We start from the raw sequence: 50,196 nt of genomic DNA, 5'->3' as shown, positions 1-50,196 counted from the left end.
CTAACCATCGCCGCGTTCTCGCCCGCCGCGGTGCGCACCGCGGCGGGCGAGAACGCGGCGATGGTTAGCGCTGAGCCGGAGGCATTGAGGCGCAGGCGATAGCCCTGGCAGCGCGCCAGTTCGCCTTCAAGCTGCGCCTTTTCGCCATCTAGCAGGCTGCGGACGATTTGCGCAGTTTCATCCATGTGCGTCGCAGTGCGCTCCCGGTCGCGGCCGTGCCATTCTTCGACAACGACCACGCTGGAGGCGCCGAGGGCGATGCTCGTGGCGCGACCAGTGAGGTCCGCCACCGAGGCTGCGCCCATGGCAATGGTCATGGGGGTGCGCACCGATACTGCCAGGGGACCCACCGCCAGTTGGATCTGCTGGGTGTTCAGGCCGACGGCTGTGGCAAAGGCGAAGGCATCGTAGGTCGCCATCTCTCCCATCCACAGCTCCGGGTAACCCAGGCGATCAGTCAGCTGTGCCAGGGCGAGATTCTCCGCCGGATCGCGGTCCTGCCAGTAGGGAGTGACTACACTGATTTGCATGGTTCTCTGTCCGTAGTGGATGGCAGGGCAATTATAGCTTAGGATTGGTTCTTTTATAAAAGCAATTGGCTGCACGGCTGCGACCGCATGAATACCACCGCTGAACAACGCATCAATATGCTGACCGCCGCCGGTTTGTGGGGCGAGCAAACCCTGCAGGGGCTGCTGGCTGAGCACGCTAGTGATCGCGGCNCCCGCCTGGCGGTAAGGGATCAACCCAACCGTGAGGCGCTCACCGGTCATCTGCCCGTACAGATGACCTGGTCAGAGTTGGCCGCCGCTAGCGATGCCCTGGCCCATCAACTCACAGCCGCCGGTATTGGTGAGGGCGATACGGTCGTCGTGCAGCTGCCCAATATTGTTGAGCTGGTGGTGGTTTACTACGCGGTGGCCAAAATGGGCGCGGTGGTGAGCCCCGTGCCTGTGCAGTATGCGGCCCATGAGCTGCAAATGCTGTCTGGCGCTTTGCAGGCACGGGCATTCATCAGCATCGAGCGGGTGCGGGATGTTGCGCTGGCAGACATGGCGCGGTCCGCACTGCCGGCGATGCCGGTACTGGAATTTGGCCGCGACCTCCATCTTGATGCAACGCCTGGTGATGCTTTTGCTGGACCGGCTCCGGATGCCAATCGCACGCTGAGCATCTGCTGGACGTCAGGCACAACCGGTACGCCCAAAGGGGTACCCCGTTCGCACAATATGTGGATTGCCACCGGTCGCACCAGTATCGCTGCGGGGTCGATGCAGGCCGACGATGTCATGCTCAATCCGTTTCCCCTGGTGAATATGGCGGCCCTGGGTGGGTTTTTGTTTCCAGCGGCGATTCTGGGGGCGGCAGTGGTGCTTCACCATCCCCTGGATCCCGGCCTGTTCCTTGCGCAAATGCAGGACGAGCGCATTACCTTCACTATCGCGCCGCCCCCCCTGCTGAATCAGCTGGCAAAGGCACCTGCCATGTGGCAACAGTTTGATTTTAGTGCACTGCGTCGCATTGGCTCGGGATCGGCGCCGTTGGCACCCTCCATGATCGCCACCTTTGAGCGCGACTACGGCAAGCAGATTGTTAACTTCTATGGCTCCAACGAGGGCATCTCCCTATTCTCAACGCCCGAGGACGCGGCGGACCCGGAGGTGCGCGCGAGTATGTTCCGACGCCCGGGTGCGGACGCGTTGATCGAAACGCGGGTGGTAGACCCGGGCAGTGGTGAGGAAATCACGGCCCAGGGTGCGCGCGGTGAATTACTGATCCGCGGTGCCACGGTCTTTGACGGCTATTTTCATCATGACAATGCCGATGTATTCGACGATCAGGGCTTTTTCCGCACTGGCGACCTGGTAGAAGTTTGCGGCGACGGTCAGTTCTATCGAATTGCCGGCCGCTGCAAGGACATTATTAATCGCGGTGGCATGAAGATTTCGCCGGTGGAGCTCGATGTGGCTTTGGAGCATCACCCCGCGGTGGCCGAGGCAGCCGTGTGCGCTTATCCGGATGAGCGCCTGGGCGAAAAAATCTGCGCCTGCCTCGTGCTCCAGGCCGATGCCGAAACCCCCACTCTGGAAGCCCTGCAGGCGTACCTGCTGGAGCAGGGTTTTGCCAAATTCAAACTACCTGAGCGGTTGCAGGTGCTCGAGCAATTGCCGCGCAACCCGCTGGGTAAGGTACAACGTTTCAGTTTGCAGGAATCTATCTCATGACAGACATCTATATTCTCGGCGGTAGCCAGACCGACTTCGCCCGTAACTGGGCGCGCGAAGGCAAAGACATTTACGATATGTTCTCGGAGAGCCTGCAGGAAGCGGTGGCCAACGCCGCGATTGAGCCGGGCCAGATTGAAGTGGGCCACGTGGGCAATTTCGTGGGTGAGCTGTTCACAGGCCAGGGTTTGCTTGGCGGTTTTTTTGGTCAGGTGTATCCGGAGCTCGCCGCTCTGCCCACCTCGCGGCATGAGGCAGCCTGTGCATCGGGCTCGATTGCGATTATGTCGGCCATGCGCGATATCGAGGCCGGTCACTATGATGTGGCCTGTGCCCTTGGCCTGGAACTGATGCGCAACACCGACGGCAAGACCGGTGCGGAATATCTCGGTGCCGCGGCATGGAAGGGGCGTGAGGCGACACCGGAGGAATGTGACTTCCCCTGGCCGCACATGTTTGATCGGCTCACCGAGGAATATGATCGCCGCTATGGCATCAATGCCGATCACCTGAATCGAATTGCCGAAATCAACTTTGCCAACGGCAGGCTCAACCCTCGAGCCCAGACCCGCAAATGGGATTTCTCCGAGGGTGCATTCACTTGTGACGATACGCTCAATCCCGTCATCGAAGGCCGGGTGCGCAAACAGGATTGCGGCCAGATTACTGATGGCGCTGCCTGTGTCATTCTGGCCAGCGAGCGCGCGGCTCGCCAGCACGCCGACAAGCTCGGCCTGCAGCTACAGGATATTCCGCGAATCAAAGGCTGGGGGCACCGCTCTGCGCCGATTCTGTTGTCGCGCAAACTCGAGTTGAGTGCCGATGCCCCGCTGGTGTTCCCGCATGCCGCACAGTGTCTTGCTGAGGCAGCTCAGCGCGCCGGTTTTGCGGCCGTGGCAGAGCTCGATGGCCTGGAGACTCACGACTGCTTCAGCATGACCGAGTACATGGCTATCGACCACGCCGGCCTGACGGCGCCGGGCGAAAGCTGGAAAGCGGTCGAAGAGGGGCGCATTACCCTGGACGGTGACTTTCCGATCAATGCCAGCGGCGGGTTGATCGGCCTGGGACACCCGGTTGGCGCTACGGGCATTCGTATGGTGCTCGACTGCGCGCGGCAGGTCACCGGCAGGGCCGGTCCCTATCAGATGCCGCGGGCCGAAAATATGATCACATTTAACGTGGGTGGCAGTACCACCACCTGCGCGAGTTTTGTTGTAGGGGTTGGATCTTGAGAGACGTATTTATCTACGAGGCGATTCGTTCGCCGCGCACCAAGGCGAAGGACAGCGGTGGCCTAGCAGACCTTACGCCCCAGGCGTTGCTGGCAAGCCTTTATAACAGCCTGACCGAGCGAACCGGGCTGGACCCGGCTGATGTCGGGGAAGTTATCCTCGGCTGTGTCACCCAGCACGGTGAGCAGGCGGCCAATATCGCCAAAACCTCGGCGCTGTACGCTGGTTGGCCGAGTTCTGTCGGCGGGCTGACCGTGAATCGGTTCTGCTCCTCGAGTATCGATGCGATGAACCTCGGCATGCTCAAGGTAGCCTCGGGCCAGGAAGAGGTGATTGTTGCCGGTGGCGTGGAGATGATGTCACGCATTCCGATGTTGTCCGACGAAGCGCGGGCCTTTAGTGATCCTGCCTTTGCGGCCCAGTGCCAGTTGCTGATGATGGGTTCCGGCGCCGACCTGATTGCCACATTGCACGATGTAGGCCGCGAAGAGGCGGACGCCATCGCGGTGCAAAGCCAGCAGCGAGCGGCGCACGCACAGCGCGAAGGCTATTTTAAATCCATTGTTCCGGTTGAGAATCCCGACAAGGGCATGACCGTCAGTGAGGATGAGTGTATCCGCGCCAGTGCCACCACTGAGGGGTTGGCAAAACTGCCCGCAGCCTTTGCCGGTATTGGTGCCAAGGGTGTCGATGCCTATCAGCTTGCGGCCCACCCGGAGCTGACAGAGATTCAACACATCCATACCGCTGGTAATTCCCCGGCCATGGCTGATGCGGCCACGGTGGTGTTGCTCGGTACGGCAGCGCTGGGTGAAAAGCTCGGCATAGCGCCACGCGCCCGACTGGTTGCTGGCGCGAGCTGTGATGATGATCCACTGCAAGTGTTGTCGGGATGCGTCAGCTCGGCGCAGAAGCTCATGCAACAGCAGGGATTGTCGGCTGATGATGTGGATTTGTTCGAAGTTCACGAAGCTTTTGCCGCCACGGTGGTGAAGTGTCGCCAGGACCTGGGTATCGATGACGATAAATTGAATGTGAATGGCGGGGTTATTGCCCTGGGGCACCCGATGGGGGCCACGGGCGCCATTATGGCTGGCGTGCTGCTGGATGAGTTGGAGCGGCGTGACCTCAAGCGCGGGATTGTGTCAGCCAGTGGTGCCGGCGGCTCCGGTAGTGCGCTGCTGATCGAGCGCTAAGGCGGATGCCAGGCCTCTTGCGTAAGCGAACCAGGGCCCTATAATCAATACAGATTGTATAAAAAGACTTGCATTGCAAGTCGGAGAGAAGAGCATGACTTCAGCACAACACGACAGCCGGTTTGCCGACCCCCAGGCGCCTTTTGGTCGCGAGCACGGGCCGCACTTAACCGACGCATTTGCCCCTATCGACTACGAGCTGGAGCTTACTGATCTGCCGGTCGAGGGCGAAATCCCCAGCGATCTCAACGGGGTGTATCTGCGCAATGGCCCCAACCAGCAATTCAAGCCCAAGGGTGTGCACCACTATTTTGATGGGCAGGGCATGATCCACTCCGGCGTGTTTCGCAACGGCACATTCAGCTATCGCAACAAGTGGATTCGCACCGAGGGTTGGAACCAGAATGAGGCCGCCGGCGAAGAGCTGTTCTGGGGCGTGATGAACTCCCATAAGGAGAGTGAAGACAAGCCCATGAGCGATGCGGCCAACACGGATGTGATTGGTCACGCCGGCAATGCAGTAGTGAGTTGGTATCTCGCCGGTATTCCCCATATTGTCGATCCACTGACCCTGGAAACCCTGCGGGCTGCGCCGGAATACGTCAGTGGCCCGGGTATGGGTATGTCTGCGCACTGCAAGGTCGATGAGCACACTGGCGACATGATGTTCTTTGATTACTTCACCAGCAAACCCCACATGAGCTACGGCGTGGTTAGTGCCGAGGGCAAGCTGTTGCATCATGTGCCCGTCGAGCTGCCCGGTGATCGCCTGATGCACGACATGGGTGTGAGTGAGAACTATTCGATCCTGCACGACGTACCGGTTTATCACGATGAAGAAGCGCTGAAGGCGGGTCGACACAAAATTCGCTTCGATTCCTCGCTGCCCATTCGCTTTGGTGTGATTCCGCGTTTCGGTGCCGCAGACACGATTCAGTGGTTCGAGTTTTCCTCCTGCTTCCTCTACCACGTGGTCAATTGCTGGGAGGAGGGTGATGAAGTCGTGATGGTAGCCTGTCGTTACATGCCTGCCCGCAAAGAAGATGGCAGCATTGATGAAGAGCGCACCGCGCGCATGATCGCCAGCCTGGAGATGGATGCGCGCCTGTGGTGTTACCGCATGAATGTGAAAACAGGCGAGACAAGTGAGGCCTGCCTGAATGCCGACCACAATGTGGAATTCCCGTCGTATAACAGTGCCGAAACCGGGCACTATACCGAATGGGCCTACCTGGTAGATCACGATCCCAAACAGCTGCGCTGGACCGGCATTCGCAAGATGAACACCGTTACAGGAGAGAGCGCCGGTGAGTGGACTGACGGTCACGCCGACTGCTGGTACAGCGAGCCCTGGTTTGCGCCGGCAGATAATCCTCGCAGTGAAGACCACGGGTATGTCGTGAGCTTCTGCTGGAATGCGCGTACTGAGGTGCAGGAGCTGCAGGTATTTGATGCCCTGGATATCAGCAAAGGACCGGTGGCCCGGGTGAAGTTGCCCCAGCGCATTCCGCCGGGCTTCCACGCCTGCTGGATGAAGGCCTCCCAGGTCGCCAACTGGGCCGCATAGGAGGGGATTCGATGACGGCACTGATGGCCAGGCACCGCCCTACGTTGGATAAGGCGATCGACGCCTGTAACAAACGCTACTCCTGGACGGCCTACCCCGAGAGTCCCAGCAGCAAAATCTGGGGTGCCGAGCCGCCGGTGGCGGGGAAGGAAAATTTTGAAGCCATGCTCGGGGGTGACTACCCCCTGAACCAGCCCGGTGAAGTAGGCCGCACCGGGGCGGAAGTGTCTCCCTACACCGGAGAGCCTCTGGACATTACCTATCCAAAAACTGACGTAGACACACTCTACGAGGCTATTGCTGTCGCAATGCCTGCCTGGCGGGACGCCAGCCCGGAGGCACGCCTGGGTATCTGTCTGGAGATTCTCGACCGCTGCGCGGGCCAACTGTTTGAAAACGCCCACGCAACCATGCACACCTCGGGTCAGAGTTACATAATGGCGTTTGCCGGGTCCGGTGCCAATGCCCTGGACCGGGGGCTGGAAGCGCTGGCCTATGCGGCCAAGGCCATGGCCGATGTCCCTGCCACAGCCCAGTGGGAGCGTCAGTTTGGCAAAAGCGGCGCCGCCCGTTTGAACAAAAAATATCGGCTGATGCCCCGCGGCGTGGGCGTCGTTATCTGTTGCGCGACATTTCCGCTCTGGAATGGCTATCCCGCCCTGTGTGCGAGCCTGGCCACCGGCAATCCAGTGGTGCTCAAGCCTCATCCGGCAGCCATTTTGCCCGTGGCGCTGCTGACCACCGTGGCACGCCAGGTGCTGGAAGAGGAGGGTTTTGACCCGAATCTCGTCAGCATGGTGGCGGACACCCGCGATGCGCCCGCGACCACGGCATTGCTCGAACACCCGATGACAGCCATTGTCGATTTTACCGGCAGCCCGGCCTTTGGTGAATGGATTGAGCAGCACTGCAGTGACAAGCTGGTATACACCGAAACCGCAGGCTGTAACTCAGTGGTGATCGAGTCCTGTGAGAACCTGGAGGCCATGGCCGGCGCCATTGCGCACTCCCTGTGCCAGGCCTCCGCCCAGATGTGCACCAGCGTACAGAATATTCACGTGCCGGCGGGTGGTATCCGGGTCGGCGATGGCCACGCGAGTTTTGACGAGGTTGCCGCCGCATTGGTGGCGGCGGTGGACAAGCATTTGCACAACCCCCAGGTGTTGTGTGGCACGCTGGTGGACGAGGCCATACTCGCGACGATTGAACGCTATCGAGGTCTTGCCGCTGACCACGGTCAGCTGCTGCGTGATTCCGGCCCGCTCGACTATGCGGACTTCCCGGGGGCGCGCACGGCATCACCGCTGATGCTGGAGGTCACTGAGGCGGCCCGCGATATTTACCGGGATGAGATTTTTGGTCCGGTGTCGTTTGTAATTAAAGGTGCCGATGCCGAGGCCTGCCTGCGTGACGCCACCACTAACGCCCGTGAGCGCGGCGCGATCACCTCGCATGTGTATTCACTCGATGAGGCGTTCCTGGATCGCGCCGAGATGGCCTATCACAACGCCGGTGCCTCGGTGGCCTGTAATCTGATCGGCATGCCCATCAACTTTGCGGCGGCCTATTCTGACTACCATGTGTCGGGACTGAATCCTGCCGGCAATGCCTGTCTGGCGGATCTGGCGTTTGTGGCGAGTCGCTTCCGCATCGTGCAAAGCAAGCGGATGTAAGTCTTTGGCAGCGGCTTGTCGCACCTGACGGGCATTTCACCGCCTGGGCCTGATATCCGGGCTCCAAACTGTTAGCATCCGCGTGTTTTCTATCCGCAGGAATCTCCCAATGAAAAAAATGATGAACGTGCTTGGCTTCGCCTTGGCGCTGGTCGCACTCGGCGTAAAGGCCGACTGGATCGAGCGCAGCGATGCCATTACCACCGAGGTCATGATGGCCCAGGGCCAGCACCAGCCCGAGCTGATGAGCTTCTACGGCATTGCCGAATTCGACACACAGGTGAGCAGCTATAGCGAGGCAGCTCGTCAGGCCAGCCTGGCAACCAACCGTGAGTTTGTCACTGAACTGCAGGCACGCCTTGAAAAGGAAGAGCATCCCAAGCTGCGCCAGGATCTGCAGATCCTGATCGATGCACTTGAGCGTGAGAACACGACTTCGGAGTTGAGTCACCAGTATGCGGTGCCCTATGCGGATCTGCCTTCGGACCTGTTTGGGGTATTCCGGTCGCTACTCGACAAGCGTGTCGATCCGGTCCGATATCCTGCAGCACTGGTACGCCTGAAAAAGTACAACGGTACCGCCCCGGGTTTTGCGCCTGCGACCGAGCAGGCCATAGCCAGCGCTGAGGCACGCTTTGGCGTAGACGGCGTCGCTGGCCCCTGGGTGGGCGAAATCGATAACCACCTGAGCAGTGCCGAGGGCATCATTGCGGGTATCCGCAGCCTGTTTGAGGGATCTGGCCTCGAGGGATGGGAAGCGGACTACGACATCCTCGCTGAACAGCTCAACGCGTACATGAAGTGGGTGGACACCGATCTGCGCAAGCACGCGCGGGACAGCAACTTGTTGCCGCCGGCCCTGTATGCCGACAGCCTGCGTAACTTCGGTGTCGATGCCGAGCCCGAAGAGCTGATTGCCCGTGCCCAGTACAGCTACCAGTTGCTGCGCAGTGAGATGAAGGCCATTGCCTGGCGGATTGCCGAACAGAATGGCTGGAAGGACAAAGATCTTGTCGCCGTAATGAAGCGCATGAAGCAGCACCAGCTCGCCGACGACGTGGTGCTGCCTCGTTACCAGGAGCGCCTGGCGATTGTGGAAGACATTATCCGTCGCGAGGACATCGTCACGCTGCCCGAGCGTCCCGCCAATATCCGGGTAGCGACCCCGGCGGAGTCGGCGGCCAGCCCCGCGTCGCACATGAGCCCACCGCAACTGGTGAACAACACCGGTCAGTACGGCGAATTCGTGCTGGTTACCTCCAATCCGGCGCTCGGTGAAGACGCGCGTATGGATGACTTCAGCCACGACGCCATGACCTGGGCGCTGGTGGTACACGAAGCGCGCCCCGGCCACGAGCTGCAGTTCGCCCGCCTGGTCGAGGACGGCACTTCCCTGGCTCGCGCCAGTTACGCCTTTAACAGTGCCAATGTTGAGGGCTGGGGGCTGTATGCGGAGTCGATTATGCAGGAGTACCTTCCGCTGGAAGGCCAGCTGTTTAACCTCTATACCCGTATCATGCGCGCCGCGCGGATGTTCCTTGACCCCATGGTGAACACCGGCCAGATCAGCCGCGATGACGCCCGCGATTTCCTGATCGAGCAACTGGCGATGTCCAAGGCCATGGCCAGCTCAGAAGCGGATCGCTACTCGTTCCGGGCGCCGGGTCAGGCAACCTCCTACTACTGGGGATATATGGGTCTGAGCGCGCTGCGCACCGAGGTGGAGCTGGCGCAGGGCGATGCCTTTAACCAGCGTGAATTCCACGACTTCATTCTCCGCCAGGGTCTGCTCCCACCGGAGATGTTGCAAGCGGCCGTTCGCGAGAAGTTCATCGAGAAATGACCTGGTGTGGTCAGCGATACACTCAGTGTATGGCTGGCCTAGCGGACGATTTGGACTGGCGCTACCGGCGCCATGGTGCCGCTGGGATTCAACTGACGCATCTCCGGAATCATTGCCTGCAGGGCCGCCTGGCGATTGCCCGGCGCCGGGTGAGTGCTGAGAAATTCCGGCGGTGCTGAACCGCCGGCTTTGCCCATCTTTTGCCACAGTGTAACGGCCGCGTCCGGCTCGTAACCCGCCTGTGTTGCCAGGCGCATACCAATGGCATCCGCCTCGGATTCCGCGGTGCGTGAGTTGGGTAGTTCGAGCGCAACCTTGGCCGCTGCAGCGGCGCCCAGCATGGCTGCACCGTGATGGTCGGAGGCAACGCCGACGGCAACCACACCCAGGGTGGTAGCCATGGCACGCGACATGCGCTCGGCCGTGTGATTGGCCAGGGCGTGGGAAATTTCGTGGCCCATGACCTGGGCGAATTCATCATCGGTGAGCTTCAGTTTATCCAGCAAGCCGGTGTACACCGCCATACGTCCGCCTGCCATGCACCAGGCGTTCACTGTCTTGGGATCGTCAATAATGGCAACACTCCACTCCCAGTTGCTGGTATTCGGGTATTGCTGCTTGGCCACATAAACCAGCCTGCCCGTTATCGTGGCCACTCGATCCATCACTTTCGGGTCGTCGACGAGCTTGTTCTGCTGATCGAGCTGGTTAACCGTGGTCAGGTAGGCTTTCTTCGATTCGACTATGGCTGACTCGGGTGAGATCAGCATCAGCTGAGAGCGTCCTGTGGGGCTGGTGGCGCAGCCGGCGAGCAGTGGCAGGGCCAGGGTGGCGAGCAGTAGTTTCTTCATGACATTCTCAAGCGGTTGGTAATAACAAGCCCTTATCGACGGACGCCGTTGAGCGCCGCCGCATCGGCCACTACATACTATGACATATTCCGCGTGAGGGAAGTTCAGGTCAGCGGTCTAAATCTGCCTGCAGTCGTTCCAGAGCACGCTCGTAGGCCTGCTGGCTCAGCATTTACTTGAGCGCGCAATCACTGCCTTCTGGGACAGAATCGACCGCCTCGGCGGTGTATTCGGCCCAGCGCAGTCTGGCGAAGAGAAGATGATTGGCCTTTTTCCGTGAGGGATTAGCGAGCGCTTTTTCAGTATGTGGGATAACACCTTGTTAGATGCCCGGGTGAATGGCGAACAGCGCTACATGTGGTTTTCGGGGCAGAAAATGCCGAGCACACGGATAAGGCGTGAGTGCTGACACCGTTCGTTTCTGAACGAGGTTGGTGATTAGCCTGCTCAACAAAAGGAGAGCCAATAGCTCCCCTTTTTTTACTCGCTTAGTGCCGGCTTAAATCGCCAGGCCGCCGTCGATAGCGTGACCGGCTTCTTCGGCGCTGCGCATACCCTGAGTACCCACCTTGCCGTTGAGCTCCTCGCGAATCGCTGCGACGGATTCCTGTTCGGCATAGAACTGCGAATACCACTTGCGGCCATGCTTGAAGGGTCCGTCGGACTTCAGCTGCATGATTTTCAGCGCGGGACGTTTGGTTGCCCATACGTTGAAGTCTGCGGCAAACGCCTCCAATGCACCGGCCTGGTAACCCTTCTGGATTTCCACATCCTCGGCGGTGGCCTCGGCATGGGAGCTCTTGTAGATAACGCCGTGCCAGGCCTTGATGCGGCCGTCGTCGACCGGCGTGTTGAAGATCAGCTCGTAGATTTCACTATCGTCCCAGACCTGCTTGGAGCGCAGGATGCCGGGGCCGGTATACCAGGTGGTGGTGAACAGGAACGCGCCACCATAGGCCTGCATCGGGCCACCCTGGCGCTGGATGTAGATATGGTCGCGGAACTCGTTCTCGAAGTACTGGCTGGGTGCGCCGTGGGTAGGGCCCAGGTGAGCCATATCGGCCATGTTGTCGAGAACCTCCTGAGGATGGATATCCAACTCACCCAGGTGGTCCAGCGGGCCCATGACCCACTGCGGGTCGTCCACTTCTGCCAGTGTCGGCGCATCGTACTCGGGCTCGCCGCCATCAGGATCAAACCAGGCCATGACGGCGCCCAGGCTGTCGACCACTGGGTAGGAGCGAATGGAGGCTGATTTGGGGCACGGGCCGTCGTGATAGGGGATATCGTCGACATCGCCCTTATCGTTGTAACGCCAGCCGTGATAGGGGCAGCGGATCGAGTCGCCCTCGATCTGTTCTCCGTTTTTGACGATCATCGAGCTGGTGGCGCCGGTCAGGTGGGTGCCCATGTGCGCGCAGTAAGCGTCGAGCATCACCGGCTTGCCGCTTTCGCCGCGGTAGAGTGCCAGGTCGCGACCCCAGAAGCGCACTGCCATGGGGCCCTTATCCAGTTCGGAGCTTTCGGCGACGACAAACCACCCGCGTGGGAATTCGTTGGGGCCGAGACCGTATTCAGCTGCAGTTGCCATAATTCTGCACCTCCTTGTAGACTTATTGAGGCTGAATTATAGCTGCGGCGACTGGTTACTGCGGTTCAAGCAGGTAGTCTATTGCCGATTTGAGCAGCCCCTGGAAGACGGGATCATCCCATTCATCGTCATTGTGTCCCAAAGTTAAACCAATCACCTTCCCCTTGCCCCGAGGGGCTTCCCACATGACGACCTCATCGTCCTTGCGCTGCAGTCCGCGCAACAGCGGGGTGACTTCGGGTGTGACGTAGTGACTGTTGTATAAATCCGTTTTCTCGGTGGTGTAACCCTCCGCGATGTTCAGTTGTAGCGGCGCATCGGCGACGGGTACGAGGGTGATCGGTTTCTTGGGCCCGAGCTTGGTGCTAGCAATACCGATGAAGTCACCCCATGCAGGTAGGCTGCTGTCAGGATGATCCTGTTGCCACTGTTCGAGGGTGCGTTTATTGGCCCTCGCTTTCCCCAGAGTGTTGCCGGGAATCGGCTTACCCTTCTTAAGCGTATCCCACCAGCTGTGCATGGCGCAGTGCACCAGTAATGCGGGCAGGCCGGCGCTGACGATCTGTTCGGTCAGATTGGTCATGGCGGCGGTCTCCGGAGACCGCCGGTATCGTGCCGTTCTCGATGCTGGATGAATGGTACTTCAATATGCGTTTTCGCGATGAAGCCGTTGTCGATATTCTCAGTGCGATCGCACTTGAATCAACCATGAAGCGCCGCAATGACCCCCGCAGCGGCAACGATGCTGTGCGCAAGCTGGTTGCGGACGGTGTGCCCCAGGTGGTGGCCTGGGGCTATGAGCGCCCCGGCGGCGGCCGCGGCTTTGGTTATATGGGCGGCCACTTTCACAAGAACTGGCAGAATGATAATGCCCGCAACCTGGTGCTCAATGCGATTGAGTAGACGATGGCGCGCTAAGCCCGGCGGCCTCCTCGCGGCGCTCAAAACTGCGCCCCAGCGCTACGCCGGTACCCGCCCACAGCAGGGCAATGCCAGCGCCAACGCCGGCTGCTGCGCCCAGGCTGAGGCCCAGCCCCTGGGTGAGTAGCGTGAACGCCCAGGCGTTAAGCATATCCCCACCCCGGTATACCACTATATCGATGACCGGTTTGGCCTTGAACCGGGTCTCGCGATCCACCGCGGTAAACAGCATCTCCCGGGCAGGCCTTGAGACGGCGTAATTACCCACACGCCTGACCACCTGAATGGCAATCACCGCTGCCACCGACGGAGCCGCCATAAGCAACAGCATGCCGACACAGATCAGCATGGGGACCGAGGCTAGTGTGAACGGCAGCCCCATGCGGGTAGCGATACGCCCTGTGACAAACATCCCGATGATCAGGGTCAGGGCGTTGACCAGCAGATCCACCTGAGCCCAGATCTGGGCGCGCTCCTCGCGGGTGTAGTCCACCATCAGGTTCTTCAGCTCGAAATAGACAAAGGAACTGATCGATGTATACAGCAGAATGAACACCCCGATGCCGAGCAGAAAGGGGTTCTTCACAAACTCAGCGAAGCCCGCAAAGGGGTTGCCGCCCACGTATTCGAAATCTGTACTACTCGCGTGCACAGTCTGATTGTGTAGTTCGGTCGACTTCAGGTGTTGCACCCAGATGACCAGAGGCAGTGCCGCGAGTATCACCACGGTTGATATCAGCAGCATGGCGTCCGTGCTACTGGTGCCGGCCAGCAGCGAGGCAAACGCGGGACCGCCGATCGCGCCAACGCTGGCGCCTGCACCAATAAAGGCAAATAGCCGTTTCGACTGCGGCTGGCTGAAGGTGTCGGACATAAAGCTCCAGAACACCGAGATATGGAACAGCGCAAACAGGCTGACCCAGACATAGAAACTCTTATCGACCAGGGTGCGGTCCTCGGCAATTTGGGTGCCGACATAGAACAGCGCAAACGTCAGGCCGAAGAAGGCATACACGCCGGGAACCAGCTTTTTGACCGAGAAACGGGCTACAGCAGCACCGTAGAGTGAGACTGCCGCGGCGCTGAAAAAGAACGTGAACGTCCACAGCCAACTCACTTCGGCATCGGTCCAATCGCTGGCCATGGCATCGCGAACCGGGCGCAGCACGTAGTACGACGCCATAAGTACCAGTACCAATGAGAATGACGCCAGCGTGGCGCGAACCTCTTCGGGGCGGATGTCGCAGGCGCGGGCCAGCAGTCGCTGCAGCGCGCTCTCGTTAGCGGCCATCAGGCGGGTAGCGCCTGGAATACGCGCAACATTTCCTCACGCTGTTTGGCGTCCGGCACCGGCCCGACATTGGCACCCATATTGTCCGCCATGTGGTGTGCCTTGGACGTGGCTGGAATCAGGCTGGTCACCGCCGGATGGCCAATGATGAACTTCAGGTAGAACTGGCCCCAGCTGGTGCAGTCGAGATCTTTGGCGACCTCGGGCAGCGCCTGGTTGCTGGATCGCTTGAACAGCGAGCCGCGCTGATAGGGGCGATTAATCATGGTGGCGATACCGCGGCCCTGGGCCAGTGGCAGCAGAGCGTCTTCAGCGGTGCGGTTGCCAATATTGTAGGTGAACTGGACAAAATCCAGCGGTTCCTTGCGCATGATCTCCAGCAGAGGTTCGTGGTCGCGGCCGTGCGAGGTGGTAATGCCGATATAGCGAACCTTGCCCTCATCCTTCCACTGTTTGAGCGTGGCCAGTTGGGTCTGCCAATCGACCAGGTTGTGGACGGCGATTAGGTCGAAATTCTCCACCGCCATGCGTTTTGCAGACAAGTCCATCTGAGCGATACCTTCATCGCGGCCCTCGGTCCACACCTTGGTTGCGGCGAATACCGAAGGCGAGGCGCTCATGCTTCGCAGTACGTCGCCAACCCGGGATTCGGCCTGGCCGTACATGGGCGACGAATCGATGACCGTGCCGCCTGCGGCGAAGAAAGCTTCCATGACCTTGGCGAGGCGAGCTACGGTGGCCTCATCTGCGCCGGCGTCGAAAGTGCGCGAGGTGCCCATACCGATGACGGGTATGGTCTCTCCTGTGCTGGGAATAGGGCGAACAATAGTGGCGGGGGCCGCGCCGGAGACCGGGAAAGGCAGCGCCGCCATGGCCGCCAGTGAGGCTCCAAATTTGACTGCGTTTCTGCGAGTGATCATGCGTTGGGTTCCTTGCGGATATAGAGACAGTGTTCCAGCCCCCCAGGCGACGGTCAAGCGACTGCCCTGGGCACACCAGGGCATGGTTTTATGCCAGGCCGTAGTGGTTGTCTGTGTTGACGGGGAAAATGTCCTGGATTCTGACCACCGGCACCGAAAGAAAGTTCACTGCCTGCTCGCAGAATCCTGGCGACGTAAAAAAGGTGTAATGGAAGGCACTACTACTATACTGCTTAAAAGCGATTGATCATTGCTTGTTATGCGGGGCTTTGGAACCCCTATTGTTGGAGTGATACATGCTGGAAATTTTCGCACTGATTGTGCTGGGAGTGCTTGTGGCCACGGCTATATGGCTGGTGGTAACCATTGGCAATATCCCTGGGAATATGGCGCGGGCGGTCAATCATCCCCAGGCCGACGCCATTTCGGTATTGGCGTGGATCGGTTTGCTCACGCTTGGACTGGGCTGGTTTATCGCGTTGGTCTGGGCAAAGACCAAACCGGTATTTGCCACGGCCGAGCTTGAACAACGCGTGGCGGAACTGGAGCGTCAGTTGGAGCAGAAGGAGCCGGCCGCATGATTGCCTTTATATCCATTTGCTATGCGTTGCTCTACATCCTGATATTTAACAAGCTGGGTATCCTCAAAAAAACCATCGGCAACATCGCAGCATTCGCCGGTGTGGGGGTGGTGTTGATCGCCAGTATTGTCTTCATGTGGTACACCTTTGCGCCGATAAGCTCCGATGCGCGTATGTTCAGGTTTATTATTCCGATCGTGCCAAATGTGCGCGGCGAGGTCGTTGAAGTGCCGGTCCAGCCCAATACGCCGCTGAAGCGCGGAGAGGTGTTGTTTCAGATCGATCCGGAGCCATTTGAGATCAATGTTCGCCAATTGGAAGCGCAAGTAGCCCGTCATCAGGCAGAGAGGCGCCTCGCTCAGGTTAATGTGGAGCGTGCGGAGAAGTTGCTGCAGGTGCAGTCCGCCGCCCAGATCGATGTCGATACCTGGACGGCGAACCTGGATATTGCCGATGCCGCCATTCAAAGCGCTGAGGCGCAATTGGATAATGCGCGCTGGCAGTTGGGTGAAACGACCGTCACGGCACCCTATGATGGCTACGTTGTGAATCTCCAGTTGCGCCCTGGCGGGGTGGTGACAACCATACCGCTGGCATCACCGATGGCGTATGTGTCGACAGAATCGAGCATGGTATTGGCCAGTTTCAGTCAGAGTGCGGTACGCAGAATAGCGGTGGGTGACGCTGCTGACGTGGTATTTACCAATGTGCCCGGGCGCACGTTCTCGGGTACGGTTGAGCGCATAGTCGGTGCCAGCAGCGGTTCGCAGTTCGCGGCGTCAAGTCAGCTGCCAACGTTGACTGGGGCCCCGGCAAATGATCGCTGGGCCGTTCTGGTGGACTTGGATGACAAAGAGTTTGCGCAGCAATTAGCTCAGGGCGCCGGTGGTGCGGTAGCTATTTATACATCTGCGGGTAAACCGGTCCACGTCATCAGTAAAGTGGCCGTACGGATGAAAGCCTGGCTGGGATACCTGACCTCTCCCTGAGGTCATAGGTTCAGAATGTACTCACTTCTGGCCGTCATTTGCCTCCTGGTTTTTCTGTTCAGCCTTGTCGCGAAGCGGGCTGAACGGTCTATGTTTACCGGTCCCATTCTGTTTCTGCTTGCGGGAATGTTGCTGGGTGAGGCGGGTGCAGGTTGGGTGTCGCCGCAGATTACCCCTGATGTACTGCGCGTGCTGGCGGACATTACGCTGGCGCTGTTGCTGTTTGCCGATGGTGCTCACTCGGATCGGGCATCGTTGCGCGATCACGCCCAGTTGCCTGTGCGTATGTTGGCCATTGGTATTCCCGGCTCCATCTTGCTGGGTGTGGCCGTGGGTATTGTGCTACTGCCGGCATTTGATCTCTGGCAGCTGGCCATTATGGCGACAGCGCTGGCCGCGACGGATGCAGCCCTGGGCAAATCGGTCGTCTCTGATCCCCGTGTTCCCACGTATATCCGCTCCACCCTGAATGTCGAGAGCGGTCTTAATGATGGGCTGTGCGTGCCCATCCTGCTGGTGTTCATTGCCCTCAGCCAATCACATCATGGCGATGAGCCAGGCATGATAGCGCTTGCGCTAACAGCCCAGGAAATTGGCATCGGCCTGCTGGTAGGGCTGACCGTGGCAGGCCTGGGTTTCCAGTTGATTGCCCTTGCGAAAGCACGTGGGTTCATCAACAGTCTCTGGAAGCGGGTGCCCACGGTTATGTTGGCGTTACTGTGCTTCGCTCTGACTCAGTCGCTGCACGGTAGTGGCTACATCGCCGCTTTCTCTGGCGGATTGCTGTTTGGGCATCTGGCACGCCAGCGAGTGCATCACATGGTGGTGGATGCTGAGGGAATAGGCGAAGTCCTGGGGTTGACCACCTGGTTCCTGTTTGGTGCTGCGGTTGTACCTATCGTCTCCCAGCGGCTCAGTTGGGACGTGGTGGCCTATGCACTTTGCTGCCTGACCTTTGTACGTATGGTGCCTGCGCTGGTGTCTCTCATCGGCAGTGGCGTGAGTATGAAGCACGCTTTATTCATGGCCTGGTTTGGGCCCCGTGGGCTGGCTAGTATCGTCTTCGCGATAATTATTCTTCACGAGCAGGTCAAAGAGGGCGATGACATAGCAGTGATCATCGCCTGCACGATATTCCTCAGCGTGATTCTGCACGGTTTAAGCGCTGCTCCATTGGCGCATAGATTTACCAAGTCCTGACGAAGCCAGCGAACTGCTGGCGCTGTATGCGCAGCTATGCTCCGCTGATCTATGAGGTTTCCTTGGCCAGGCGAATTTCGAGCGGTTTCAAGGTGTCCAGATGAACATCCCGCTGCGGGAAGGAAATGACAATACCCGCTGCGTTGAACTTGTCATTAATGATAGTGCGCAGCTCGGTCCAGGCGCGTGGACGTTCTTCCGGCACGTAGCAGCGCAACCAGAGCAGCAGCGAATTGTCGCCGAAGTCCTCAAAGGTGGCTGTGGGCTCTGGCTCAGTCTGTACCAGCGGTACCTCGCGAGCGGCTTCCAGCATCAAGTCCATGGCTTTGCGAACATCCGTTCCATAGGCTACACCGACGGGAATCACCACCCTTACATTGGATTCCGACAACGACCAGTTAATTACCGGCGTGGTGATCAGTTCCTTGTTGGGAATAAGATGTTCCTTGCCTTCGAAGGTCTGCAAAACCGTGGCTCGAGCGTTAATGCTCTTCACCGTACCTTCGGCGCCGCCGACACTGATAATGTCGCCTACCCTCACGGGCCGTTCGAAAAGTATAATCAGGCCGCTGATAAAGTTGGCAACAATTTCCTGCAGGCCAAAGCCAATACCTACACCCAGGGCGGCCACCAGCCACTGCAATTGCGACCAGTCCCAGCCCACCGTCGCGAGGAACATTGAGACGCCGATGGCGACAACGGCGTATTGCATAATAATGCTGCTGGCGTAACGCGCGCTGGCGCTAACGTCGACCCACTCCAGCAGGAATAAGGTGACTAACGACGGAAGGTGCTTGGCGACCAGTGCGGTCACCACCAGAATGAAGATGCCTACCACGAGATCCATCAGAGTGACGGTGCGCAGGGCGCCCGTTGGATCAGAGGGATCATCCACTTGCCAGAGTCCCACGGAGTCGAGCAGGATGGAGCCCGGCAAACTCGGAGACCAGATAATCCACAGGCCAGTGCCCAGCGCGACGAATCGGATCAGCATTAGCAGCTTGTCGTGTGCTTCTGACAGCGATTCCACATCCACCAGGTCGTCGATTTCCAGGCCGGTTTCATCACCGTCCTCTTCCCTGGCGCGCAGCTCTTCCTTGGCTTTGCGCTCCAGGCGCGCACGGAGGATGAGCAGTGCGCGCTCGAAAATATCGTTGAAGATTTTGACTGCGAAGACCAGCACGATGCTGAGGATGATGGCGTCCAGGTAGATCTTGGCGGCAAACAACAATCCCAGGGTGAGCATGCCGAGGGTGATGGCGGGCAGCAGTATCATGAGGCGCAGGAAGACGCGCAGGTTGCGGTTGTCGTGAAAAAGAGGGTCGCGAAGCAGCCGTAAACTGATGGTAATAATCGTAATGGCTACGGCCGCCGTTGAGGTGGCCCCCAGTGGGCCGCCGCTGGATGCCGAATCCAGTTTCAGCATAATGGTTTCGATCAGCAGTGCAATAAGAATCAAGGGGCCAGACCAGCGCAGTTCTTTGCGTAACACTTCCAGCATACGCGCGTCCCATTTCAGGAAGCGCCGGCCAATGCCCATGGGGCTGAGCAGTTCCTTCACCAGTAACAGGGCATACAGCCCGACCGCCACGAACTGCAGGGCGGGCGCGAGCGCCTCATACAATGAACTGGTTTGTGGGAGCTGATAGAGGAGCGCGCTGGCGATGTAGACGGCGAGCGGTATCGGCAGCACCAGCAGAGCGACGAGGCAAAGGCAAAGGAGAATGTTGCTCAGGGTTTCTGCGTTGAGCAGCGCCGGTTGAGCCAGACGGCCGTTGTATATCGATTTAAGGGGCCTGTGCAGGGCAATGACGGCGAACAGTAGCGCGAGTAATACCGACCCCCAGTCGTGAATCTGATAGCCGCGCAGAAGCACGCCTGGGAGATTAAGCCAATCGTCTACTGACGAAACGCTAGCCATCTGGTTGATCAGGGCGCCTGCACCGATGAAATTGAAGTTGCGCACCCACATCAGGTTGCCAACCAGAAAGCGTTGAAAATCATTGGCGACCAGAATGAGGTTGCTGGCAGACTCGTTGTTGTTGAGCAGGTTCTGGATGAGATCGCGCAGCGAGTTGAGATTACTCTCAACCAACTGACGGCGCTGATCGATCATTTGAATGACGAGTTCGCGACTCTCGGTATCGTCTGGCGATAGTGTCGCGAGAATCTCGGAGTTGTAGTCGCGACTGCCGATAATTTTGCGCAACTCTTCGTCATAGTCGATGTAGTAGAGTGACAAATTAGCCACCCGGTCATTGTTGTTGCGCACCTGACGTCGAATACTGTCTGTGTTGGGTAGGCTCTCGAGCATCTGGATCATGACCCGACCGAGAATCTCCTTGCGCCCGGCCACATCCAGCCGACGTTTCATGAGCGAGTAATCTGATTCCATGCTCTCCAGCTGACGCTTGATCGCGTCCCCCTTGGAGACCGCCTCATCGTTATCGTGAGCATGCTCGCGAGCTCGCTCAGCGAGCACGCGATTGTGTGCGGCAAATTCGCGCAGCTGCGGCGCCAGGTTGCTGATCTGTTCTTCCAGCTCGGTGGTGTTTTCGACCTCTTCTTCGGCGGCTTTGCTACGGGCACTCTCTGCTGCTGTGCGCAGGGCAGCCAGCTCCTGATCGGCGTGCTCGAGGTCGTATGACACCTTTGCCGATTCCGCTGAGCCGATCTCCATGCGGGCCGGGCGCGTCAGCAGGTCAACTTGCAATCGGTGCTGCTCTGCGTGCAGCGCCTGATCGCGAGCGCTACGCAGCGCGTTTTTTACGCGCTCTTCCAGCGTATCACCGGTCATGGTGGGTGCTGCGGCGTTCTGGGTCAGCAGGCCCTTGAGTTCCGTGAGGCGGTTCTGAATGTTATCGCGTTGCTGCGGCCACTCGTCCAGTTCCGTGCGCAACTCGTCGCGACGCTGAGCGAGGCTGCTGCGGCTGGCCTCTAACAGCGTAATCTCGCTTTCTAGTTGTTCCAGTGTTGCATCGGTCGGCACTAGGCTATCCGCCTCGGGTGCCTCGCTGCGTAACGCGTCCAGGGCGCGCTTGAGGCGCTCGGCTTTTTCGGGTGCGGACTTGGCCAGGGCATTGAGTTGCTCGGCCTGCTCGGTATTGCTCTGGGCGTCGCGGAGCTGTTGCTGGGCGGCCTCTAGTTGGGTGATGAACTGGGTTTTGGCCTCATCGCCCAGCGCAGTGTCCAGATTCACCTGATCGATTAACGCGGTGAGTTTGTCCTGAGTGATTGGCGCTGGCTCGCTGGTTTGCTGCGCATTGACACTGATGGCCAAAAGGCACAGAAATACTAGGTGTGCAAAGCTCCATTGCAAGCGTGTCATCCCGTTACTCCTGTGTCCGGGCCACCTGTCAGTCCCGGTTGAGTTCTGACCTGGCTGTGGCTAGCAGGTCTGTGAAAATACGAAAGCTTTCATTGGCAGACAGGCGTTCCTTGACCAGTAAATCAAACGCCTCCTGTTCCAGTGCGTCCAGTTCGCCGAGGCGTTCCGTGACCGATCTGGAGGCGTCCTGCCGAATATCCATGATTCGAGTATAGAATACGTCAATCCGATCTTTCTTGGTTCGCTCGCGCCAGCGTGCAAACGCCAGAGATGCTGAGATCAACAGGAACGATACATATACCAGCATGTTGATAGTTTCGGCGTACCTTTCGATAAATCCAGGGTTGTCTCGCTCAAAGTAGGCGCGAGCCCCGCGGTGCAGCGGAAAACTGAGGTCCAGGGGGTCGAAGGATTCGTTGATGCCGGCAAACAAGTGAGGTGCAATGGCGGTGAAGCGTGGTTTCTGCTCCAGAAACGTGCGCGTCAGTTCGTAGATGCTGGCCTCAGAGACATCCTTGCGGGCGATGAGCAGGGTGTCGACGGCGACTGTGGCAATGTCGGTTTCGTTGCCTGGCAGATCATAGGTTAGCGCCGGTATGGTTTTGGGCTTCATGTTTGGTGCAGTGTAGCCGATACCTTCTTTATAAAACTTGCCCTGCGGGTTTAGTTCATTATCCAGCGATACCAGTGAGTAGCCGGGTGTGGCCCAGGGGTGTTGCTGGGGTCGATGGGGCCGAAGTACACGATGATGTCTGTGGTGCCAGGGTCAAAGGCTTCGCTGATCGTGTACTGGTCTGGTGTCAGCCCCATGCGATGGGTGACCAGTTCGATAAAGCGGATGCCGGCAGCGGAGCGATTGGCAACATAGAAATCTGCCCCGTTGAGTGGGTTGCCCAGGTCTTCAGGCTCGAGGTCATCCCGGGCGAGTATATGCAGGACACTTTCGAATACGGGTAGCACCGTGCGTAAGCCTTCAACAAAGGGCGTACTGTTTTCGAGGAGTGCGAGATCGGCAAGGTCAGAGGTGAGCGCGTCCACCGACGATGTTCCCGGCGGCGCCTCCGCCGGAATGAGCGTCAGTCTTGATTGGTCTTCGAAGATGGCGTGGACCGCGTCTGAATCGAATTGACGGTATTCGGCGATGGGTATGCGGGCAGAGCCCACGGTGGTGTCACAGCTGATTAGCAAAAGCGTGGCTAGCAGCAAGAGGGCGCGATAAGTCATTCGCTAAGTGTAGGCCAAAGGCTTGTTCAGCGAAACGCAGTGTCGGCGCCATGGCCGAGCTCAGTGTTCTATGCTGATAGAGCGCAAAGTGGGAAGCTCCGAGGAGGCTACTCATGTTTTTTCTGCGTCTTTTACGCCTGGCCTGGCTGCCAGTCTGCCTGTGCATGTCGCACTCGGCTATGTCATCAGAGAGTGCAGATGTATCGCCTGCTACCGATGAGGTGGTTTTGAATAATGGCTCGCGCTTCGTTGGTGAGCTCACAGATATGCGTGATGGAGCTGTACAGTTTGAAACGGAGTTGCCAGCACGCTGGAAATTGCCGTTGAGCATATAGCCTCGATAACTACTGGCGGTGCGGTTTTGGTGCAGATGGCTGATGCATCGGTTATCGAAGATTTGCCGCTACACATCGAGGGGCACGAGCTGCTAGTGCCCGGTGAGCAACTGCCTCTCCCTCTAGTGACCTTGCGTGTGGTCAATCCTGAACCCTGGGAGTTGGGCGAGGGCTATAAGTGGACGGTGGATATCAGTTTTGCGTTTTCGATTGAGCGGGGCAATAGCGATTCTTACGAATTGGATTACGCGATGAACACTGTGTGGCAGGGCCAGGATGATCGCTACATCCTCAAGCTCAGGGGTGAGCTTGATGAAGCCAACGACAATAAGAATGCGGACAACGGGAACATTATCGGCAAGTACGATTCCTATTTTGATCCGCCGGATGGGGAGGCATTTAGCAGCCGCAATTGCTGGGGCTGGTACATGTACGCGGAGGAAGATCAGTTTGCAGACCTCAATTTGCGTTATTTTACCGGACCCTACATCGGTCGCGACTTTCTCACCCGGCCGAGGTTTAAGCTGTCTGCCGAAAGCGGCCTGTCCTATGTCAGTGAAGACTTTATCAACGCCCGTGATCAGGAGTATCCCGGTGCCACCTGGAATCTGTAGCTCAGCAGTGATTTTCTGGGCGGTGATTCCAGCCTGTATATGGATCAGCTGGGAGTGTGGAATCTGTCGGAAACGTCGGACGTGGTCATCAACACGTCTTTTGGCCTCTCTTTCCCATTGCTGCTGGGGTTCGAGGCCGCCGCGGAGATTCTTCTGGAGTACGATTCAGGAGCAGTGGAGGGCGTCGAACGCATGGATGAAACCTATGCCCTGCGGTTGGGTTATTACTGGTAGCGGCGCTGTAGGAGCAGCGCGGCTGTCACGCTGCACATGAAGAGGCGCTCGACGGCTACATCTTGGTGGTAAAGGTCAGCACAAACTGCGGACCTTCAATATCGATGGCCCCGACGGTGTCGGAGAAGTCCAGTTCCGCTGACATGTAGCGCACGCCAAAGCCTAGGTGCTTGCCCTTGGCATAGCGATAGTCGAGGCCGGCGCGCGCGTAGTAACCCACATCCCAGTCGGAGGCTTCCGAGCCGTTAACCACGATGGTGCCGCTGGGCGCCGCCACTTCTTCGTCTTCCAACTCCAGCTTGCCATACATCAGCATGGGGCCGGCGCCGGCATAGGCTGCCAGTTTGGGCGCCAGGCCGCCGCGTACATAGGCGCCCAGGTGCATTTCACCCAGGAACAGACCGTTGTCCAGATCAAAGCGAATGACGGCGCCATTGTCGCCGCCGATAACGCCTGAGACACGGGTGTCGCTGCTTTTCCAGGAAATGCTGCCGCCCGGATTAATGCCCCAGCGCCAGGTGTCACTGCCCCCCCAGGCGTATTCGGCTTCGAGGCCGCCGCCGAGCATGGATGAGGGGAATTCCACATCGGCGATCTCGCCGCCCAGTTCGTCCCAGCTTGCGCTCTGGTCATTCAGTTGCAGGTTACCGATAAAGCCCTGGTAGAGAGGTGCGTATTCAGTTTCCTGATCGGCATGGGTCGCCAGAGACGTCAGCCCGAGCATTGCCAAGCACAGGGTAAGGGGGAGTAGAGATTTCATCAGCTGTTCGCCAGCATCCATTTGCGTAGTCGGTTGGAGTCACCAAAGGGGGTGAGTTTGCCGAAGGAGTTGAGCAGCACGATAGAGACATCCTCGCCTTCGATATTGGCCTGCATGACGAGGCAGCGCCCGGCTTCGTTGATATAGCCGGTTTTGGACAGCTCGATATCCCAGCTGGCGTTTTTCAGCAGGCGGTTGGTATTGCCATAGGTGAGGTGGCCGCGACCGCGATACGGGTATACATCTTTGCGGGTGGTGGTACTGGCCTCGGTAATCAGCGGGTAGTCCTCGGCGGCTTCAATCATTTTGGCCAGGTCGCTGGCGGTGGATACGTTCTCTGACCTGAGGCCGGCGGGGTCTGCAAAGTGGCTGTTGTGCATGCCTAACTCGCGGGCTTTGCGATTCATGTCGGCGAGGAAGTTATCCATGCCACCGGGGTAGGTTCTGCCCAGTGCGGTGGCAGCCCGGTTCTCCGATGACATCAGTGCCAGCAGGAGCATTTCGCGGCGGGTCAGGCTGGCGCCGTATTCCAGGCGCGAGCCGGTCAGTCGGATCAGATCGCGATCGTCCTTGGTAATGGTGATTTTTTCATCCAGGGAGACGCCCGAGTCGAGAATGACAATGGCCGTCATCATCTTTGTGATGGAAGCAATGGGGCGAACGGTGTCTACGTCCTTGCCGTAGATCAGGTTGCCCTTGTCATCCAGCACAATCGCCGAGGCGGATTTCAGCCCCGGGTTGCCCGGTAAGTCGGTAAATTTCGAGGTGCCCGCTAGTGCGGATGTCGTTGCACAGGCCCAGATGGCCAGCCCCGTGCAGAGGTTTCTGGCAATTCGCATGGTCTTCACGTCCCGCATGGGGTTAATAATAGTTTTTGTCCATTTTGCCCCAGCGAGGGCTAAATCACCAGCATCAGCCGGGCTCTGACTCGGCCCCTGCTTCCACCCGTAGCAGGCCCCGGAAGGCCCGGCTGGCGGTGGCATCGCCGGCCAGCACCCGCGAAACATCCTGGGCAATAGGCATCTCCACGCCATGTTGGGCCGCCAGGGCCATGACCGCCGGCGCACTCTTCGCGCCTTCGGCCACCATGGTCATTTCCTCGATGATCTCTTCCATGCTGCGCCCCTTGCCCAGCTCAATGCCCACGTGGCGGTTGCGGCTCTGGGCGCTGGTGCAGGTGGCAATCATGTCGCCCATGCCCGCTAGGCCCGCAAAGGTTTCTGCGCGGCCGCCCATGGCGGTGCCCAGGCGGGTGATTTCTGACAGGCCGCGGGTAATCAGTGCTGCCCGGGTGTTATCGCCGGCACCCTGGCCGTCGCCCATGCCCACGGCAATAGCAATAATGTTCTTGAGGACGCCACCCAGTTCGCAGCCGATCACATCGGTGTTGGTATAGACCCGGAACAGACCGCTCTTGAAGACTTCTTGAAGTTCCTTGACGATGATTTCATCTTCCATGGCAATGACGCTGGCCGCTGCTTGCCCGGCCATAATCTCCCGGGCGAGGTTGGGGCCGGTCAGCACGCCCACCGGGTGCCCCGGCAATTCCTGTTGGATGATTTCCGTCATGCGCAGCTGGGTGCCGCGCTCGAGGCCCTTGGTCAGGCTGATCACAGGCACCCAGGCACGAATGTGAGTCCTTACTTCCTGAAGCACGGTGCGGAAATTCTGTGAGGGTATGCCCATGACAATCACATCGGCACCGGCGACCGCCGCGCCAATATCACCGGTGGCTTTGAGGTTGTCGTGAAGTTTGGCGCCCGGCAGGTATTTGCTATTCCCGTGCTGTTCATTGATCTCGGTGACAGTGCCTTCGTCGCGCGCCCAGATTGTCACGTCGGTGTTGCGGGCGACCAGCGAGGCCACGGTGGTGCCCCAGGAACCACCGCCGAGAACGGCGACCTTCAATTGTTTCATGCAGTGCTCCTTACACAGACCCGCTATTGGCGACACCAATCGCCCTGATGACATCGATGCGCCTGATCATTTCGCGCAGCTCGCGTGCGACTTCCAGGCGTTTTTCCTTGAGGTCGTCCGCGCCGCCCTCGGTCAGCTGGCGGCTTTGCAGCATTTTATAGGCATTCTTGAACAACAGCTTGCCGATAGACGATTCGCTGGAAATGCGCCGCTGTAGATACACCTGGCGGCCATACGTAAGTGCATCGGCAATACACTCTGCCTCTTCCAGTGACTCATACGCCTCCTTGCGCGCCAGCATGGCGGCGACCACTGAGTAGGCTTCGGTATAGGTCAGCAGGGTGACGTGGGCGACCAGCGGCGTCATGTTCTGGAGTAGCGCGCCAAACCCGGCGGCACCCTGGCCGACGAGGGTCTCCCAGTCTTCGCTGTAAAGCGACATCTCGTCGCGAATCTGCTGGTGGAATTCTTCGGTCGGTGCGTAGAAGAACTCGAACTTGAACAGGTCGCGCATCCGGTCTACCTCGCGCCAGAACACCTCCAGCGCCCAGCTCTCGGGCATTTCGGTGGCTTTGACCAGGGCCAGTTCGATAATCGCCTTGTTGACGAAGAAATGAATGACAGTATTGCGGTAGTAGCTGGCGACTGGATGCTGCTCCAGACCAATGCCGTAGACGACCTCCGGGCCTTCGTCATAGCGGGTGACGATGTTCTCGTCGATCATAATGCCCAGTGGGCCTTCAAGGTGATCACCGAATGCACGGTCGAAATCCGGTGAGATGCGCAGCTGGCGGCTCTCTGCCCAGGCCAGCAGGGCTTCGAGGTCCGCCACCAGTTCCGCCTCGGTGAGCGCCTTGGGCGCGGCACCCAGCAGGCTCATGGTGACCAGCGAGGGCAGGGTAATCGGGGTGACCTGATTGGCTTCCACCGCCACCTCGAAGGCGATCTTGGATAACGCCAGGCGGTCATCGGGGTCGGGCGCCTTGTTGAGTACGACCGGTTCGCCGATATCCATGTAAACCTTGCCCATGGGGCGGGCGAGGCTGCGTACATAGCCGACAAACCACTTCAGGGATTCAGCGCCCTTACCGCGGCCGGTCTGCTCCGTGGCGTATTCCTCGACATCGCGAATAATGTCGTAGCTGATCGAGACGGGGATGATATGGATGTTTTCTGCCCCGGTGTAATAACAGGCCTCCATCACATACTTCAGCAGGCCGTAGCGCGGCGGCATGAGTTTACCCATGCGTGAGCGGGTACCCTCGAAGGACCAGTTCATCGGGAAGCGCTTTTCCATCAGGTAGCCGATGTAGTGGCGCAGAGTGATTTTGTACAGCTCGTTGTCCTGAAAGCTGCGCTTGATGAAAATAGCGCCGGCGCGGTGCAGCAGGTGGCCGAGAATGGGGAAATTGAGATTCGCCCCGCCAAACATATGCGGCATGGGGAAATCGTTGTCGTACATGACCTTGGGTACGACCATGCCGTCGAGATACGTCTTGTGCGTCCACAACAAAATGGAGGGGTGGTTGCGTACTACGGTGCGTGTTTTCTCAAGCGCCGCCTGGTCGTAGACAATGTCTTCTTCGTAGCCCAGACCCAGGCAGAAGTTGTTAAAGCGGGCATAGAAGTCGATCCAGAAGGAACTGGGCGTGGACACCATCTCCTCCATGTAACCGGCTGCCTCTTTCATGAGCGCGTCTTTCGACTTGCCCGTGGCTTCGGCCAGTGCATCGACCTCTGCGTTGTACTCGGCACTCGCCATTAGTGCCGCGGCCACGTGGCGGGGCATCTTGTAGCGACCACCTTTCAGCTTGCGCTCCTCGAGGTCGAGGACCACCGCCGCCTGGCGAGCTACAAAGTTGGCAAATTCTTCCTGGGAGACTGTCTGGTCTGTGCCCTGCTGATTCTGGAAGCGTGCCTGCAGGTTGGCCATGGTGTCTGGCGCGCCGGCGAGCAGATTGACGCGCTCCGGGTGCTCCTCGAGCACTTTGCGGCCTTTGCGTGGCGACGGCTTGCGCGGGTCGCCGAAAACCAGATAGCGGAGTCGGCCGCGGTTGTCGTCAGATGACCAGTTGACGCGCAGCGGGGCAATAATGGTGTCTGCCGGCAGTGCCAGCGACATGACTAACTGGCCGCTGTCGAAGCCGGTGCGTTCGTCCTTGAGATCGATCACGACCTGGGGTGCATCGAAGGCGGCCGACGCATCGCTGTGTACCTCGATCCACTTGCGCAGTATCTCCTCGTCGAGGCTATTGCGCGCATCGAGAATAAACAGGACTTTCTGGTTGTTGCGATCTGGCCAGGGACTTTTATTGTCGTAGAACTGTTCCAAGGTCACGCGGTTTACTTCTCCTGCTGCTTGGCTTTCGATGTAGGCTTGGCCCTGGATTTTGGGGCCGCCTTCTTTTTAGCGGCGGGCTTTTTCGCGGCCGCCTTTTTCTTCGCGGGGACTTTACGCTTCTTGGTGGCGGTTTTTTTCGGGGCGGGCTCTTCGGCCTGACCCAGTGCCCGGGCAAACATATTGCGCACATCCCTGACATGATCGTCGATCGAGTCGAGTGCCCACTTGCTGGTGTCCACCGGCGGCAATACCTCGACATAGACGGTGGCCGGGCGGAACACGAAATCGCCTTTGGGTGCTACGTCACCGGCGTTGCGGATCACAATCGGGATCATCGGCACGCCGGCCTGCATGGCAATATGGAAGGCGCCTTTCTTGAAGGGGGCCAGTTTAGGCGACACGGTGCGGGTGCCCTCTGGGGCCAACACCACAGATTTTCCTTCCACCTGCATGGCCTCGACGAGAGGTTCCATCGACTCGATAGCACTCTTGGCATTGCTGCGGTCGATGAAGACCACACCGCCCATTTCCATCACTTTGCCAATAATAGGCTGCTCAGACTTGATCTCTTTTTTGCCGATCCCGGCAATATCCCGACGCAGCAGGCGGGCGCAAATGACGACATCCGCTTTACTCTGGTGATTGAACACGAATACCGCGGGCCGGTGTGACCAAAGGTGTTCTTCGCCTTTGACGTTGAGGTCCAGGCCGATCAGCGCTGAGGCTGTGTCGGCAAACAGCGAAAACGAGAAGTTGTTTGAGGCGCGCCGCGAGCCGGTGAGGGCGTAGATCGGTAGCCCTGCAGCAAAACTGGTGACCAGGCTGCTGGTGGCGGCAACCGAACGCACAAACTGGGTAAGGCTGGGGCGGCCACGGCTGCCGAAGTGGGCGACGGGCCAATGTTTCTTCTGGGCAATGCGCTCCAGTTTGTCGCTGGGGTTGAGAGGGCGTGGGTGGCCCACGCGCTCGAGCAACAGAATGTCGTCGGTGCTGTCCGAGTAAAAGAAGCTCTGATCGAGGTCGCCATTGACCTCCGCCGCGAGGTCCTCGGCGGCATCGACCTTGCCCTGACCGAAGCAGGTAGGGCTGACCACGCTACCGGTAAATTTACCGTTGGCCACTTCCAAGTGCGTGCACATCACATGCTCGATATCGAGGTCGCGGGCGGCGGGCTCCACCTGGTACGGGGTGGCCGAGGAAATAATCGATACCGTGTGGCCCTTGGCGATATGTGCATCAATGAGGGCGCGGGATTCCGGGTAAACTTTGCGGGCAATCTGTTTGTTGTACAGCTTCTCGCCGACCTCGTAATAGGTGTCTTCATCGATGCCGCGCATGAACTGGGCGTTGATGGCCATCATGCCGGAGAAGCCCAGTGAGCCCATGCCGAAACTGGTCATGGCTGACATCAGCTCGACAAATTCGCGCGGTGACAGGTCGCCCCTGCGGACCTGCTCACGGATAAAAACAGTGGCCGAGAAACCGGAGATGATGGTCCCGTCGAAGTCGAAAATGGCAAGAATGTGCGGGCCGGAGGGAGACTTCTCGATGTCCTCGAGAAGTTGATCGATATTTGCCATGGAACAACTCTGCAATGGTTAAGCGTGAAGAATAGCGTAATTACATGCGCAATGTATCGGCGTGTGATCGCAAGCGTGACTCAGGCCCGGATAAGGAGGCGAAAAAAAGCCCCGGCGCAGTCCGTGCGCCAGGGCTTGTGTGAGGGGCAATGCTTTAACTTGTTGCCTTTGTAGGTCTTTCCGGCCCGCTACCGGATCAGGTCCCTCTGGCCTTGATGGTTGTCTCTGACAAACGCCCATCAGCGTCCCCCTAAGGTAACTTACCTTCGCGAAGCGCACTCACCCCATGCGTGAGTACGTTTCAGCAAGTTACGGGGTGAGTATAAGAACCTGAAATCAGAGGGCAAGAAATAACGCCATGATATTTTTTTATTCCTGTTTATAACCTTTGGTTATTTCTTTTTGAACAGCAGGGTCATGCGGTCTGATTCACCAATGGCTTCCATGGCCGCCCGCTGCTCGGGGTTGTCTTTGCTGCCACGCAGGCTGGGGGGTAGGCGCCAGACCACATCTTCGGCGCCTGGCTTGTCCTTGGGATTGGCGTTGATTTCGCTGGAGGCCACCAGTTCAAAGCCCGCTTCCTCGAACATGCTGATCACGTCAGACTGCTTCAGGTAACCGCGGCTGCCATCGGCGCCTTCAGCGGGGGCACTCTCGGGCAGGCGGTGCTGGACTACTCCCACCATGCCGTCATCGGCCAGCATGGCGCGAACACTCGCCAGGGCCTGGGTGCGGGTACCCGCCTTGGCTTCAAACCGGTTGAGGTTGTGCAGTGCGCGCACGAACAGGAATCGATCGACCGTGCCGATGGCATCCTCGGGCAGGGAGTTGAAGGTAATCCCCTTGGCGTTGATGCCGTTATCGGTGAACCCTGCAACCTTGTTGTCAAAATCATTGACGGCGGCGATGCGCTTTTTGACCCATTCCTCAGTCGCAAAGCTGAACATGGGCCACATACGGGCGACATAGTCGACACCATAGATGGTGCCTTCTGCACCCAGATACCCCGCCAGGATCTTGGTATACCAACCGCTGCCAGGCAGCGCCTCGGCCACGATCATGCCCGGTGCAATCTGGAAAAAGCTGATCGTCTCGGCAGGGTGGCGTGCACCATCGCGTGCGCGATCGGCTTCGCTGCGGGCTTCCACAACAGCCGTCAGGGCAGGATCGATGTCGCTGGCCAGGGTGGTCGTGGTGCCGGCAATCGACAAGGCTGCAACGGCGATGCAGGTTTTTACGAAACGCATGTGGGTTCCTCTAAGTAGGGGCCCGCTCGCATGGAGCCGGGCGCTGGGCGATGGATGACAAATGCGGACAATCTGAGCGTAGGCGGGTGTCTCTCCTGACAGTGTGCGCCTGTAGCTCAGTCCCTAAGGCTATATTGTTAGCGCTTTGTCGAGCCAGTGTAGCGGGGATTTCAGCCGGAATATATACTGCGCATCCATTCTCGGCGCACGCCTTGCAACAGGAAAATCCCGCTTGAACGCTTTGTCAGTTTCTCGGCTCGATTCTCAACCCCGGCGAATTCTGCTGGTGCTGCCGACCTGGGCAAGCGACGTGGTAATGGCAACGCCTTTCATCCGCAGCCTCTTTGCCCACTTCTCCCAGGCTGAGATTCACCTGCTGATGCATCGGCGATTGCTGCCGGTACTCGAGGGTAGCCCGTGGATTAATCGTGTTCATTTTTGGGCACCGCGAACCAAAACTGCCGAGGCAAGAGCGGCCCAGCGCGAGCTGATTCATACCCTGCGTGGCTGTGACTTTGATCTAGCGGTTCTGCTCCCTAACTCTTTTCGCAGCGCCTGGCTTAGTTACCAGGCCGGTGCCCGCCGACGGATCGGGTTCGCCCGGGATGGTCGCGGCTTGCTGCTCACCGACAAGATCGCTGCCCCGAATCGTGTCAGGGGCGGTTTCCAGCCCATGCCTTTGTGCGACTACTACGGCGCTCTGGCCGAGGCGCTTGGTATGCCCCATCCGGGAGATCGCGTAGAACTGTTTCTGGTTGACCACGCCGATGCGGCAGTCGATGCCCGGCTCGCCCAGGCCGGTGTCAAACCTCACCAGCCTCTGGTGGTCGTGTCGCCCGGTGGTGAGCATGGGTCGGCTGAGTACTTCGCGATGGTGGCCGATCAACTGGCGGCGCGCTTTGATGTGGCTATCGTGATCGCGCCTGAGGCGGCTGATGAGTCTGTCGCCTCAGCGATGGCTGATGCCATGAACGCTCCTGCCTGCCTCTTGAATGCCCCCTGTCTCAGTATTGGTGAGCTGAAGTCGCTGATGGCAGACGCCGATCTCCTGCTGGGTGTCGAGGGCGATCTGCGCCAGTACGCCACCGCTTTCGAGACGCCGCAGGTCACGGTGTTTGGCACTAATGATCCGCGCTGGAGCGCGATATCCCACCGCCTGGAAATTGGTCTGGGATTCGATGGGCGCACTGCTGGCGGCGCCTCCCGATCGATCGATCGCAAACAGGTACCAACGATTGCGGTGGAAGACGTGCTGGCCGCCTGCGAGGCCCAGTTGAATACTGTTCTCTAGACGCAGGGTTTGCTGGCCGCTGGGGTCATGCTCCAGCGTTGTCGGTAGGGCTATAGTGGATGTCTGTTTCAGCCCTAATAAGAGATATTCACGATGGCAAAAGTTCTGATCACCGGCGCGACCGGGTTTATTGGCAATCACGTGACCCGGCTGTGTCTGGAGCGTGGCTACGAGATCCGTGCGATGGTTATGCCAGGCGAGGATCGCTCGCCCCTCAATGGCTTTGATGTCGAGTTTGTCGAAGGTAACTTGCTTGATCCCGATTCACTCCAGCGTGCCGTGCAGGGGGTGGAAAAGGTCTTCCACCTGGCGGCGTTGTTCGCCATCTGGACCAAAGATCCGGATCTCCATTACAAGATCAACGTCAACGGGACCGAATCATTGATGCGCGCGGCACTGGCCGCGGGCGTCGAAAAGGTGGTGTATACCAGCAGCGTTGCCGCCATCGGTATTCCCGGAAACGGCGCAATTGCCGACGAGAACACGCCCTTCAATTCATGGCCCTGGGCCAGCGACTACATCCTGTCAAAATACCTGAGCCACCAGTTGGTCAAGGGTATGGTCAGCGAAGGCCTGCCAGTGACCATGGTGATGCCCGGCCTGCCATTTGGTCCGGGTGATCGCATGCCAACGCCTACCGGCACCATGATTATCCGCACCCTGCAGGGCAAGATGAAAAATTACTGGGATGGCGGTGTGTGTCCGGTCGATGTGCGTGATGTGGCTGCAGGTCACGTTCTGGCGATGGACAAAGGGCGCATTGGTGAGTCGTATATTCTCGCCAACCGTGAAGGGAATATGTGTAACCTGGATTTTCTGCAACTGATCGGGCGCATTGCCGGCGTCGACAATGTGGCAACCACCGAAGTCTCAGGCAAGGTGATGCTGCGCGTTGCCCGGCTGGCCGAGATCTGGTCATCTATTACGGGTAAGGCCCCGATGACCACGGTGAAAAACACCCGCTATGTCCTGCAGCACGGTTATGTGAACCCCACCAAAGCCATCGAGGAGTTGGGCCTGCCGCAGACTCCGATTGAAACAGCGGTGCGCGATTCCGTCGAGTGGTTCCGCGCCAATGGCTATGTTTAGGCGCTGAGCACTTTCTTTCTGCGGCCTGCCACCGGATACTGGCCGGTATATCACTGACCACCCGGGTGGGCCGTATTCATGCGTCTGTTTGTGCCTCTGGCACTGCTTTTTATTGTGGCACTGTTGCCGCGGCTCTACAGCGCACAAACCCTGGGCTGGGATTGGGACGGCTCGGGCAGTTTTACATTGATCAACTTCGATGAAGGCGGCTCCTGCCGCGCGGCACTGGAGGGCTTTAGTTACTCGCCTTTCATCGGTTACCAGACGATTGCGCTGGCAAGCGCCAGCGGTGCGGTACCGCCTGGCGGAGCCGTGGACAGTGCCGCCTTGGCAAAGCGCTATTGCCACTCCCCCCTTCACATTCTGGTGGCGCGCAGTTACTCGGCGTTGCTTGGCGCCGCCTCGGTTGTGGTGCTGGCGTTGCTGGCTATGCAATTGGTGCCGGGTAATCCAGCGGTCGCCCTGTCGGCCGCTGCCCTGTTGGCCCTCTCTGGCTTTCATATCAGTCAGGCTCAAAGTGGTACAGTAGATGCTGCGTCCACGTTCTTTATTTATAGCTTTCTAGCCGTTCTGGCCTGGGCGCTTCGGCGCCGTTCGGCGCTTGCCTACGGGCTGGCGGTGCTGGCCTGTGTTGCTGCGGTATGGACTAAATACTGGGTCTTTGCCCTGTTGGCCTGGCTGGCCCTGATCCCCTACGACGGATGGCGGTATATACGCCTTGGTTTTAGCGGTGCACGCATTGTTCTGGTGGTTCTGGCTGCTTCTGTGCTGGTTGCGGCGATGGCCAATCCTGCCTGGCCCGCCTGGGGCTTGTTACCGTTGCTGGTGATCTATCTCGCTCTAGTGCCCTGGCGCAATGTGCCTTTGCCCATGGCGGCTTGCTGGCTTGCGTTGCCGTTCCTTTGTTGGGCGGTGCTGCAGATAGACCTTGTGGCCACCTATACCCAAGGGGGCGTCGCCGGCAAATTCGGCTCTGGTTATGCCGCGATTGGTGAGCACAAGTGGCTGCGCAATCTGTTCAATATTCCCATGTGGTTGCTGGTGGCGATTGGCTTGCCAGCGCTGGTGTTTGTGCCTCGCGGTATCGCCGAGTTTTCCAGATTGGATGAAGATCGCCGACTGTGGGTGTGCGCGTTGCCAATGCTTGGCTTCGGCTTGTTTATGGTGTTCCTTGCCCCGGTGACTTACTACCGGCATTACCTGCCTCTTCTGCCTGCTGTGGCCCTGCTCGCGGCACTGGGTTTGCACGCCACGCCGTGGGGGCAGCGGCGCTGGTTTCTGATGTTGTTCTTCGCCTGGCCCGCCGCGCTGGCGTGGGATATGGTCAGTGATTATCACAATGACCCGCGCAAGGCTTTGCGTCCCTGGAATGCGGCGCATCAGGACGCTCAGGTGTTCAGCAGCTATTACGTCAATCCGCCGCCTGGGCGCTATGCGTTGTTCCGCCCCGAATACGCCGCGGGTGAGGGCACTGTGCTGCGCCGGGCAGACTACTTAATTCTCAGCGAGAACTGGTATGACACCGCGTTTGCCAACGAGTTAAACGGCCCGCGGGTAAATGTGCCTGAGCGCCTGGTGAAAACCACGCCTGAATATGCGGCGTTTTATCGCAGTGCCCTCGCTGGTGAGCATCCGCTGCTGGTGCCGGACGTTGCCTATGACCTGCAACACTTTATGCCAGAATTGCTTTTCCATCGCGCCCTGTACGGCAATGTGCAGTTGTTTGTCGGTGATCTTAAAGTATTCCGAATTCGCAAGTGAGCATGCTACTGTGACCGCCATATAAAGAGCGGAGCATTGTCTTGCAAACCCTGACGGCGGTAGTGCCGGTCTATAACGAGGCGGAAGTTCTCGACGCTTTCCACGCACGTCTGACGGCAGCGTTAGCCGGACTGGATCTGGGCTGTCGGGTGCTCTATGTCGACGACGGTAGTGACGAGGCCTGCGCGGTTCGGCTGCGTGAGCTGGCGCACGAGCATGACAACGTCGGGCTGCTGGTGTTGAGCCGCAATTTTGGCAAGGAAGTGGCGATTAGCGCCGGGCTTGATCACGCCGAAGGCGACGCGGTAATACTGATTGATGCCGACCTACAGGATCCCCCCGAGTTGATCGCCACGTTTGTGGAGCAATGGCGTGCCGGATACGACGTGGTGTATGGGCAGCGTACCGAGCGGCGTGGCGATTCCAGACTCAAGCGTGCCACGGCTGCCGTTTACTATCGCGTTCTCAATGCGCTGAGCGAGGTTGAGATTCCGCAGGACGTCGGTGACTTCAGGTTGCTGAGCCGCCGTGCCGTGGACGCCCTCAATGCACTACCCGAAAGACACCGTTACATGAAAGGGCTGTACGCCTGGATCGGCTTTTCCCAGGCGGCTGTGCCCTATGTCCGCGAGGCGCGCGCCTCCGGCAGCAGCAAGTGGAGCTATTGGAGGCTGTGGAACTTCGCGATGGAGGGGATAACCTCCTTCTCCACATTACCCCTCAAGGTCGCCACCTATCTGGGCATGTTGGTTTCCAGCCTGTCGTTTATGTATGGCCTGTATATGCTGGTTAAGACGCTGATCTGGGGAAACCCGGTGCCCGGTTACCCGTCGCTCATCGTGATTGTGTTGTTTCTCGGTGGGGTGCAGCTTATGTGCCTCGGGGTGATCGGCGAATATCTGGCGCGCACCTATACCGAGAGCAAGGGGCGCGTGCTTTATCTCACCCGGGAGTATCACCCGCCTCGTGACTGACCCGCGCGATCGAACCGAACTCGCAGTAGCGCGCATTCTCCTATATTGCGCCGGTGCAGTGCTGTTTCTATCCTTTGGCTATACCGAGATGGCCGGCTCCGACCTGTGGTGGCATATTGCCGCAGGCCGGGAGCTACTCCAGACAGGGAGCCTGTGGATGGTGGATGACTGGTCGTTCACCGCCCGTGGCGATGACTGGCTAAACCACGAGTGGCTGGCGGACATTCTGTTCTATAGCTGGGTGCAGCTGTTCGGTCTGCCGTCGCTGGTGTTCTGGAAGTGGTTGGTAGTGATCGCCACCTTCCTGATGCTGCAGCGGGTGTTATGGCGTCAGGGCGGCAATGGTCTGGCGGCCTTCCTGGGCGCGGCCATGGCGGCCGCGTTAGCGGAGCCCTTCGTGGATATAAGGCCGCACCTATATACCTTGCTCGGCTTTGCCGTGTTGCTGTGGCTTGCCCTTGAGCGATCTCCCTCCCGCCTGTGGCTGGCACTGCTGTTTCTGGTCTGGGTAAACGTGCACGGCGGCTTCTTCTTCGGCCTGATGGCCCTGGCGATCCTGATCTTTCCCTGGCGTGATTTCAGCTGGCAGCGCTTTGCAGTTGCGGTGGTGACGGGCTTGGTGTGTGTGGCCGCGGCGGCGCTGAATCCTTCAGGGATAAAGACATTTCTGTATCCGCTGGTGTACGCCTTTGATCAGACTTCACCGTTTCGAGAGTTAGCCGAATGGCATTCCCCGTTCCGTCCAGGTGGGATTCAGGCGCCGCTGTTTTTCTACGTAATGTGGCTGCCGGCCTTTGCTGTTTTCTATGCCGTGCCTGTCGTACGCGAGCGCACCGGCGTGCCTTGGGCAGCGCTGGTGCTGTGTGCATTGAGCCTTGCCATGGCGTTGACCAGCCGTCGGTTTATCCCCCTGTTCGGTATGTCGCTAGCCTTGTTACTGACTCCACTGCTTGCGCTCGCATTGTCGTCGATTCGTCATCGCATTCTGCAGGTGGGCTTCGCGGCGGCATTTCTGTTGATAGCGCTGATGCGAATGCTGCCCTTCAATTTGCAGGCGGCGCCTAACTTCCACTACCTCACGGCTGAATACTCCTACCCCACAGATACGGTCGACTTTATGTTGGCCAATAATTTAAGCGGCAACGTATTTGCACTGTACAACTGGGGTGGTTATTTGCATTTACGCAGTGATGGCCAGTTGAGCGTGTTTATCGATGGTCGCGCGGATACGCTGTACACCGCCGGTGACTACTTCGCCTATCTCGCCGTGCAGCGCGCGGAGCCCGCTTGGATTACGCTGGTAGAGGAATCTGATGCGGATTATTTCCTGTGGCCGATAGGCCGCAGCGGCGGTGCCGAGAAGTATCGCCAGCTCGTGGCAACCGGGCGCTGGCGCGCGATCTACCAGGATTCGGTTTCCTGGCTGGCGGTGCGTGAAGGTGTGGATTTGCCGGTGGAAGTTGTCGCCCCGCCGGCGTCGCCACTGCACTTGCTCACGCAAGGTGTTCTCGCCGCAGGGGAGGGGCGCCAGGACGAGGCGCTGGCGATGGCCAACCAGGTTCGGGAAACACTCCCCTGGCAGCGCGGCGCCTGTCAGCTACAGCTGGATATGCTGCGCCGACAGGGCCGTCTGGATGCGGCTCAGGCGGTGTACTGGGATTGCCTGAGCTATTTCCCTACGCGCTACCTACGCTAGCTTGCGGCCAGAAACTCGCGGGCAATCTCTTCGCCCAACTGGCCGGTCAACTGAGCGCTGTTGCCCATGCTCAACTCGATCTGGCGCGCCTGCAGGCAGTAGCGGAACAGCGGGTAATCGCGGTCGACACCCGTGCCACCATGGCAGTGCTGTGAAGCCTGGCTAACCCGGTGAGCGACATCGCCGCACCAGATCTTGGCGATGGTCACAGCTTCTTCTGCGGGCCTTCCCTGATCGATCAGCGATGCTGCCTGCTGGGTGACCAGGCGCAAGCACTCGATGTCGATGTAGCAATCGGCGACCCGATGGCTCACCGACTGGAAGGTTGCAATGGCGCGACCGAATTGCTCACGTTCGCTGGTGTAGGAACCGGTGATGCGCATCATCTTGTCGCACAACCCAAGCATGGATGCACACAGTGCAGTGCGGGTTGCCTGGGTCGCCCAGTTCATCGCGTCGACAGCTGTAGTGCCCGTGGCGACGATGTCCTCGGCGGGCACCTGGACGTTGTCCAATGCTATTTCGTGCCGTAATTCATTGGCTGTCACTAGCTGTGGTGAAAGTGTCACTCCGGCGGCCTTGGGGTCTATCAGGGCCACGATGAGTTGTCCGTCACAGTTGGCGGACAGCAGGATGCGCTGGGCCTGATCGGCCAGGCTTACACAAATCTTGGTGCCGCTGACGGCATAGCCGCCCTCGGTCGCCTTGGCACTGGTGGCGGGAGTGGCGGGATCCTCGTTGCCGTATTCTTCCAGCGCCGCTGTCACGATACTGCCTCCGGCAATCGCCGACAGCCCCTGCTCCTTAAGTGCATCGCTGCCAAAGCGTCGGAGTGTACCTGCGGCGCTGACCAGCACCGGCACCACAGGCGCCGGTGCGGCTGTTCTGCCGACTTCTTCGCACAGCGCGGTAAGCGCAAAGAAACCCAGGTCAGTACCACCTTGCGGTTCGGGGATGTCCAGCCCCAACAAGCCCGCCTCGGCGAGTGCTTCCCAGAGCTTGCTGTCAAACCGCACATGTTCGCCGTCGAATGCCTTCAGTTGTTCTGCGTCACTGAAGTCGTTGAGAATCTGTTGTGCCAGTTGTTGGACGCTGGCGAGTTCTTCTGCAATGGTGAAATCCATAGTGTTCTCCTAGCGCGTGCGGGGCATCCACAGCCCCGCCATGGCGATAATGTCTCGCTGTACTTCATTGGTGCCGCCGCCAAAGGTGAGGATGGAGCCCACCCGCCAACGGAATTCGAGTTTGCCTTGCAAAATGGCGCCTGGTGAATGTGCAGCAATGCTCCCTGCGCCACCCATGCACTCCAGCAGGAGGCGATAGAGTTCCACAAAGAACTCACTGCCATAGACCTTGGCCGTGGACGCCTTGGCCATATCGAGCGGGCCCTGGTCCATCATCCATGCTTGGTTCCAGCACATGATTTTGAGTGCCTCCAGACCGACCTTCACCCGGGCGAGATTGTGCTGCACCCAGGGCTGTTCGATCACCTTGCCGCCGCTGGGCGCCTTGGTTTCTGCGGCCCATTCTGCAACGCTCTCATAGAGTGAGTGAACCTGGCCGTGCGTGAACAACGACAGGCGCTCGACGTTGAGCTGGCTGGTGATCAGTTTCCAGCCGCCATTGATCTCTCCCACGCGGTATTTGTCGGGTATGCGCACGTCCTCGTAGTAAGTGGCATTTGTACGCGCGCCGAGGGTCCGAACCGGGGTGCAGGAGTATCCGGGGGTGTCGGTAGGCACCAGGAACATTGTCAGGCCCTTGTGCTTCTTGTCCGGGTCCGGGTCGGTGCGGGCTGCAAGCCACACGTAGTCCGCGTAGTTGGCCAGGCTGGTCCACATTTTCTGGCCGTTGATTACCCAGTCATCGCCATCGCGTTCCGCTTTGGTGCGCAGGCTGGCGAGATCGGTACCGGCGTTTGGCTCTGAGTAGCCGATGGCAATAGTCACTTCGCCGCGCTTTACACCGCCAACGACTTCTTCCCGAACGTCGTCGTTAGCGTTCTTCGCAAGGACTGGGGCGACAGCCTCGGTGGTGAGAAAGGGGTAGGCGAAACCCGAGCGAATCACTTCGTCGGTGAATACGTACTGTTCGATGTGAGACAGCTCTTTGCCGCCCAGATCCTTGGGCCATGACAGTCCGATCCAGCCATCAGCCCCCATACGCGCGTATTGTTTGCGAAATTCCGGTCCGCCGCCTTCCTTGAGATCGTCGTCTTTCATTTCTTCGAGAAGCTCTGGCGTCATGACAGTTTTCATGTACTCGCGAACTTCCGTTTGCAGTGCCTTCTGCGCTGCGGTGAGTTCAATATTCATTGGTTCTCCCCAACCATTGGGTTCAGTTTTCCGTGTTGCGTATGTCAGTGAGTAACTGGCGCTGCGTTTCAGTATCCCCACTTTCGAAGGTGCATTGCCAGTTGTCGATCAATGTGCCGAAGCGGCTCTTGAATGCCGTTGGCATTTGCGCCAGGTCCTCACAGACCAGAGCAAAATTGTCCAGAATGTCGCCGTCGATCAGGTTGCCAAGTTCGTCCCAGCGGCCCTGGCGCGTCAGGGCGTTAGCCTCTGTCTGGAGATCGCCCCAGCCGTGCAGTTCCAGCACCGGACGATAGGCGGGTGTTGAAGCATAGAAGCCGAGCTGGGCCTTCACTGCCTGCAAATTCTGTTTGAACGAGGCCTCGTCAGTGCCGCAGACCACCATGGCCGGGCAGTTGATCTCAAAGTCGCTGCGCTCGCGGCCAGACGTTTCCAGGCCGCGCTCGACGGCTGGCAGGGTGACCTCGCGTAGGTATTTTGGGGAGGTGAAGCCGTGGGCGATCATGCCGTCGGCTACCCCCGCGGCAGTCTCTGTCATCAGCGGACCCACTGCAGCCACATTGACCCGCGGCGCCTCGCAGCCGTTGTTGGGTGGCGTGAACATGGGCGTCATCAGGGTGTGGTTGTAGAACTCGCCCTCGAAGGCGAGCTTCTCGCCGGTCTGCCAGCTGTGCCAGATGGCCTTCATAGCCCGCACGAATTCACCCATGCGCGCAGCCGGGCGCGACCACGGCATACTGAAGCGGCGGGTGATGTGCGGCTTGATCTGCGAGCCGAGTCCCACACTGACGCGACCACCTGAGAACTGGTTAATGTCCCAGACCTGCTGCGCAACGGTCATGGGGTTACGGGCAAAGGCAACTGCGATAGAGGTCGTCAGGCGGATGGCCTGACTGTGCTCAGCTGCCATCAGTAATGGCAGGAATGGGTCGTTGTTGATTTCGGCAGTGAACAGCGCGTCGTAGCCGCGGTTTTCCAGTTCCGCAGCGGCAAGAGGGGCCATGGCCAGGTCAGATCCCAGCATGCCGGACACTTTCACGACAGCTTGTCCTTAAATGTGCGCCAGTAGTCTCGCTACCATGTCCTCGGCCTGCCCGGCGTAGGCGCCGCTAAACAGGTTGTAGTGATTGAGCACGTGGTAAAGGTTGTATAAGACTTTACGCGTGCTGTAACCCGGATCAATGTCCCAGGTATCGCGGTAGGACTGGTAAAAGCGATCATCAAAGCCGCCAAACAGCTCGGTCATGGCGAGATCTGTTTCCCGGTCGCCGTAATAGATAGCAGGGTCAAATAGGACGGGCCGTCCCGATTGATCGGCGGCGACGTTGCCTCCCCAGAGATCGCCGTGCAGTAGCGATGGCACCGGGTTATAGCTGCCGAAGAAGACCGATAATACCTCCATCAGGCGCTGGCCGTTGTCGTAGAGTCGAGCCGGGGCACCGTTTTCCTGGGCGAGCCGCAATTGGTAGTGGAGGCGCTGCTCGCGGTAGAACTCGATCCAGCTATCGGTTTGCATATTCAGTTGTGGAGTGGCTCCAATGGTGTTGTCTCGGCTCCAGCCGAAGAAGGTGGCAGAACAGCGATGCATGGCCGCAAGTTGCCGGCCCAAGGCAGCGCTGGACTGTGGTGAGATTGGCCCGAGTTCTATGTACTCCATGGCCAGCCACGCGTGTTTGCCGTCGACCCCGGTGGCGACAGGGCGGGGTGCCCGGATGGTGCCGCTATCCGACAATGCTGCCAGCCCGGCTGCCTCAGCCTCAAACATGGGTAGCCTGTCGTGCTGGTTAAACTTCACAAAGTAGCGGGCCCCGTCACCTTCAAGACAAGCCGCCTCGTTGATACAGCCGCCCCCCACAGCCCGGCTGTGTCTGGCGACAAATGGCGGCCCTGTGGCCGCCGAAATCGCTGCCGAAATGCCTTCCCAGTCGCGCAATTTTCCCCCCTCTTTGCCGCCTGATATTGGGTGTTGAGCTCTGCGGGCGAGATGCTTATAATGCCCGCCCTCTTCAGGACTATAGCTCAGTTGGTTAGAGCGCTACCTTGACATGGTAGAGGTCCCCAGTTCGAATCTGGGTAGTCCTACCAATACCAAAAGCCCCGGCATTCGCCGGGGCTTTTTTTTGCCTTGAATGTCATGCCATCAGCGCATCGGCTCGTATCTATAACCGCCTCTTTATCCGCGCAATTTCATGAACTTTAGCTATCTTTTGAGTACCACCCGTCCTCTGGTTCAATCAAGAGGAAGTGATTGTGCGCACCCAAAGTATTCGCAAGCGTATTCTGGCTACCGCCGTGGCCGCCTCTGCCCTGGCCGACGACAAAGTCCTGCTGTGGGGCGACACCCACCTGCATACCAATCTCTCCCCCGGCGCCTATATGAACAAGAACACCACAGTCACGTCGGATACTGCCTATCGTTTTGCCGGGGGCGTGGCGGTGATCGCCGACGATACGCGTGCTAAGGTGAAGCTGGAGACGCCGCTAGATTTCCTAGCCGTGACTGACCACGCTGAGTGCGCCGGCGTCCCCAAACTATTGTGGGGTGGTGACGATAACTTCGTCCAACATGAGTCGCTAGACAGATACCAGCGTGTCCTAAGAGAGAGAGTCGAAACCCAAGGTGGCGGCGAGCGCAGAGGCGAGGCTCGTTCGTGAGATAGTTCAGGGCATGACGCTCATTGTTATTTCCTTGCGTTGCGAATCTGTTTTAGTGGTCGGCGAAAATCACGCGTTGTGGCTGTGATTGCCAATAGGGCACCCGGGGCATGTAGGCCTTATCGACCTCGGGGCGCTTGATCTTCAAGGTCGGTGTCACGATGTTGCTCTCCACCGTCCAGGGCGTTGGAAACACGATGATTTGTGACAGGTTTTCGTGTTTGTCCAAAGAGGCGTTAGTTTCTGCCAGTAGCGATTCCAGCTCACGTTGCAGCGTCGCATGATCATGGCTGGCATCCTCGGCCAAAGTTACCAGCGCAATAGGCTGTGGCAGGTTGGCGCCCGTGACACACACAAGCTCCAGGGCGGTGTGCCGCTGCAACTTGTCTTCTATTGGCGCAGGGGCGACGTACTTGCCCTTGCTGGTTTTGAAAATATCCTTGATACGACCGGTGATTTTCAGGTGTCCGTCGGCACTGATTTCGCCCTTGTCGCCAGTGTGAAGGTAGCCTTCGCTGTCGATGGTTTGAGCGCTGAGCTCGGGTTCTTTGTAATAGCCGAGCATATTGGTCGGCGACTTCACCAGAATTTCGCCCTCGGCAGAGAGTTTGCAAATCACATGGGGGTTGGCATTGCCCACATAGCCGATACGGGCCTGGCCCGACTGGGTGGAGTGCGAGTAAGCGAAGTTCTCGCTCATCGCGTAGCCCTCGAGAATGTCGATGCCGAGATTGCTGTACCAGCGCATCAGCGATGTGGACAGAGGAGCAGCGCCGCTGATGGCGATGCGTAGCTTGTCCATGCCCAGTGCACCGGTAAGTTTGCGGCGAATAATGCCGGCGACAATCGGTAACCGCAGAAGCCGTTCAAGTTTTTTCTCCGGGACCTGTTCCAGCACCCGCTGCTGCAGCTTGCTCCAGATTCTCGGTACGGCGAAAAATAGGGTGGGTCGAGCCCGGCGCAGGTCGTCGGCAAACGTGTCCAGTGAATGGGTGAAGTAAACCCGGAAACCGTTGTATAACTGATTGATTTCTACTGCGGCGCGCTCGGCCACGTGGGCCAGGGGCAGATAGGAAAGCATGCGGTCTTGTTCGCGGGTGTCGTACAGATCTCCGGTCAGTTGGCCCACTGTCGCCAGGTTTGCGAATGAGTGCATCACGCCTTTGGGCATGCCTGTGGTGCCGGAGGTGTAAATAATCGTTGCGAGTGCTTCCAGTGGTTGAGACGGTTCGCCGGGCATTGGTAACTGTTCGCGCAGGATGTCGCCCCAGCGAGTCGTCCCTTCTGCAATCTCAGTCGAAGCCAGTGGCAGGCTGATCAGAGACACCTGTTCCGGGATGCCGGCGCGAATGGTCTCCCAGTCCTGCAGTTTGCCCACGAACATGATCTCAGCTTCGCTGTGTTCAAGCACCTTGCGAACAGTATCTGCGGCGAGAATCGGGTAGAGCGGCACAGAGATGTGGCCCGCCATCCAGATCGCCAGGTCGGCAATAATCCAATGGCAGCAGTTGCTGGACATGAGTGCCACGCGGCTGCCCGGGGCTAGCTCTTGAGCCTGCAGGTAGCTGGCAATCCGCCTGGCCTGCTGGCCCACGTCACGCCAGGTCAGCGACTCGACCTCACCCTCGGGGCCGGGTTGCACGAAGCAGATGTCGTCGGCGTTCTCCCGCTCGCGAGCGTAAAAGGCTTGTAGTGGTCCCCGCTGGATCTCTGGCAAAACGCTGGTCATGGCTGTAGCTTCCCCGGATTGTGATTAGGGTGTTCATATTAGGCATGGCCTGCAGCGCGGGGAGTGGCCCGGGCGATCAAATAAACTGGCTCCTCAGAGCGCGAACTCGTTACCGGCCTCCGTCGCGGTGACTTGTCCGGCTTTGCCGATAATGTCACCCTCCAGCATCCGGGCCAGGGTGCTGCTATTCGCTTCGACATTCGCCAGGATTCTTTCGCCGCTAGGGTTGGTAGCAACGATGAACCCGCGTTGGGGGCCTGTTTTGTCGTAAGCGACGGTATAGGCCTCTACGGTAGCGGTCCCCTCGGGGTTGGCCGCCAGCGAGCAGCGAGGGCTCTCGTCCACCTCAGCCTGCAGGCTTTCCGCATCAATAGGTTGCCAGGGCTGGGTGGGTGGCTCGCTGGAATAGATGCCCACTGAATGTTTGGTCAGGTACAGGCCATTGGCTGTGACCAGGCCGTTGCCGCCAGTCTTGCCCAATTGATCTGCCATCTGGGCAATGGCGTGCAGAGAGTAGTTATTGCCCGGTCCGCCGAAGAAAGGTAGCCCGCCGGTCACGGTAACGCCGCGGTTATCCAGAGGATCAAGGCCAATCTCGTTGCAAGCGATCTCTACGGCGCAGGGAAAACAGCTGTAGAGATCAAAGTGGTCGATGTCTTCAAGCGTCATGTCTGCCGCGGCGAGACTGGCGTTCACCGCCTTGCCAATGGCCGGGGCGCGTTTTAGGTCCGGTCGCTCACTGACATGCCATACCTCGTTGATATCTGTGCCGCTGCACAGGTAGATGCACTGTGATTCGGGAATGCCCAGTTCAGCAGCGTGTCCTGCGGTGGTCATGATAATGGCGGCTGCCATGTCTACCGCCAGCAGTGCATTCATAGCTTTGGTATAGGGATAGCCTATATAGCGGTTGCCCTTGTCGGGCGTGGCAATCGCGTCGGCACTGAGGCCTTCCTGACGCCAGGCGTACGGGTTGTCGGCCGCTACAGCGGCCATGCTCGCGCACAATTCGGCAGATAGTGACTGGCCGTTGTTGCTGTGCCGCAGCGCGGACTCAAACAGCGGGTAGGTGTTAATCGGTTCGTACAGACCGTGAGCCTGCTCGCTGCTGTTCAGTCCATCCTTGTCTTCGGGGCCAACCATCGTCGGCGCCTCGCAGGGCTCACCCATCCAGCTGCTAATGTCTGCGCCGCTGCGCATGGCACTGAAAAAATTGTGAATAAATTCCGCACCGTTAACCAGGACTGCCTTGAACTCGCCTTGCGCAAGGCGATTGGCAAAGTGGTTGACGAGAAACTGGGGTGTGTTGCCGCCTATGCCGGTTTGAAAACACTGGGGGTTATCCAGGCCGACGCGTTCGGCGATGACCCGACCCGGGTTGCGGGGAAGTAGTGGCGCGAGGTTGGGGTCGGTATCCATGATGAAACGCACCGTGGCGATGGCATCCACACTGTCCGCCAGAACATCGCAGTTGGCATTGGCCAGTACCTGCCGGCTAATCGACTCCAGGGCGTTCAGAGGGGTGCGCTCGGCATCTGGTTCGGGCCACGTGTGCTGAGCGTAGGCAACAATGACGGGTGCATTTGGATTTGACGGCATGGCTTGGTTCTCGCATCGAATATTGGCAGGCAACGAATCTGCGTTTGTGTACGCAAACTGTCAAGCTAACGGCGGCGCACGGCGACATTTTGATTGCCACGGGCAGGCTTTTTGGTTGCTGCAGATATTGTTCATAGACCGGTGTGGGTTGACCATGAAAGTGTCAGAGAACTTGCGGCGGTCACGCCGCCTTTCATGGAGAACAAGATGTCGCTGGATTTCGATAGCGCACGCATGCACAACCCGGATCTGAATGAGGAGCACGATGCATGGCGCGAGCAGTTGCGCCGCTTTATTGATAAGGAGATTGTGCCCAATGTGGATACCTGGGACGAACAGGGCTTCCTGCCAGCTGAGCTGTGGGGCAAGGCGGCAGCGTTTGGCCTGTTGGGCCTCGGTTACCCGGCTGAATACGGAGGCACCGAAGAGGGCATCGATCTCTGGCACCGCAATATCGTGAGTGAAGAGTTGTCGCGGACCAGTCTGGGTGGTCTGCCGAGTACATTGTTGTCCCACGGTATCGGCCTGCCGCCGGTCGTCGCCTTTGGCAGTGAGGCGCTGAAGGCAGAAGTCATTCCGCCGATTCTCGCCGGAGAGAAGCGCATTGCCTTGGCAATTACTGAGCCCTCGGGAGGCTCGGACGTTGCGAACCTGCAAACGACAGCGCGTCGCGAAGGTGATTACTACATCGTCAATGGCAGCAAGACCTTTATCTCTGGTGGTATGGGCGCCAACTGGTTCACAACCGGGGTTCGCACCGGTGGAAACGGTATGGGTGGCGTGTCGGTGCTTGTCATTCCTGCCGATGCCGAGGGCGTGAGCCGCACGCCGCTGGATAAGAAGCAGGGCTGGTGGTGTTCAGACACGGCCACTATTTACTTCGACAATGTCAAAGTTCCCGCGGTTAATCTGCTGGCAGAAGAAGGGCATGGCTTTATCGTAATCGCGAATAACTTCAACGGTGAGCGCATGGGTATGTGTGTCATGATGGAGGCGAGTGCGCGGGTGTGCCTGGAAGAGGCTGTGGCCTGGGCGCAGGAACGCAAAACCTTCGGCAAGCGTCTGGCCGATCACCAGGTCATTCGCCATAAAATCGCTGAGATGAAACAGCAGATCAACGCTTGTCAGGCCATGATTAATCACTGCACCCGGGAGATTATCGCGGGCCGCGCGGTGTTTGGAGATATTGCCCTGCTCAAGGTTCAGTGTAGCCAGACCATGGAATTCTGTGCCCGCGAGGCCATGCAGATTCTGGGTGGCATTGGTTACATGCGCGGCAACAGGGTTGAGCGTATTTACCGTGAAGTGCGGGTCAATGCCATCGGCGGCGGCTCAGAAGAAATCATGCGCGATCTGGCCGCGCGCCAATACCAACTATAAAAAACGGTAAAAGATAATGAGTGAAAATTTGAAGGTAGGGATAGAGAGCGGCATCGCGACATTGACGCTTAATCGTCCGGAGTCCATGAATGCGCTGAACCATGCGTTGTTCCGGGAGCTGGAGATCGCGATTGCCGATCTGGGTAAGCGCGATGATGTGGCCTGTGTCATTCTGTGTGGAGAAGGAAAGGCCTTTTCTTCTGGGCACGATTTGCGCGATATCGAATCGGGGGGAGAGACGGAACACTCTCAGTACGAGGCAACGGTTCTGGAGGCGCTGGCCAGCTTGTCAGTGCCGACCATTGCCCAGGTGCATAAATACTGTTTCACGGGCGCTCTCGAGCTTGCGCTGGCCTGCGACCTGATCTTTGTCGATGAGGCCACAGTGCTGGCAGATACCCACAGTCAGTGGGGGCTTAGCCCGGTATGGGGAATGACGCAGCGCCTGCCGCGCCGCGTTGGCGCCGCCCGTGCCAAAGACATGATGTTCAGTGCCCGACGCGTTGGCGCCGAGGAGGCGCTGCGGATCGGGTTGGTCGATCGGGTGTTTGCAACCGGCGAACTAGCCTCGCAAACGCGTGACTATGCGTTGGCTGTGGCGAAGAATTCACGCCATAGCCATCAGGTGTGCAAGAGCATCATTGAAGCGACTGACGGCTTGCGCCTGCATGAAGGTCTGGATTACGAATACACCAACAGCCCCGGCGCCTGTAGCGATATGCAGGCAAGGGTGGCGGTATTCACCAGTAAGTCCTAAGATTTTTTCTCGCGGGCCGTATACGCCCGCGGCGTCACGCCTGTCCAGCGCTTGAACGCGCGGAAGAACGAGGTCGGCTCAGAGAAACCAATGCTCTCGGCCACCTCCTCAATGCTCATGACACCTCGGTTAAGGTTGTAAATCGCGGTATCCCTGCGCAGGTCGTCCTTGAGCTGTTGATACGAGGTGCCTTCCTCGCGCAGCCGTCGGCGCAGTGTGCCGGTGGTGGAGTGTAGCTGGGACGCCACCCATTCGAAGTCGGGAAATTCATCAGCGACGCTGGGCTTGATCAGTTGAGTGACCTTGGCCACGTGGCTGTTGCGCTCATCCGGGCTCGCCATGAGTTGAGCGCCGGGAATTTTCAGGAACGCTTCAAGATCGGCCTCGCTGCGGACGATGGGAGCATCGAGATAATTGGCACTGAAGCTAATGCAGTTGCGGTTGCGGCTGAAATGAATCGGCGCACGGTACAGCAGGTTGTATGCCGCAGCGTGCTCCGGCCTCGGGTGTGCAAAACTGGCACTCTCAAGCGGAATGTTCTGACCGATCAGCCAGCTCGCCAGGCGATGGATAATCGCCAGGAAGGACAGGACCAGCAGCCGCTGTGGTTCGGAATCGTCGCCCAGAGGGGCAAACACATAGTGGGCAATGCCGTCGACGACCTCTACTGATGTCACACTGCAATCCGTAGTGACCGAATGGAAGGGCGTGGCGCGCTCGATAAAGGCGCCCAGCGTAGGCGCGTGAATACAGGCGTAGCAAATCAGTGCGAATGTGCCCGGCCTGGAGGGTTGTTCCACCAGTCCACAGTATTCATCGTTGAGCTCGGCGGAAATCAGATCGACCAGGGCTGAATACTGGACGGCCGGAATGCGCGCCCGTGCGCCGTCAACCACCTCCCTTGAGATGTCCAATTGCTCCAGCGCAGCCTCGATGTCACAGCCCTTCAAGGTGGCGCCGTGCAGCAGTGCGCGGACAAATACAGCGGGTACTGTCGATATTTCCATTCAGTTAAAGCCTTATAAAACAGACGCTTAGCGCGTTTCGGCGAGATTGACAGTTTGGGCTATAAAAGTGCGTGTTTCAAGCCATTAAAACCTGTCGACAGCTGTCCGAGAATACGCGCTGATCAGCGAAATATCGGAGACCCCCACGGATGCGATTCATCAACTGGCTGTTGCACAAATGCATAGTTGGCCTGCTCGGCGTTGTGCAAAAGTTTCTCAGTGTTCCCACCCAGACGTTGTTTGCCGGCGCCGGCAGCTCAGGACAGCTGGCGCGTCACAT

Annotated in this window: 42 protein-coding genes, 1 tRNA gene and 1 pseudogene (1 of these 44 only partly in view); 22 read left to right on the top strand and 22 right to left on the bottom strand. The window is 58.8% G+C overall.

Annotated elements, in window-relative coordinates; genetic code table 11:
- Positions 1–530: LLM class flavin-dependent oxidoreductase (locus A3709_RS14855; protein WP_156507774.1), on the bottom strand; the 530-nt coding region annotated here is incomplete at its 3' end.
- Positions 531–617: 87 nt separating this feature from the next.
- On the opposite strand from A3709_RS14855, the gene A3709_RS14850 reads away from it, so the two are divergent.
- The 6 genes from A3709_RS14850 (at position 618) to A3709_RS14825 (ending at position 9,739) form a co-directional block, all read left to right on the top strand.
- A complete protein-coding gene (locus A3709_RS14850; RefSeq protein WP_066056143.1) occupies positions 618–2,225 on the top strand; it encodes a class I adenylate-forming enzyme family protein in 1,608 nt (535 codons plus the stop codon).
- Complete coding sequence (locus A3709_RS14845; protein WP_066056139.1) at positions 2,222–3,460, top strand: acetyl-CoA acetyltransferase; 1,239 nt, start codon at positions 2,222–2,224, stop codon at positions 3,458–3,460. The genes A3709_RS14850 and A3709_RS14845 overlap by 4 nt, the downstream gene beginning before the upstream one ends.
- On the top strand, positions 3,457–4,656 hold the full coding sequence (locus tag A3709_RS14840) for an acetyl-CoA C-acyltransferase (protein WP_066056136.1): 1,200 nt from the start codon (positions 3,457–3,459) through the stop codon (positions 4,654–4,656). Before A3709_RS14845 ends, A3709_RS14840 begins: the two co-directional genes overlap by 4 nt.
- Positions 4,657–4,750: 94 nt before the next feature.
- Positions 4,751–6,223, top strand: a complete 1,473-nt coding sequence (locus A3709_RS14835) for a carotenoid oxygenase family protein (RefSeq protein ID WP_066056133.1) — start codon at positions 4,751–4,753, stop codon at positions 6,221–6,223.
- Between the two features lie 11 nt (positions 6,224–6,234).
- Positions 6,235–7,896, top strand: coding sequence for a phenylacetic acid degradation protein PaaN (paaN, locus tag A3709_RS14830; RefSeq protein ID WP_066056130.1), 1,662 nt, complete (start codon positions 6,235–6,237; stop codon positions 7,894–7,896).
- A gap of 109 nt (positions 7,897–8,005) precedes the next feature.
- Positions 8,006–9,739, top strand: a complete 1,734-nt coding sequence (locus A3709_RS14825; RefSeq protein ID WP_066056127.1) for a DUF885 domain-containing protein — start codon at positions 8,006–8,008, stop codon at positions 9,737–9,739.
- 38 nt (positions 9,740–9,777) lie between these two features.
- Here the strand turns inward: A3709_RS14825 and A3709_RS14820 are convergent, their stop codons facing one another.
- From A3709_RS14820 to A3709_RS14810, 3 genes are all read right to left on the bottom strand, one after another.
- Positions 9,778–10,590, bottom strand: coding sequence for a M48 family metallopeptidase (locus A3709_RS14820; protein ID WP_066056123.1), 813 nt, complete (start codon positions 10,588–10,590; stop codon positions 9,778–9,780).
- Positions 10,591–11,089: 499 nt separating this feature from the next.
- Complete coding sequence (locus tag A3709_RS14815; protein WP_066056119.1) at positions 11,090–12,181, bottom strand: Rieske 2Fe-2S domain-containing protein; 1,092 nt, start codon at positions 12,179–12,181, stop codon at positions 11,090–11,092.
- Positions 12,182–12,236: 55 nt separating this feature from the next.
- Complete coding sequence (locus A3709_RS14810; RefSeq protein WP_066056118.1) at positions 12,237–12,764, bottom strand: hypothetical protein; 528 nt, start codon at positions 12,762–12,764, stop codon at positions 12,237–12,239.
- A 29-nt stretch (positions 12,765–12,793) separates the two neighbouring features.
- Here A3709_RS14810 and A3709_RS14805 point away from each other — a divergent pair, with 29 nt between their 5' ends.
- Positions 12,794–13,084: a hypothetical protein gene (locus A3709_RS14805; protein ID WP_197484204.1), complete on the top strand. Its 291-nt coding sequence runs from the start codon at positions 12,794–12,796 to the stop codon at positions 13,082–13,084.
- Here the strand turns inward: A3709_RS14805 and A3709_RS14800 are convergent.
- Positions 13,068–14,393, bottom strand: a complete 1,326-nt coding sequence (locus tag A3709_RS14800; protein WP_066056115.1) for an NTP/NDP exchange transporter — start codon at positions 14,391–14,393, stop codon at positions 13,068–13,070. The two genes, A3709_RS14805 and A3709_RS14800, sit on opposite strands and share 17 nt — an antisense overlap.
- Complete coding sequence (locus tag A3709_RS14795) at positions 14,393–15,313, bottom strand: aldo/keto reductase (protein ID WP_066056112.1); 921 nt, start codon at positions 15,311–15,313, stop codon at positions 14,393–14,395. Before A3709_RS14795 ends, A3709_RS14800 begins: the two co-directional genes overlap by 1 nt.
- A 296-nt stretch (positions 15,314–15,609) precedes the next feature.
- Here A3709_RS14795 and A3709_RS14790 point away from each other — a divergent pair, with 296 nt between their 5' ends.
- The 3 genes from A3709_RS14790 to A3709_RS14780 are packed head-to-tail and all read left to right on the top strand — an operon-like array spanning position 15,610 to position 18,083.
- On the top strand, positions 15,610–15,894 hold the full coding sequence (locus A3709_RS14790; protein WP_066056110.1) for a DUF3302 domain-containing protein: 285 nt from the start codon (positions 15,610–15,612) through the stop codon (positions 15,892–15,894).
- Positions 15,891–16,883 carry an efflux RND transporter periplasmic adaptor subunit gene (locus A3709_RS14785; RefSeq protein WP_066056107.1) on the top strand — a complete coding sequence of 331 codons (993 nt, stop codon included), beginning with the start codon at positions 15,891–15,893 and terminating at the stop codon, positions 16,881–16,883. The genes A3709_RS14790 and A3709_RS14785 overlap by 4 nt, the downstream gene beginning before the upstream one ends.
- 15 nt (positions 16,884–16,898) lie before the next feature.
- Positions 16,899–18,083 carry a sodium:proton antiporter gene (locus A3709_RS14780; RefSeq protein ID WP_066056104.1) on the top strand — a complete coding sequence of 395 codons (1,185 nt, stop codon included), beginning with the start codon at positions 16,899–16,901 and terminating at the stop codon, positions 18,081–18,083.
- Positions 18,084–18,132: 49 nt separating this feature from the next.
- Here A3709_RS14780 and A3709_RS14775 read toward each other — a convergent pair whose 3' ends face one another.
- From A3709_RS14775 to A3709_RS14765, 3 genes are read right to left on the bottom strand one after another with little or no spacing between them, the layout of a single operon-like run.
- Positions 18,133–21,411 carry a mechanosensitive ion channel domain-containing protein gene (locus A3709_RS14775; protein WP_066056102.1) on the bottom strand — a complete coding sequence of 1,093 codons (3,279 nt, stop codon included), beginning with the start codon at positions 21,409–21,411 and terminating at the stop codon, positions 18,133–18,135.
- 28 nt (positions 21,412–21,439) lie between these two features.
- The gene (locus A3709_RS14770; RefSeq protein WP_066056100.1) at positions 21,440–22,024 is read right to left on the bottom strand and encodes a TAXI family TRAP transporter solute-binding subunit; all 585 of its coding nucleotides are present in this window, start codon (positions 22,022–22,024) and stop codon (positions 21,440–21,442) included.
- Between the two features lie 50 nt (positions 22,025–22,074).
- Positions 22,075–22,635, bottom strand: coding sequence for a hypothetical protein (locus A3709_RS14765; RefSeq protein ID WP_066056097.1), 561 nt, complete (start codon positions 22,633–22,635; stop codon positions 22,075–22,077).
- 113 nt (positions 22,636–22,748) lie between these two features.
- Here A3709_RS14765 and A3709_RS14760 point away from each other — a divergent pair, with 113 nt between their 5' ends.
- Complete coding sequence (locus A3709_RS14760; RefSeq protein ID WP_066056093.1) at positions 22,749–22,970, top strand: hypothetical protein; 222 nt, start codon at positions 22,749–22,751, stop codon at positions 22,968–22,970.
- A 35-nt stretch (positions 22,971–23,005) separates the two neighbouring features.
- Positions 23,006–23,818 (top strand): annotated as a pseudogene (locus A3709_RS24570) (DUF481 domain-containing protein).
- A 55-nt stretch (positions 23,819–23,873) separates the two neighbouring features.
- On the opposite strand, the gene A3709_RS14745 reads toward A3709_RS24570, so the two are convergent.
- The 6 genes from A3709_RS14745 to A3709_RS14720 form a co-directional block, all read right to left on the bottom strand.
- A complete protein-coding gene (locus A3709_RS14745; protein WP_197484203.1) occupies positions 23,874–24,578 on the bottom strand; it encodes an outer membrane beta-barrel protein in 705 nt (234 codons plus the stop codon).
- Positions 24,578–25,417: a D-alanyl-D-alanine endopeptidase gene (pbpG, locus tag A3709_RS14740; RefSeq protein WP_066056265.1), complete on the bottom strand. Its 840-nt coding sequence runs from the start codon at positions 25,415–25,417 to the stop codon at positions 24,578–24,580. The genes A3709_RS14745 and pbpG overlap by 1 nt, the downstream gene beginning before the upstream one ends.
- A 73-nt stretch (positions 25,418–25,490) precedes the next feature.
- Positions 25,491–26,495: an NAD(P)H-dependent glycerol-3-phosphate dehydrogenase gene (locus A3709_RS14735; protein WP_066056084.1), complete on the bottom strand. Its 1,005-nt coding sequence runs from the start codon at positions 26,493–26,495 to the stop codon at positions 25,491–25,493.
- A 10-nt stretch (positions 26,496–26,505) separates the two neighbouring features.
- Positions 26,506–28,833, bottom strand: coding sequence for a glycerol-3-phosphate 1-O-acyltransferase (locus A3709_RS14730; RefSeq protein WP_082850130.1), 2,328 nt, complete (start codon positions 28,831–28,833; stop codon positions 26,506–26,508).
- Positions 28,834–28,838: 5 nt separating this feature from the next.
- Positions 28,839–30,416, bottom strand: coding sequence for an HAD-IB family hydrolase (locus A3709_RS14725; protein ID WP_066056082.1), 1,578 nt, complete (start codon positions 30,414–30,416; stop codon positions 28,839–28,841).
- A gap of 392 nt (positions 30,417–30,808) precedes the next feature.
- The gene (locus A3709_RS14720) at positions 30,809–31,663 is read right to left on the bottom strand and encodes a class I SAM-dependent methyltransferase (RefSeq protein ID WP_066056080.1); all 855 of its coding nucleotides are present in this window, start codon (positions 31,661–31,663) and stop codon (positions 30,809–30,811) included.
- Between the two features lie 232 nt (positions 31,664–31,895).
- On the opposite strand from A3709_RS14720, the gene A3709_RS14715 reads away from it, so the two are divergent.
- From A3709_RS14715 to A3709_RS14695, 5 genes are all read left to right on the top strand, one after another.
- On the top strand, positions 31,896–32,954 hold the full coding sequence (locus tag A3709_RS14715) for a glycosyltransferase family 9 protein (RefSeq protein WP_066056077.1): 1,059 nt from the start codon (positions 31,896–31,898) through the stop codon (positions 32,952–32,954).
- 93 nt (positions 32,955–33,047) lie between these two features.
- Entirely contained in the window at positions 33,048–34,043 is a 996-nt protein-coding gene (locus tag A3709_RS14710; RefSeq protein WP_066056074.1) for an SDR family oxidoreductase, read from the top strand.
- 78 nt (positions 34,044–34,121) lie between these two features.
- On the top strand, positions 34,122–35,804 hold the full coding sequence (locus A3709_RS14705) for a hypothetical protein (protein ID WP_066056070.1): 1,683 nt from the start codon (positions 34,122–34,124) through the stop codon (positions 35,802–35,804).
- A gap of 41 nt (positions 35,805–35,845) precedes the next feature.
- Positions 35,846–36,778, top strand: a complete 933-nt coding sequence (locus tag A3709_RS14700) for a glycosyltransferase family 2 protein (protein ID WP_066056067.1) — start codon at positions 35,846–35,848, stop codon at positions 36,776–36,778.
- Positions 36,771–38,474, top strand: a complete 1,704-nt coding sequence (locus tag A3709_RS14695; RefSeq protein WP_066056064.1) for a hypothetical protein — start codon at positions 36,771–36,773, stop codon at positions 38,472–38,474. Before A3709_RS14700 ends, A3709_RS14695 begins: the two co-directional genes overlap by 8 nt.
- Here A3709_RS14695 and A3709_RS14690 read toward each other — a convergent pair.
- From A3709_RS14690 to A3709_RS14675, 4 genes are read right to left on the bottom strand one after another with little or no spacing between them, the layout of a single operon-like run.
- Positions 38,471–39,598, bottom strand: a complete 1,128-nt coding sequence (locus tag A3709_RS14690) for an acyl-CoA dehydrogenase family protein (protein WP_066056061.1) — start codon at positions 39,596–39,598, stop codon at positions 38,471–38,473. The two genes, A3709_RS14695 and A3709_RS14690, sit on opposite strands and share 4 nt — an antisense overlap.
- A gap of 9 nt (positions 39,599–39,607) precedes the next feature.
- Complete coding sequence (locus A3709_RS14685; protein ID WP_066056058.1) at positions 39,608–40,789, bottom strand: acyl-CoA dehydrogenase family protein; 1,182 nt, start codon at positions 40,787–40,789, stop codon at positions 39,608–39,610.
- A 22-nt stretch (positions 40,790–40,811) separates the two neighbouring features.
- Positions 40,812–41,828: a TIGR03617 family F420-dependent LLM class oxidoreductase gene (locus A3709_RS14680; RefSeq protein WP_197484202.1), complete on the bottom strand. Its 1,017-nt coding sequence runs from the start codon at positions 41,826–41,828 to the stop codon at positions 40,812–40,814.
- A gap of 12 nt (positions 41,829–41,840) precedes the next feature.
- On the bottom strand, positions 41,841–42,722 hold the full coding sequence (locus A3709_RS14675) for a fructosamine kinase family protein (RefSeq protein ID WP_066056054.1): 882 nt from the start codon (positions 42,720–42,722) through the stop codon (positions 41,841–41,843).
- Positions 42,723–42,797: 75 nt separating this feature from the next.
- Here A3709_RS14675 and A3709_RS14670 point away from each other — a divergent pair.
- Positions 42,798–42,874, top strand: a tRNA-Val gene (locus A3709_RS14670).
- Positions 42,875–43,039: 165 nt separating this feature from the next.
- Complete coding sequence (locus A3709_RS14665; protein WP_066056051.1) at positions 43,040–43,444, top strand: DUF3604 domain-containing protein; 405 nt, start codon at positions 43,040–43,042, stop codon at positions 43,442–43,444.
- Positions 43,445–43,496: 52 nt separating this feature from the next.
- Here A3709_RS14665 and A3709_RS14660 read toward each other — a convergent pair whose 3' ends face one another.
- Both A3709_RS14660 and A3709_RS14655 read right to left on the bottom strand, forming a co-directional pair.
- Entirely contained in the window at positions 43,497–45,173 is a 1,677-nt protein-coding gene (locus A3709_RS14660; protein WP_156507771.1) for an AMP-binding protein, read from the bottom strand.
- Between the two features lie 93 nt (positions 45,174–45,266).
- Positions 45,267–46,772, bottom strand: coding sequence for a hypothetical protein (locus A3709_RS14655; RefSeq protein WP_066056049.1), 1,506 nt, complete (start codon positions 46,770–46,772; stop codon positions 45,267–45,269).
- A 207-nt stretch (positions 46,773–46,979) separates the two neighbouring features.
- Between A3709_RS14655 and A3709_RS14650 the strand changes: the two genes are divergently transcribed.
- Entirely contained in the window at positions 46,980–48,152 is a 1,173-nt protein-coding gene (locus A3709_RS14650) for an acyl-CoA dehydrogenase family protein (protein ID WP_066056045.1), read from the top strand.
- Between the two features lie 16 nt (positions 48,153–48,168).
- Entirely contained in the window at positions 48,169–48,909 is a 741-nt protein-coding gene (locus A3709_RS14645; RefSeq protein ID WP_066056042.1) for an enoyl-CoA hydratase/isomerase family protein, read from the top strand.
- Here the strand turns inward: A3709_RS14645 and A3709_RS14640 are convergent.
- The gene (locus tag A3709_RS14640) at positions 48,906–49,916 is read right to left on the bottom strand and encodes an AraC family transcriptional regulator (protein WP_066056040.1); all 1,011 of its coding nucleotides are present in this window, start codon (positions 49,914–49,916) and stop codon (positions 48,906–48,908) included. The two genes, A3709_RS14645 and A3709_RS14640, sit on opposite strands and share 4 nt — an antisense overlap.
- A gap of 149 nt (positions 49,917–50,065) precedes the next feature.
- Between A3709_RS14640 and A3709_RS14635 the strand changes: the two genes are divergently transcribed.
- On the top strand, positions 50,066–50,196 hold the start of the coding sequence (locus A3709_RS14635; RefSeq protein ID WP_066056037.1) for an iron-containing alcohol dehydrogenase. It continues 1,069 nt past the right edge of the window; the window shows 131 of its 1,200 coding nt (coding positions 1–131); the start codon lies at positions 50,066–50,068; the stop codon falls past the right edge of the window.

This window comes from Halioglobus sp. HI00S01, assembly GCF_001635445.1.
GTDB classification, from domain to species: domain Bacteria; phylum Pseudomonadota; class Gammaproteobacteria; order Pseudomonadales; family Halieaceae; genus Halioglobus; species Halioglobus japonicus.
This window is presented reverse-complemented; position numbering and strand designations above follow the sequence as displayed.

Coding starts and splice junctions, on each gene's coding strand:
- A3709_RS14845 (WP_066056139.1), top strand. CDS start 2,222: ATGACAGACATCTATATTCTCGGCGGTAGCCAGACCGACTTCGCCCGT.
- A3709_RS14835 (WP_066056133.1), top strand. CDS start 4,751: ATGACTTCAGCACAACACGACAGCCGGTTTGCCGACCCCCAGGCGCCT.
- paaN (WP_066056130.1), top strand. CDS start 6,235: ATGACGGCACTGATGGCCAGGCACCGCCCTACGTTGGATAAGGCGATC.
- A3709_RS14825 (WP_066056127.1), top strand. CDS start 8,006: ATGAAAAAAATGATGAACGTGCTTGGCTTCGCCTTGGCGCTGGTCGCA.
- A3709_RS14820 (WP_066056123.1), bottom strand. CDS start 10,590: ATGAAGAAACTACTGCTCGCCACCCTGGCCCTGCCACTGCTCGCCGGC.
- A3709_RS14815 (WP_066056119.1), bottom strand. CDS start 12,181: ATGGCAACTGCAGCTGAATACGGTCTCGGCCCCAACGAATTCCCACGC.
- A3709_RS14810 (WP_066056118.1), bottom strand. CDS start 12,764: ATGACCAATCTGACCGAACAGATCGTCAGCGCCGGCCTGCCCGCATTA.
- A3709_RS14800 (WP_066056115.1), bottom strand. CDS start 14,393: ATGGCCGCTAACGAGAGCGCGCTGCAGCGACTGCTGGCCCGCGCCTGC.
- A3709_RS14795 (WP_066056112.1), bottom strand. CDS start 15,313: ATGATCACTCGCAGAAACGCAGTCAAATTTGGAGCCTCACTGGCGGCC.
- A3709_RS14790 (WP_066056110.1), top strand. CDS start 15,610: ATGCTGGAAATTTTCGCACTGATTGTGCTGGGAGTGCTTGTGGCCACG.
- A3709_RS14785 (WP_066056107.1), top strand. CDS start 15,891: ATGATTGCCTTTATATCCATTTGCTATGCGTTGCTCTACATCCTGATA.
- A3709_RS14780 (WP_066056104.1), top strand. CDS start 16,899: ATGTACTCACTTCTGGCCGTCATTTGCCTCCTGGTTTTTCTGTTCAGC.
- A3709_RS14775 (WP_066056102.1), bottom strand. CDS start 21,411: ATGACACGCTTGCAATGGAGCTTTGCACACCTAGTATTTCTGTGCCTT.
- A3709_RS14770 (WP_066056100.1), bottom strand. CDS start 22,024: ATGAAGCCCAAAACCATACCGGCGCTAACCTATGATCTGCCAGGCAAC.
- A3709_RS14765 (WP_066056097.1), bottom strand. CDS start 22,635: ATGACTTATCGCGCCCTCTTGCTGCTAGCCACGCTTTTGCTAATCAGC.
- A3709_RS14760 (WP_066056093.1), top strand. CDS start 22,749: ATGTTTTTTCTGCGTCTTTTACGCCTGGCCTGGCTGCCAGTCTGCCTG.
- A3709_RS14745 (WP_197484203.1), bottom strand. CDS start 24,578: ATGAAATCTCTACTCCCCCTTACCCTGTGCTTGGCAATGCTCGGGCTG.
- pbpG (WP_066056265.1), bottom strand. CDS start 25,417: ATGCGAATTGCCAGAAACCTCTGCACGGGGCTGGCCATCTGGGCCTGT.
- A3709_RS14735 (WP_066056084.1), bottom strand. CDS start 26,495: ATGAAACAATTGAAGGTCGCCGTTCTCGGCGGTGGTTCCTGGGGCACC.
- A3709_RS14725 (WP_066056082.1), bottom strand. CDS start 30,416: ATGGCAAATATCGATCAACTTCTCGAGGACATCGAGAAGTCTCCCTCC.
- A3709_RS14720 (WP_066056080.1), bottom strand. CDS start 31,663: ATGCGTTTCGTAAAAACCTGCATCGCCGTTGCAGCCTTGTCGATTGCC.
- A3709_RS14710 (WP_066056074.1), top strand. CDS start 33,048: ATGGCAAAAGTTCTGATCACCGGCGCGACCGGGTTTATTGGCAATCAC.
- A3709_RS14705 (WP_066056070.1), top strand. CDS start 34,122: ATGCGTCTGTTTGTGCCTCTGGCACTGCTTTTTATTGTGGCACTGTTG.
- A3709_RS14690 (WP_066056061.1), bottom strand. CDS start 39,598: ATGGATTTCACCATTGCAGAAGAACTCGCCAGCGTCCAACAACTGGCA.
- A3709_RS14685 (WP_066056058.1), bottom strand. CDS start 40,789: ATGAATATTGAACTCACCGCAGCGCAGAAGGCACTGCAAACGGAAGTT.
- A3709_RS14660 (WP_156507771.1), bottom strand. CDS start 45,173: ATGACCAGCGTTTTGCCAGAGATCCAGCGGGGACCACTACAAGCCTTT.
- A3709_RS14655 (WP_066056049.1), bottom strand. CDS start 46,772: ATGCCGTCAAATCCAAATGCACCCGTCATTGTTGCCTACGCTCAGCAC.
- A3709_RS14650 (WP_066056045.1), top strand. CDS start 46,980: ATGTCGCTGGATTTCGATAGCGCACGCATGCACAACCCGGATCTGAAT.
- A3709_RS14645 (WP_066056042.1), top strand. CDS start 48,169: ATGAGTGAAAATTTGAAGGTAGGGATAGAGAGCGGCATCGCGACATTG.
- A3709_RS14640 (WP_066056040.1), bottom strand. CDS start 49,916: ATGGAAATATCGACAGTACCCGCTGTATTTGTCCGCGCACTGCTGCAC.